The 57,671-nt window shown below is 69.4% G+C and carries 41 protein-coding genes and 3 pseudogenes (2 of these 44 cut by a window edge); 26 read left to right on the top strand and 18 right to left on the bottom strand.

Annotated elements, in window-relative coordinates:
• The 3 genes and pseudogenes from AB0M63_RS23005 to AB0M63_RS22995 form a co-directional block, all read left to right on the top strand.
• Positions 1-4,274: the 3' portion of a DNRLRE domain-containing protein gene (locus tag AB0M63_RS23005; protein ID WP_366020654.1), read on the top strand. Its footprint begins 1,537 nt before the window's first position; only the last 4,274 of its 5,811 coding nucleotides appear in the window; the start codon falls outside the window, past its left edge; the stop codon is at positions 4,272-4,274.
• Positions 4,271-4,525, top strand: coding sequence for a hypothetical protein (locus AB0M63_RS23000; RefSeq protein WP_366020653.1), 255 nt, complete (start codon positions 4,271-4,273; stop codon positions 4,523-4,525). Before AB0M63_RS23005 ends, AB0M63_RS23000 begins: the two co-directional genes overlap by 4 nt.
• 191 nt (positions 4,526-4,716) lie before the next feature.
• A pseudogene (locus AB0M63_RS22995) lies at positions 4,717-5,465 on the top strand (transposase family protein).
• Positions 5,466-5,504: 39 nt separating this feature from the next.
• Here AB0M63_RS22995 and AB0M63_RS22990 read toward each other — a convergent pair.
• Positions 5,505-7,222: pseudogene (locus tag AB0M63_RS22990) on the bottom strand (ISAzo13 family transposase).
• A 114-nt stretch (positions 7,223-7,336) separates the two neighbouring features.
• On the opposite strand from AB0M63_RS22990, the gene AB0M63_RS22985 reads away from it, so the two are divergent.
• The 3 genes from AB0M63_RS22985 to AB0M63_RS22975 all read left to right on the top strand — a co-directional run bounded on the left by AB0M63_RS22985 (position 7,337) and on the right by AB0M63_RS22975 (position 9,990).
• Positions 7,337-8,203 carry a metal-dependent hydrolase gene (locus tag AB0M63_RS22985; RefSeq protein ID WP_366020652.1) on the top strand — a complete coding sequence of 289 codons (867 nt, stop codon included), beginning with the start codon at positions 7,337-7,339 and terminating at the stop codon, positions 8,201-8,203.
• Positions 8,203-9,231, top strand: coding sequence for a PDR/VanB family oxidoreductase (locus tag AB0M63_RS22980; RefSeq protein WP_366020651.1), 1,029 nt, complete (start codon positions 8,203-8,205; stop codon positions 9,229-9,231). Before AB0M63_RS22985 ends, AB0M63_RS22980 begins: the two co-directional genes overlap by 1 nt.
• 69 nt (positions 9,232-9,300) lie before the next feature.
• Positions 9,301-9,990, top strand: coding sequence for a TetR/AcrR family transcriptional regulator (locus tag AB0M63_RS22975; RefSeq protein WP_355909506.1), 690 nt, complete (start codon positions 9,301-9,303; stop codon positions 9,988-9,990).
• Positions 9,991-10,006: 16 nt separating this feature from the next.
• On the opposite strand, the gene AB0M63_RS22970 is transcribed toward AB0M63_RS22975, so the two are convergent.
• The 3 genes from AB0M63_RS22970 to pulA form a co-directional block, all read right to left on the bottom strand.
• A complete protein-coding gene (locus tag AB0M63_RS22970) occupies positions 10,007-10,366 on the bottom strand; it encodes an isomerase (protein WP_355909503.1) in 360 nt (119 codons plus the stop codon).
• A gap of 30 nt (positions 10,367-10,396) precedes the next feature.
• Positions 10,397-12,016, bottom strand: coding sequence for a fused response regulator/phosphatase (locus AB0M63_RS22965; RefSeq protein ID WP_355909500.1), 1,620 nt, complete (start codon positions 12,014-12,016; stop codon positions 10,397-10,399).
• 77 nt (positions 12,017-12,093) lie between these two features.
• Positions 12,094-17,499 carry a pullulanase-type alpha-1,6-glucosidase gene (gene pulA / locus AB0M63_RS22960; protein WP_366020650.1) on the bottom strand — a complete coding sequence of 1,802 codons (5,406 nt, stop codon included), beginning with the start codon at positions 17,497-17,499 and terminating at the stop codon, positions 12,094-12,096.
• A gap of 192 nt (positions 17,500-17,691) precedes the next feature.
• Here pulA and AB0M63_RS22955 point away from each other — a divergent pair, with 192 nt between their 5' ends.
• Complete coding sequence (locus tag AB0M63_RS22955) at positions 17,692-19,764, top strand: carbohydrate-binding module family 20 domain-containing protein (protein ID WP_366020649.1); 2,073 nt, start codon at positions 17,692-17,694, stop codon at positions 19,762-19,764.
• Between the two features lie 148 nt (positions 19,765-19,912).
• A complete protein-coding gene (locus AB0M63_RS22950) occupies positions 19,913-20,491 on the top strand; it encodes a DUF4232 domain-containing protein (RefSeq protein WP_355909491.1) in 579 nt (192 codons plus the stop codon).
• A 21-nt stretch (positions 20,492-20,512) separates the two neighbouring features.
• Here the strand turns inward: AB0M63_RS22950 and AB0M63_RS22945 are convergent, their stop codons facing one another.
• Positions 20,513-21,289, bottom strand: coding sequence for a glucose 1-dehydrogenase (locus AB0M63_RS22945; protein WP_366020648.1), 777 nt, complete (start codon positions 21,287-21,289; stop codon positions 20,513-20,515).
• Positions 21,290-21,376: 87 nt separating this feature from the next.
• On the opposite strand from AB0M63_RS22945, the gene AB0M63_RS22940 reads away from it, so the two are divergent.
• A complete protein-coding gene (locus tag AB0M63_RS22940) occupies positions 21,377-22,240 on the top strand; it encodes a helix-turn-helix transcriptional regulator (RefSeq protein WP_366020647.1) in 864 nt (287 codons plus the stop codon).
• On the opposite strand, the gene AB0M63_RS22935 is transcribed toward AB0M63_RS22940, so the two are convergent.
• The 5 genes from AB0M63_RS22935 to AB0M63_RS22915 all read right to left on the bottom strand — a co-directional run bounded on the left by AB0M63_RS22935 (position 22,216) and on the right by AB0M63_RS22915 (position 28,819).
• The gene (locus AB0M63_RS22935; protein WP_366020646.1) at positions 22,216-23,592 is read right to left on the bottom strand and encodes an alpha-amylase family protein; all 1,377 of its coding nucleotides are present in this window, start codon (positions 23,590-23,592) and stop codon (positions 22,216-22,218) included. The genes AB0M63_RS22940 and AB0M63_RS22935 overlap by 25 nt on opposite strands.
• 148 nt (positions 23,593-23,740) lie before the next feature.
• Positions 23,741-25,405, bottom strand: a complete 1,665-nt coding sequence (locus AB0M63_RS22930) for a glycoside hydrolase family 13 protein (protein WP_355909479.1) — start codon at positions 25,403-25,405, stop codon at positions 23,741-23,743.
• Positions 25,406-25,572: 167 nt separating this feature from the next.
• On the bottom strand, positions 25,573-26,427 hold the full coding sequence (locus AB0M63_RS22925) for an ABC transporter permease subunit (RefSeq protein ID WP_355909476.1): 855 nt from the start codon (positions 26,425-26,427) through the stop codon (positions 25,573-25,575).
• A gap of 13 nt (positions 26,428-26,440) precedes the next feature.
• The gene (locus tag AB0M63_RS22920; RefSeq protein ID WP_366020711.1) at positions 26,441-27,427 is read right to left on the bottom strand and encodes a sugar ABC transporter permease; all 987 of its coding nucleotides are present in this window, start codon (positions 27,425-27,427) and stop codon (positions 26,441-26,443) included.
• Between the two features lie 117 nt (positions 27,428-27,544).
• A complete protein-coding gene (locus tag AB0M63_RS22915; RefSeq protein ID WP_366020645.1) occupies positions 27,545-28,819 on the bottom strand; it encodes an extracellular solute-binding protein in 1,275 nt (424 codons plus the stop codon).
• Between the two features lie 361 nt (positions 28,820-29,180).
• Here AB0M63_RS22915 and AB0M63_RS22910 point away from each other — a divergent pair, with 361 nt between their 5' ends.
• Together AB0M63_RS22910 and AB0M63_RS22905 are read left to right on the top strand one after the other, a co-directional pair.
• Positions 29,181-30,215 carry a LacI family DNA-binding transcriptional regulator gene (locus tag AB0M63_RS22910; protein WP_366020644.1) on the top strand — a complete coding sequence of 345 codons (1,035 nt, stop codon included), beginning with the start codon at positions 29,181-29,183 and terminating at the stop codon, positions 30,213-30,215.
• Between the two features lie 132 nt (positions 30,216-30,347).
• On the top strand, positions 30,348-31,208 hold the full coding sequence (locus AB0M63_RS22905; protein WP_366020643.1) for a phosphatase PAP2 family protein: 861 nt from the start codon (positions 30,348-30,350) through the stop codon (positions 31,206-31,208).
• Here AB0M63_RS22905 and AB0M63_RS22900 read toward each other — a convergent pair.
• Positions 31,205-32,131 carry a LysR family transcriptional regulator gene (locus AB0M63_RS22900; protein WP_355909461.1) on the bottom strand — a complete coding sequence of 309 codons (927 nt, stop codon included), beginning with the start codon at positions 32,129-32,131 and terminating at the stop codon, positions 31,205-31,207. The genes AB0M63_RS22905 and AB0M63_RS22900 overlap by 4 nt on opposite strands.
• Positions 32,132-32,203: 72 nt before the next feature.
• Between AB0M63_RS22900 and AB0M63_RS22895 the strand changes: the two genes are divergently transcribed.
• Complete coding sequence (locus AB0M63_RS22895; RefSeq protein ID WP_366020642.1) at positions 32,204-33,127, top strand: DMT family transporter; 924 nt, start codon at positions 32,204-32,206, stop codon at positions 33,125-33,127.
• On the opposite strand, the gene AB0M63_RS22890 is transcribed toward AB0M63_RS22895, so the two are convergent.
• Positions 33,124-36,123 (bottom strand): bifunctional [glutamine synthetase] adenylyltransferase/[glutamine synthetase]-adenylyl-L-tyrosine phosphorylase, encoded by a 3,000-nt coding sequence (locus AB0M63_RS22890; protein WP_366020641.1) that lies wholly within the window; start codon positions 36,121-36,123, stop codon positions 33,124-33,126. The genes AB0M63_RS22895 and AB0M63_RS22890 overlap by 4 nt on opposite strands.
• A gap of 146 nt (positions 36,124-36,269) precedes the next feature.
• Between AB0M63_RS22890 and AB0M63_RS22885 the strand changes: the two genes are divergently transcribed.
• The 5 genes from AB0M63_RS22885 to AB0M63_RS22865 all read left to right on the top strand — a co-directional run bounded on the left by AB0M63_RS22885 (position 36,270) and on the right by AB0M63_RS22865 (position 40,580).
• Positions 36,270-36,782, top strand: coding sequence for a pyridoxamine 5'-phosphate oxidase family protein (locus AB0M63_RS22885; protein ID WP_366020640.1), 513 nt, complete (start codon positions 36,270-36,272; stop codon positions 36,780-36,782).
• A gap of 29 nt (positions 36,783-36,811) precedes the next feature.
• Complete coding sequence (locus AB0M63_RS22880) at positions 36,812-37,252, top strand: VOC family protein (RefSeq protein WP_366020639.1); 441 nt, start codon at positions 36,812-36,814, stop codon at positions 37,250-37,252.
• Between the two features lie 139 nt (positions 37,253-37,391).
• Positions 37,392-38,282 carry an alkaline phosphatase family protein gene (locus AB0M63_RS22875; RefSeq protein WP_366020638.1) on the top strand — a complete coding sequence of 297 codons (891 nt, stop codon included), beginning with the start codon at positions 37,392-37,394 and terminating at the stop codon, positions 38,280-38,282.
• A gap of 1 nt (position 38,283) precedes the next feature.
• Complete coding sequence (locus tag AB0M63_RS22870) at positions 38,284-39,564, top strand: MFS transporter (protein WP_366020637.1); 1,281 nt, start codon at positions 38,284-38,286, stop codon at positions 39,562-39,564.
• The gene (locus tag AB0M63_RS22865) at positions 39,561-40,580 is read left to right on the top strand and encodes a TolB-like translocation protein (RefSeq protein WP_366020636.1); all 1,020 of its coding nucleotides are present in this window, start codon (positions 39,561-39,563) and stop codon (positions 40,578-40,580) included. Before AB0M63_RS22870 ends, AB0M63_RS22865 begins: the two co-directional genes overlap by 4 nt.
• Positions 40,581-40,657: 77 nt before the next feature.
• Here the strand turns inward: AB0M63_RS22865 and AB0M63_RS22860 are convergent, their stop codons facing one another.
• Positions 40,658-40,954 carry a hypothetical protein gene (locus tag AB0M63_RS22860; RefSeq protein WP_366020635.1) on the bottom strand — a complete coding sequence of 99 codons (297 nt, stop codon included), beginning with the start codon at positions 40,952-40,954 and terminating at the stop codon, positions 40,658-40,660.
• Positions 40,955-41,083: 129 nt separating this feature from the next.
• Between AB0M63_RS22860 and AB0M63_RS22855 the strand changes: the two genes are divergently transcribed.
• Positions 41,084-42,283: a serine hydrolase domain-containing protein gene (locus AB0M63_RS22855; protein WP_366020634.1), complete on the top strand. Its 1,200-nt coding sequence runs from the start codon at positions 41,084-41,086 to the stop codon at positions 42,281-42,283.
• 75 nt (positions 42,284-42,358) lie between these two features.
• Here the strand turns inward: AB0M63_RS22855 and glnA are convergent, their stop codons facing one another.
• Complete coding sequence (gene glnA / locus AB0M63_RS22850; RefSeq protein WP_355909432.1) at positions 42,359-43,720, bottom strand: type I glutamate--ammonia ligase; 1,362 nt, start codon at positions 43,718-43,720, stop codon at positions 42,359-42,361.
• A gap of 349 nt (positions 43,721-44,069) precedes the next feature.
• Here glnA and AB0M63_RS22845 point away from each other — a divergent pair, with 349 nt between their 5' ends.
• The 6 genes and pseudogenes from AB0M63_RS22845 to AB0M63_RS22820 form a co-directional block, all read left to right on the top strand.
• On the top strand, positions 44,070-44,738 hold the full coding sequence (locus tag AB0M63_RS22845) for a DUF3105 domain-containing protein (protein ID WP_366020633.1): 669 nt from the start codon (positions 44,070-44,072) through the stop codon (positions 44,736-44,738).
• A gap of 1 nt (position 44,739) precedes the next feature.
• Entirely contained in the window at positions 44,740-45,372 is a 633-nt protein-coding gene (locus AB0M63_RS22840; RefSeq protein ID WP_355909426.1) for a DUF305 domain-containing protein, read from the top strand.
• Between the two features lie 228 nt (positions 45,373-45,600).
• Complete coding sequence (locus AB0M63_RS22835) at positions 45,601-47,547, top strand: S53 family peptidase (protein ID WP_366020632.1); 1,947 nt, start codon at positions 45,601-45,603, stop codon at positions 47,545-47,547.
• Positions 47,548-47,652: 105 nt separating this feature from the next.
• The gene (locus tag AB0M63_RS22830; RefSeq protein ID WP_355909420.1) at positions 47,653-49,689 is read left to right on the top strand and encodes an NAD(+) synthase; all 2,037 of its coding nucleotides are present in this window, start codon (positions 47,653-47,655) and stop codon (positions 49,687-49,689) included.
• A gap of 508 nt (positions 49,690-50,197) precedes the next feature.
• Positions 50,198-50,983, top strand: coding sequence for an alpha/beta hydrolase (locus AB0M63_RS22825; RefSeq protein ID WP_366020631.1), 786 nt, complete (start codon positions 50,198-50,200; stop codon positions 50,981-50,983).
• Positions 50,984-51,210: 227 nt separating this feature from the next.
• Positions 51,211-51,386 (top strand): annotated as a pseudogene (locus AB0M63_RS22820) (NUDIX domain-containing protein); the annotation flags it as partial.
• A 101-nt stretch (positions 51,387-51,487) separates the two neighbouring features.
• Here AB0M63_RS22820 and AB0M63_RS22815 read toward each other — a convergent pair.
• The 4 genes from AB0M63_RS22815 to AB0M63_RS22800 form a co-directional block, all read right to left on the bottom strand.
• A complete protein-coding gene (locus tag AB0M63_RS22815) occupies positions 51,488-52,702 on the bottom strand; it encodes an MFS transporter (protein ID WP_355909413.1) in 1,215 nt (404 codons plus the stop codon).
• A 103-nt stretch (positions 52,703-52,805) separates the two neighbouring features.
• Positions 52,806-53,855 (bottom strand): endonuclease/exonuclease/phosphatase family protein, encoded by a 1,050-nt coding sequence (locus tag AB0M63_RS22810; RefSeq protein ID WP_366020630.1) that lies wholly within the window; start codon positions 53,853-53,855, stop codon positions 52,806-52,808.
• Between the two features lie 212 nt (positions 53,856-54,067).
• Positions 54,068-54,694: a TetR/AcrR family transcriptional regulator gene (locus tag AB0M63_RS22805; protein WP_355909407.1), complete on the bottom strand. Its 627-nt coding sequence runs from the start codon at positions 54,692-54,694 to the stop codon at positions 54,068-54,070.
• Positions 54,695-54,746: 52 nt separating this feature from the next.
• Entirely contained in the window at positions 54,747-56,336 is a 1,590-nt protein-coding gene (locus tag AB0M63_RS22800) for an MFS transporter (RefSeq protein ID WP_366020629.1), read from the bottom strand.
• A gap of 203 nt (positions 56,337-56,539) precedes the next feature.
• On the opposite strand from AB0M63_RS22800, the gene panB reads away from it, so the two are divergent.
• Both panB and AB0M63_RS22790 read left to right on the top strand, forming a co-directional pair.
• Positions 56,540-57,415 (top strand): 3-methyl-2-oxobutanoate hydroxymethyltransferase, encoded by an 876-nt coding sequence (gene panB, locus AB0M63_RS22795; RefSeq protein WP_366020628.1) that lies wholly within the window; start codon positions 56,540-56,542, stop codon positions 57,413-57,415.
• Positions 57,416-57,585: 170 nt separating this feature from the next.
• Positions 57,586-57,671, top strand: partial view of an ATP-binding cassette domain-containing protein gene (locus tag AB0M63_RS22790; RefSeq protein ID WP_355909399.1) — the beginning only. Its footprint extends 934 nt past the window's final position; only the first 86 of its 1,020 coding nucleotides appear in the window; its start codon is at positions 57,586-57,588; its stop codon lies off the right edge, out of view.

The raw sequence follows: 57,671 nt of genomic DNA, 5'->3' as shown, positions 1-57,671 counted from the left end.
GCGCGACCTGCACCCTGGACACGTCCTCGACCGACGGCATGGGCTTCTACTGGGGCCTGGACGACTCCTCGGTGCCCAACCGCGTGTACGACACCACGGACGGCAACGGCGGCGACCCGCTGACGATCACCATCAAGCCGGGCGAGGACTGGCACAAGCTGTACGCCAAGACCGTCGACTCCGGCGGCAACCTGTCCACCGCCACCACCGCCTACGCCTTCGGTGTCGGTGAGGGCGCGGGCCTGCTCACCCCTGGTGACGGGGATAGCGCAGCCCGTCGGGTGAGCCTGACCTCCACCGGCAAGTCCACCTACACCGGTGTGACGTACCAGTACCGGCGTGGTGAGACCGACTCCTGGACCAGCGTCCCGGCCGCGGATGTCACCAAGTCCTCGGACGGCTCCGCAATATCGGCCTGGCCGGTTGCCGTTTCCGGTGGCTCCCCCGCGACCCTGACGTGGAACGTCACCAACTCGCTGTCCCAGGACGGTCCGATCGACATCAGGGCCTCTTTCACCGACGGCTCGACGACGGCCTACTCCCAGCCGCACACCATCACCCTAGACCGCAACGCCGGCACCGCCCCGAGCCAGGACATCGGCCCTGGAGCGGTGAATACGCTGACTGGCGACTTCACCCTGTCCGCGACCGACGCCTCCGGTTTCGGCCTGTCGCTGTCGCGCACGGCATCCTCGCGCCGTCCGACCGCGGGCGCGGACGCCGAGGGCCAGGTAGCCCTCTTCGGCCCGCAGTGGACTTCGGGAACGACGGCGGAGATCACTAATTCGGGCTGGGTGGACGTCCGCAAGACGTCGGCCACTTCGGTAGCCCTGGTCAACGTGGACGGAGACGAGACCGGATTCACCGCCACCTCGGCGGGCGGCTGGAAGCCCGAGCCCGGATCCGAGAACCTGACCCTGACCGGGTCACTGACCGGATCGTTCACCCTCAAGGACAACCAGGGCACTACCACGACGTTCGTCAAGGTGGACTCGGCAGCCACGACCTGGCAGGTGTCCAGCACCTACCTGCCCACCGACAACTCCACCACCAAGGTGGTTTCGGAGAAGGTCACCTCCGGCAGCACCACCCTGGCCCGCCCCAAGTACGTCATCGCGCCCACCTCGGCGGTCTTGGCCTCCACCTGTGAGACCACCCCGTCGACGGCGGGCTGCCGGATACAGGAGTTCGTCTACGCGACCTCCACCACCGCAACCAGCTCGACACTCGGTGACTACAGCGGGCAGGTCAAACAGATCAGAGACTGGACCACCGATCCCGGCGCCTCTGCGGCGACCGCCACGGTCGTGTCGCAGTACTCCTACGACACCTCCGGCCGCCTGCGTGAACAGTGGGACCCGCGGATCAGCCCCGCGCTGAAGACCGCCTACACCTACGACAGCGCCGGCCGCGTCACCACCCTCACCCCGCCCGGCGAACTGCCCTGGACCTTCACCTACGGCCAGGCCGGCAACGCCGCCACCGCAGGCGCGGGCATGCTCCTGTCGGCCTCCCGCCCGAACCTGACGGCGGGCACCAAGAGCACCACCGACGGCACCACCGCGACCACCAGCGTGGTCTACGACGTGCCCCTGACCGGCTCGACGGCCCCCAACGCCATGGGCGCCTCGGACGTAGGCACCTGGAGCCAGGACGACGTCCCGACCGACGCCACCGCCGTCTTCCCCGCTGACTCCGTGCCAGCGTCGAACACGGGCAGCAACCTGGCCGGCTCCGACTACAAGCGGGCGACCGTCACCTACACCGACGCCTCCGGGAGAGAGGTCAATACCGCCACGCCCGGCGGACACATCACCACCACCGAGTATGACAACCTCGGCAACATAGTGCGTGAACTGACCGCGGCTAACCGCGAACTTGCCCTGGCCACCAGCGGCAGCAGCCAGGCCGAGCAGGTGGCGCTGAGCATCGACCAGATGTCGTCCGCCGACCGCGCCGACCTGCTGTCCACCCGCTCGGTGTACTCCACCGACGGCCTGCGCGAGACCGACGAGTACGGCCCGCTGCACCGGGTAACCCTCACCTCGGCGCTCAAGGCGGGCAGTGCTGGCACCGATCTGGCCGCTGGCACTGAGGTTCCGGCCCGGCAGCACACCGCCAACACTTATGACGAGGGCCGCCCGACCGATGGCACGGCCACCATCTCCGACGAGGTCACCACCGTCAAGGTGGGCGCTTACGTGGACGGCTACCCTTCCGACGCCGACGTGCATAGCACCGCCACCGAGTACGACTGGGTCAAGGGCTTGTCCACGGCCGTAATCACAGACCCGGACGGGCTGGCGCTGAAGTCCAAGACCTCGTACGACTCCCAGGGCAGGGTCACCAAGACCCAACTGCCGAAGTCGTCCGGCTCGGACGCCGGGGCAACAGTGACCACCTACTACTCGGCCACCGGCACCGGCGCCTGCAACGGCCGCCCCGAATGGGCCGACCTCGTCTGCTCCACCGGACCGGCGGCCGCGATCACCGACGGCGGCTCCAACCCCACGCAACTCCCCACCAAGACCGTCGAATATGACCGCTGGGGCAATCCCGCCAAGGTCAGCGAAACGGCCAACTCCGTCACCCGTACAACCACGACCACCTACGACGCCGCCAACCGACCCAGCACGACCGTCGTCAGCGGCGGAGTGGGCACCGCGGTACCCGACACCAACTACACCTACGACCCGGACAACGGTCACGTGGCCACGGTCACCTCCAGCGGGCAGACCATCGCTCACACCTACGACCAACTCGGCAGAGAGATCTCCTACAACGACGGCACGGGCAACACTGTGAGCACCCAGTACGACGCCCTCGGCAGGCCGGTGCAGACCACCGACTCCGCCCCGTCCACCACCACCTACACCTACGACACCTCCAAAGACCCACGCGGCCTGGAAACGTCACGCACCGACTCGGTCGCCGGCACCTTCGCCGCCATCTACGACGCGGACGGCGCCCCCGTTACCGAATCACTGCCCGGCGGCTACACCCTCACCGCTTCCCAGGACGAGGCCGGGCAGGAGACCTCCCGGATCTACACCCGGGACAGCGACGGCAGCGTAGTTGCCTCCGACTTCACCGACCGCTCCGCACTGGGCCAAACGGTCACCGACGTGGGCAGCAACGGGGAGACCCGTGTCCACAGTTACAGCTATGACGCGGCGAACCGGCTGAGCCGGGCGGATGACACAGCCCCGGACGCAACCTGCACCCGCCGCGACTACACCTTTGACAACAACGGCAACCGCACCGCCCTGTCCACCGCCACCAGTGACGTCGGCACGGCCTGCACGTCATCCGGTGCAACCACCACGTCATACGCCATCGACAGCGCCGACCGCCTGGTCACCTCCGGTACCGTCTACGACGCTTTCGGCCGCACCACCACACAGGCATCAGGTGCGAACATCAGCTACTACGCCAACGACATGGTCCGGCAGCAGACTTCCGGCAACAGCCGCCAGACGTGGGGTTTGGACGCAGCCAGCCGCCTCGCCACCTGGACCGCCGAAACCCAGGGCAGCGACGGTACCTGGACCCAGACCGGATCCCGGACGAACCACTACAGCTCGAACAGCGACAGCCCCGACTGGATCCAGGAGGACAGCTCCACCATCACGCGCATCGTCCGGGGTATCGAAGGAGACCTGGACGCCACTACCACTGCCAGCGGTGGCACGGTATTGCAGTTGACCGGTGTCCATGGCGATGTCATGGTGCAGCTTCCGTTGGACACCACCAAAGCACCAGTCGCGCTGGCCTACGACGAGTATGGCAATCCGGAGGACAGCACTACCGCCACCCGGTACGGCTGGCTCGGCGCTAAGCAACGCTCCAGCGAAACAGTCACTGGTGCCGTCCTCATGGGCGTACGCCTCTATGACCCCGCTCTCGGACGCTTCCTGTCCACCGACCCCGTCCCGGGGACGGACGCGGCGTACGGCTACGCCGGTCAGAACCCCGTCGACCAGACAGACCTGCTGGGCACCTATCGCCACTGGAAGATCAGCTGGCACTGGACCTACGTCAACGTCAAGTACGACAGAATGGGCACGAACGACTTCATCGACGCCTGGTGGGTGGTCATCGCCGCCGCGGCCGGCATCCCCGTCGTCGGTCTTGCCGCGGCCATCGTGGCTACCGTCGACTACGTACTCATCAGTGCGCTCTACCGTCGGGGATACTGCCTTGGATTCACGGTGAGCTACGACCACCCCAGGACACCGCACCCCTACCGCTACAAACATGGGTTCTGCAAATGACCGTTTTCCTGTCAGTCCTCATCGGTGCCGTTGCAGGCGCCGGGGTGGTGGCAGCCGCACTGCCCGGCCGATCCGGCAGGCCGAGCAGCATGTTCAGATGGATCGTGGCGCTGGCCCTCGCCATCCCGTTCCTCTGGTGGTGGGCACGCAGTACGGATCAGTTTCCCGCCACCTTCGGTAGCCTGGCTGCAGTCGAAATAGCTGGGCAGATGTATCTCAGAAAACTCGCCAGGCGCACCGGTAACAACTGACACAACCCTAAACGTGTGCCGCCGATGCCTCCGCACCGGCGGCACACGCGCGTTGGGGAACTGGCCCGCCACCAGTGAGCCTCTTCGAGATGGCCGTCGATCAGGTGACGCTTCACAGACCGCAACGAGCGAGGCCCCCGCGCCGTTGATCGAGATGTCTGACGTCTCAACCACGCTGCTCGGGGGCCTCGTTGGTCATCTGTCCTGCCGCACTCGACCTACCCCATGAGCTCGTGGAGTGGGTCACCATGCTCGTCGTCACCCGTGAGGGTGGCCGCCGCTGCAAGCTCCGCCCGTCGCAACGCGCGATGGTGGCACTGGTGTACCTGCGCGAACACACCACCCTGGCGAAGATCGCCGCCGGGTTCGGTATCAGCGAGTCCACCGCCCACGTCTACACCAGCACGGTCATCCAACTGCTCGCCGACCGCGCGCCGGGACTCCTGAAGGTCCTGCGCGAGACCGATGCGGACTTCGTCCTGCTGGACGGCACACTCGCCGAGTGCGACCGGGTCGGCGACGGACGCGCGGACTATTCCCACAAGCACCGCCGGCACGGCGTGAACGTGCAGGTCGTCACCGATCCAGCCAGCCAACTGCTGTGGCTCTCACCCACGTTGCCCGGCCGAGCCCACGATCTGACCGCGGCCCGCACCCACCGGATCATCCGCATCTGTGAGCGCCAGGGCGTCCCCGTCCTCGCCGACCTCTCCTACCAAGGCGCAGGCCCCTGGGTGACCACGAGCATCAAGCGCAAGCCTCTGCAGGAACTCACCCTCACCGAGAAGACCGTCAACCGAGCGCTGGCCGCGGCACGGGCACCCGTGGAACGTGGCGTCGCCCGCCTGAAGTCATGGCGGATCTTCCGCAGATCCCGATGCAGCCCAAACCATATGCGTCAGTCGCCAAGGCCATCCTCACTCTGGAGCCACACCGCTGAAGAAGATCACTGAAACAGTCATTAAGGGCTCGCAGAGAATCAACATGCGGGTTTGATCTTCATCAGGGAGTGGGTCCCGTACTGGTCGAGGTGGGCGGCCACGTCAGTGGGGGTGCGGAATCTGGCGGTTGAGGGGTGGATGGCGTGATCGTGCTTGGCCAGGAGCGGGCGTGCTTCCTGGACGGCCCGTGTGAGAGTGCTTCCGGTGACGCCGAAGAGCCGGGCGAGCAGGTCATGGGTGCCGATCTTGCGGAGGCAGAGCACGGTGGCCAGGATGCGGTCTGCGCCGGAGAGCTTGTCCTTGGCGCCGGCACCTCGCCTCCGTCGGCGCTCGCCGCCCCGGTGCTCGTGGCGGGTTTGCTCGCGTCGTTGCGCGAGCGCGGGGAGCAACGCATGGACCAGAGCGTCGAGTTGGGCAGCGGTCATGCCGGTCAGCTCCGGGTCGCGGAGAGATCGGGCGTCAACGCCGTCCGGGGGCGCGGCCGGGCGCGCAGTTGGAGGGGTGGCGGCATCCGGTTCCGTCTCATGGCGTGGGGCTGGGAGAGAACCGGCGGGGCGGAGCGTGTAGTTCCAGTCGCCGTGGAAGCGGTGTCGGCTCATTGCCAGTGCGTCGATCTCGGCGTCGGTGACCTTCATGCCGATGTCGTAGGTGCCGGCGTCGAGCTCGGCTTCTACTTTCAGACCGGTGCGGGTGGTGGTCGCCGCGATGCTGTCCACAATGACTTCATGGCTGGTCAGCGGTCTGCCTCGCCAGTTCATGGTGATGTGGGAGAACAGCCGGTGCTCGATCTTGTTCCACTTCGAGGTCCCGGGCGGTAGGTGAAAGACCGTGATCTGCAGACCCGTCCCGGAGGCGAGAGCGGCCAGTTCACTCTTCCAGGCCCGGGTGCGGTAGCCGTTGGAGCCGCCCGCGTCTGCGGTGATCAGAACACGGGTGGCGTGCGGGTAGTCATGTCGGCCACGGGCCTGCCACCAGCGCCGGATCGAGGCGACAGCGAATTCGGCGGTGTCGTGGTCCGTGCCGACGTTGACCCAGCCGGTGTTTGCCGCGAGGTCGTAGATGCCGTAGGGGATCGCCTTGCCCGGTCCCTGCCGGTCCAGGAAGTCATGCGTTTTGACGAGCACCGGTTCGCCCGCGGGCCGCCACTGACGGCCGGCGTTTTTGTAGTCGCCGACCAACTCCTTCTTCTTGGTGTCCACGCTGATCACCGGTCCCCGGCACGCATGTGTTCCCGGGCCTGGTCGTTGAGGTAGTGGAACTGGGCATCACGGTCCGGGTGTTGTGCGCCCTCGATGGTCTTCGCGTTGGCCTGCAGGCTGAAGCCCTCCTCCCGGAGCAGGTCCCCGACCGTGTCCGCGCTCACCTTGTGCCCCTGGCGGGTGAGTTCGGCGGCAAGCTTCCTCGTCGACTTGGTTGTCCAGCGCAGCGGCGATATCGGATCCCCACGTACGTCCGGCTCGACCAGTGCGAGCAGGGCCGGTCGCAGCCCCGGGTCCACCTCGGCGGCCTTCTTGCGCCCGCCGCCGGGACGGCGAACCCGCCCCAGCGGTCCCTCACCCGCCTCCAACTCGTCCACGCCCTTGCGAACCGTGGTCTCGCTGACCTGAGCCGCCTGCGCGACCACTCGGACACCGCCGTGCCCCAGGACCCGGGCCTCGGCTCCCATCAGCAGCCGACGCTGCCGCTCGTCCAGATGCGGGAACAACACCCCGAACTTGACAGCCAGTTGATCACGCGTCGCGTCAGGGATGCCCATACGAGGTGAACGAGCCCGGATGCGTGAAGCAACACGTTGATTCTCTGCGAGCCCTTAGCTTTTTCGCCCCCGATTCGACCCCACACCTCAATGTCGGCGCCCTGACCTGCACAAATGAGTCTCCAGGAGATCAGAAGCTACTTCTCCTGGGAGGGCACCCCGCTGCACTGGGTGCCCGGCGATCCGTTCACCACGCACACGATCAACGTGCTGCATCTGCTGCTGCCCGCCGGTGAGCGGTGGTTCGTGCACGTGTACAAGCAGGTGCTGCCACTCATCCGGGACGACCGGCTGCGGGCGGACGTGATCGGGTTCATCGGCCAGGAGGCGATGCACTCCCAGGCCCACGACGAGGTGCTGCCCCATCTCAAGGAGCTGGGGCTCGACCCGACGCCGTACACCGCGCAGGTCGACTGGTTCTTCGAGAAGCTGCTCGGCGACCGCACGCTGCCCCCGGGCCGGGCCCGGAGGTGGTGGCTGCTGGAGCGGGTGGCGACCATCGCGGCCATCGAGCACTACACCGCGTTCCTCGGCAACTGGGTGCTGAACGCCGAGGAGTTGGACCGGCGCGGCGCCGATCCCACCATGCTGGACCTGCTGCGCTGGCACGGCGCCGAGGAGGTCGAGCACCGGTCCGTCGCCTTCGACCTCTTCACGCACGTCGACGGAAGCTACCGGCGGCGCGCGCGGACCTGGGCGACCGCGTTCGCCGCGCTGATGTTCCTGTGGCAGCGCGGGACCCGCTTCTTCATGGCGAACGACCCGACGCTCGTCGACCGCAGGGCGAGCTTCAAGGACTTCTACGTCGCCGGCCGGCGCGGCACCCTGCCCGCCACCGGGGACATGGTCAGGTCCATACCCCGCTATCTGAGCCGCGCCTACCACCCCTCGCAGGAGGGCAGCACCGAGCAGGCCGTCGCCTATCTGGCGTCCTCGCCCGCGGCGCTGGCCGCCGAGCAGGCCGAGAAGGGGGTGGCCTGATGCCGAAGCCGCTCACCGTGGCGGTGCTGGCGGGGGCCGCGCTGCTGACCCGGCGCGCGCTGCGGCGGCGGGTGTCGGCCTCGCCGCTGTGGCCGCTGCCCGCGCTGGATCCGCCGACCTCGGGCCGGCCCCGCTCACGGGCACTGAAGCTGCGGGTCGCGGCGAAGGAGACGGTGGCCGACGGGGTCGTACAACTACGCCTGGAAGGCCGGGACCTGCCGCGCTGGGAGGCGGGGGCGCACATCGATCTGGTGCTGCCCTCGGGGCTGGTGCGGCAGTACTCGCTGTGCGGTGACCCGACGGACAGCTCGTCGTACACGGTCGCGACGCGGCTGGTCGAGGACGGGCGGGGCGGATCGCGCGAGGTGCACGAACAGGTGCGGGTGGGCGCGGAGTTGGAGGTGCGGGGGCCGCGCAACCGGTTCCCGCTCGTCGAGGCGGCCTCGTACGTCTTCGTCGCCGGCGGCATCGGGATCACCCCGGTGCTGCCGATGCTGCGGGCGCTGCCGGAGGGCACCGACTGGCGGCTGCTGTACGCCGGCCGGACGCGGGAGTCGATGCCCTTCCTGGCGGAGATCGAGGAACTCGGCGCGGGCCGGGTGACCGTCGTGGCCGGACTACCCGATCTGGAGGGGCAGTTGGCCGATGTGCCGGAGGGAGCCGTCGTCTACTGCTGCGGCCCCGAGGGGCTCATGGCGGCCGTCGCGGAACGCTTCCCGGAGGTGCGTCTTGAGCGCTTCGCACCCCGGGCGTCGACGGGCGACGACACCGCCTTCGAACTCGAACTCCGGCGCAGCGGACGGACGTTGACCGTGCCGGCCGACTCCACCGTCCTCGCCGCCGTCCGGGTGGAGCTGCCCAACACCCTCTACTCCTGCGAGCAGGGCTTCTGCGGAACCTGCCAACAGCGGGTGCTGGAAGGGGAGGTGGACCACCGGGACGAGTTGCTGACGGACGCGGAGCGGGCCGACTCGATGCTGATCTGTGTGTCCCGGGCTCGAAGTGTGCGTTTGGTGCTGGACTTGTGATGAGGTGATGTGAACAACCCTGGTCGGTCCGGTCCGTTCGGGGCCGGAAGAGATCGGTAGGGTGTTCGCATGAGTACCGGGGTTCGCCGCAGGATGGGGGTCGAGGAACGGCGGCAGCAGTTGATCGGCGTCGCTCTCGACCTGTTCAGCCGTCGCTCGCCCGACGAGGTCTCCATCGACGAGATAGCCGCGGCGGCGGGCATCTCCCGGCCGCTGGTCTACCACTACTTTCCCGGCAAACTCAGCCTGTACGAGGCCGCGTTGCAGCGCGCCTCGGACGATCTCGCCGGGCGGTTCGTGGTCCCCGAGGAGGGATCGCTCGGCGGGCGGCTGCTGCGGGTGATGGGCCGGTTCTTCGACTTCGTCGACGATCACGGACCCGGTTTCGCCGCGCTGATGCGCGGCGGTCCCGCGGTCGGTTCGTCCACCACCAACGCCCTTGTCGACGGGGTGCGGCAGGCCGCGTACCTTCAGATCCTGTCGCACATGAAGGTCGAACACCCGCCTGCCCGGCTGGAGTTGATGATCCGCTCCTGGATATCGCTCGTCGAGTCGACGGCCCTGATCTGGCTGGACGGCCGTCGCATCCCGCGCGCCGATCTGGAGCGCCAACTCGTCCACGACTTCGGGGCGTTGGCGGCGGTGAGCGCCGCGTACGACGAGGAACTGAGCGACCTGCTGCGCGAGTCGCTCAGGAACGAGCCGGGCGACGGCCCGTTCAGCGACCTCGTCGTCCGGCTGATCGCGCTGGCGTCCTAGGCCGTGTCCGCAGCCCTCAGCGCTCGAACTTGCGGTAGGACGCGTCCAGTTCACGCACTTCGGCGGAGGCGTGCAGGACCAACCACCCGTCGTCCTCGATGTACTCACGGAGGAGTTCCAGCACCCGCTCGGTGAGCCGGGCCTTGGTCTCCTCGGTGCGCCCGGCGAGCAGGCCGAGGGTGACATGGACGACGGCATGACCGCCCTCGCCGGGGTCCTCGTACCCGAAGACGGTGACCTCGCTCGCCCGGAACTGCGTCTTGCACGCCTCGGGCTTCGCCGCCGCGATCTCGACCGTCGCCTCGTGCAGCGCGCGGGCGAAACCCTCCTGGTCGAAGGAGATCTGGCGCGTGTGGTCGACGGTGATCTGCGGCATGGGCACTCCTGTTCTAAGCCAACAACAGGCTCACCCTAGCCGGAGCGCCAGCATCGCGATGTCGTCGTCCCTGTTGTGGCCGAAGGTGTCGAGGAGGGTGTCGCACAGGGCGTCCAGGCCGGGCAGGGCGCCCGTGGCGGCCGCACGGAGCTGCTCCATCGAGGCGCCGAGGTCGGTGCCCCGGGTCTCGATCAGGCCGTCGGTGATCATGAGGAGGCGGTCGGTGGGTTCCAGGAACAGCTCGGTGGGCGGCGGATGGGACAGGCCCACGCCCAGCAGCGGACCGGCCGCCTTGGCGTAGTCCGCGCTGCCGCTGTCCCGGATGATCAGCGGTGGGATGTGGCCCGAGTTGGAGATGAGGGTGCGCCCGGTGCCGGGGTCGACGACGACCATGCAGACAGTGGCCGTGGTCTCCGGGTGGTAGTGGCGGAGCATGCGGTCCAGCCGCTCGGCGAGCACGCTCGGGTCGCTCTCGTCGACGCAGAAGGCGCGCAGGGCGTGCCGTATCTCCACCATGACGGTGGCCGCCTCCAGCGAGTGCCCGACGACGTCGCCGACCGCGAAGAGCACTCCCCCGTCGACCCGTAGCGCGGCATAGAAGTCGCCGCCGATCTCGGTGTCCTGGGACGCGGGCACATACCGGACGACGACGTCGACGCCCGGCGTCTCGGGCAGCCGGTCCGGCTTGGGCAGGAAGCTGCGCTGGAGGGTGAGGGCGACATGCCGCTCGACCTGGTACATGAGGAGCGGCTCGGCGGCGAGCGCGGTGGCCTGGGCCAGCTGCGCCAGCAGCGCTTCCGCCTCGGGGCCCACCCGGCGCAGCCCGCGCGTGGGGGCGGCGAGACAGACCGGGGCCCTGCCTTCCTGGGTGAGGACCAGCGCGAGCCGGGCGTCGTGTTCCACGCCGGGCCGGAAGAACCCGGTGGGCCACAGCGGCGCGGGCACCGTGGTGATCTGCACCCCGCACTGCCCCTGCGAGAGCCGCCGCAGCAGCCGGGCCACGGTCCGGTCGGCGCCCTCGTCCGGCAGCGCGACCGAGCTGCGGTCCCGGGGCAGTCCTCGGTACAGCTCGTCGTCCCGGTCGAGGACGAACACGGCGGCGGGGGTGCCGGTGAGCCGTGCGGTGCCGTCGGCGGCGACCTCGACGAGTTCCTGGAGGGAGCGCGCCGCCTGGATGGTGACGATCATCTCCGACAGCAGGGTGAGGCGCTGTACGAGCGCCTGGTCGTCGGCCCGCAGCCGGGCCGCGCGGACGGCGGCGCGGACCGCCGCCTCGATCTCCTCGGGCTCGGCGGGCACCGTCAGATAGGCCTCGTCGCCCGCGTCGAGCGCCGGGCAGCGGTCGCTCGGCGGGGTGGCCTGGGCCGAGACGTGCACGACCGGCAGGCCCGCCATGCGCGGCCGCTCCTTGAGCAGTTGGCACAGCTCGAACCCGCTCATGTCCGGCAGGTGCACGTCGATCAGGGCCACGTCGGGGAGGTTCCCCTTGCGCAGCCGTACGTCGAGTTCGGTGAGCGCCTCTTCGCCACTGCCGACCGCCAGGACCCGATGGCCGGCGCGGCTCAGCACACTCTCGACCGCGAACCGGCTCGCCGGCTCGTCGTCCACGACCAGCACGGTCGCGTGCGTCAGTTTGCCGTTGACATCCATTTGTCAGACCTGGCCCTAGGACACACCGGTGGGGCAGGCCGGTGTCCACAGCCTGCCCCACCCACGATAATGCGCTTTCAGGATGTCCGGGTGAATACCGCCACTGTGCGCCCCGGGACGGTGAAGGTGCCCGTTCCCTTCGTGTACGACGCGGACTTCACGGTGGTGTCCGCGCCCGCCGCCTGCACCGGATGCAGCCGATAGCCGGTACCGGACAGCGCGTCCACCGTCTGCTCCCGGGTGCCCGGCGTCGCGTTGAACACGACCACGAGATCACCGAGTTCCATGGTGATCACCCCGGGCGTCTCGCCCGTCCCCGACAGCGGGAAGGACAGCTTCGACTGCACCTGCCCGGCCGTGTCGAGCGAGAACGCGGGCTCGGTCGTACGGATCCTCAGCAGATCCCGGTACGCGGCCGAGGCCCCCTCGATCTGCCCGCAGCCCACCTTGACCGACGTCAACAGGCCCTTGGCGTACGGCCACTTGGACTCGTTGTCGGCCGCCATCGGCAGCCCCTGCCCGAAGCCGTTGCCGTCCGCGCAGTTCCAGTGGATCGCGTTGAACCAGTCGCCGCTGTCGAAGGAGTTGCGGTCCAGGGACTTGGAGCGCAGCAGATCGGTCCCGGCCTGCGACAGCGACGGACCCTGCGAAAGGGTCGCCGTGGCCATGGCGAGGACCTGCATCCGGGCCCGGTCGGCGGCGGGGGTGCCGGCCGGCAACTTGTAGGCCAGCGCGTCGAACAGGGACTCGTTGTCGTGCGCGTCGACATAGGCGAGGGCATCACCCGGCGCGTCCGCGTATCCGGCGGCCGTGCCGTTGTAGTCGACCTCGGCGCCGGTGACGTCCTTCCCGTCCGTGTCGGTGAACCGGTACTTGGCGAGGTTGCCGCTCAGGCCGACCTTGATGAGGTCCTGGTAGTGCAGCAGGCGGGCCTTCTGCTCGGCCGAAGTGCCGTTCGCCGTCGAGGAGTTGGGGTCGGTGTAAAGACCGGACGCGAAGCCCTGGACACCGGGGTCCGCGTCGAAGGGGCTGCCGCCGCGCACGGCGTCACGGGCCCGGTCGGAGAAGGTCGCGATGCCCGTGCCGGCCATGTTCTTCTGCGTGGCCTGCACAAAGCGGGCGTCGTCGGCGACCTCGCCGAAGTTCCAGCCCTCGCCGTACATGATGATCTCCTTGCCGTCGACCCCGTCCTTCGCGGGGGTCAGCGCGTCCAACGCCCTGCGTACGGCGAGGATGTTGGCCTTCGGCTGGTGCCCCATGAGGTCGAAGCGGAAGCCGTCGACCTTGTACTCCTTGGCCCAGGTGACCACGGAGTCGACGACGAGCTTGCCCATCATGGCGTTCTCGGTGGCCGTGTTGGCACAGCAGGTGGAGGTGGCCACACTGCCGTCGGCCAGCAGCCGCTGGTAGTAGCCGGGCACGATCTTGTCCAGGACCGAGTAGTCCGCCTGACCGCTGGCCGCCGTGTGGTTGTAGACGACGTCCATGACGACCCTCAGCCCGTCCTCGTTCAGCGACTCGACCATCTTCCGGAACTCGACGGTACGGCCGGTGCCGTCCGGATCGGTCGCGTACGAACCCTCCGGAACGGTGAAGTGGTAAGGGTCGTAACCCCAGTTGTAGGCGTCCTTCGCGGCGACGGCCGCCACGCACTCCTGCTGCTTCTCGGAGTCGGCCGCGTAGGAGGCGAGGTCGCAGTCGGTGGTCGACTGCTCGGACTTCTTCTCCGGGATGGTGGCGATGTCGAAGGCGGGCAGCAAGTGCACATACGACGTACCGGACTTGGCCAGTTCCCGCAGATGCTTCGAGCCGTCGCTGTCCTTGTCGGTGAAGGCGAGATACGTGCCCCGGTCGGCGGCCGGGACCGTCTCGTCCGCCACCGAGTAGTCGCGGATGTGCAGCTCCTGGATCTCGGCGCCCTTCAGCGCCACCGCCTTGGGCTTCTTCAGGCTCGACCAGCCGCTCGGGGCAAGGGACCTGTCGTCGAGGTCGGTGACGAGGCTGCGCTCGGAGTCGGCGGTGAGGGCGACCGAGTAGGGGTCGGTGACCTTGTTGGTGACCAGCTTCTGGACGGTCGGCGCCCAGACCTTCACGACGTACCGGTAGGGCTTGTTCTTCCAGGAGGCCGGACCGGTGACGGACCAGACGCCGGTGGCGGAGTCACGGCTCATTCTCTTGAGCGAGCCGTCCAGCTCCAGTGACACGCTCTGCGCGGTCGGCGCCCAGACGGCCAGCGTGGGACGGCCGTTGTGGAAGGTCGGGCCCAGCTCGGCCTTGGTCGCGGCGGCGTACACGTCGTCGAGGACACCGGCGATCTGTACGCCCGTCGCCGCCAACACGGCCCCGTTGACGGCCCGTTGGGAGGCGACGAGCTGACCGGTCAGGGCCTCTCGCACCCGGCCCCGGTCACGTGGATCGACGGACCAGGCCGTGTAGTCCTTCAGATAGGGGAACTTGGCCTTCTGGGCGTCGGTGAGCGTCGTCTTCGACAGCCGGAGCCAGCGCTCGTCGTCGCTCGTCAGCGTGCCGTCCTTCACGGCGATCGAACCGTCGTGGGAGTAGAGGAGCTGGGTGGAGGCGGCCGCGTCCGAGCCGTTCCAGGCGACCGTGTTCCGGTCGACCCAGACCGCCTTGGAGGTGGTCATGTCGAGGGCAGCCGCACTGCCCGCCGGCTGCGGCAGGAGGTACTTCTCCTGGCCGTTGAGCAGCCACACCTCGTAGCCGTTGGACTTGAGGTCGAGCGACTGGTCGGCGGAGAGGTCCTTCTCGTCGCCCTTGTGGAGGATGTAACTGAGGCTGGTGGCACCGGAGTTGAGCGGCACCTCGAAGACGGCGCCATAGGCGTCGGTCTTCACCGGCTGCAAGGGGCTCGACCAGTCGGTCGGGTTCGCCGCCCCCGTCCAGACGTGCAGACCCCAGCCGGTGTAGTCGCCGTCCGCGCGGTGGTAGTGGATGACGGCCTTGGTGGTGTCCTGCGCCGGGTAGTCGGGCCGGTCCGTCGCTACGGTCTCCTTGCCCTGCTCGATCCAGACCTCGCCGGTCTTGGTGACATCGATCGAGCGGTCGGCGGAGACGTCCTTGTTGCCGTCCTTGTCGATCACCAGGAAGCCGACGTTCGTGGCGCCGGGCTTCAACTTGACGTAGGCGAAGGCACCGTAGGCGTCCCGCCCGACGAACGGGTGACTGGCCGGCCAGGTCGTCGCCTCACCGTCGGCGATGTCACCCCAGGCGTACAGGCCCCAGTTGTCGTAGTCGCCGTCGGCGCGCTTGTAGTGGACGATCGCGTAGTCGCGGGAGGAGGCCGTGGGGACCTCCTCGGCGGGCGGGGTGCCGGAGGTGGAGGCCGCCGTCGCACTCGCCGTGCGGCCGGTCGAGTCGACCACAACCGCCTTGTAGCGCAGGGCTGTTCCGGCCGGTACGTCCTTGGCGAGGGTCTGGGTGACCTTGTAGGGGGCGTGGTCGGCCGAGCCCAGCGTCCGCCACTTGCCGTTGCCGGTCTGGGCGGCGAAGACGACCCGGTCGAGCCGGCCGCCGGTGACATCGGCGCTCAGCTCGACGGTGCCGGTGGCTCCGGCGTCGGGCGCCTTGAGGGTGATCGTGGGCTTGGTGGTCGGCTTGGCGAGGGAGCCCGCCGCCTTGAACACGATCGCGGAACCGGCCGGGACCGTGACCGTCACCTTGTTGTCGGCGCCGCTCGTCGCGGTGGCAGAAGTCCCGTAGATCCCCCGGTACTTCATGTCCGGCGTACCGGTCGCGAAGGTCACGGTCCTGGCGGTGTCGGCGTTGTTGAGGGCGACGACGTACTCGGCGCTGCCGCTGGTGCGGGTGAAGGCGTAGACACCGGCGCCGTCCGCCGCGTAGCGCTCGGTCTGGACGCCGTCGGTCAGGGCCGGGTTGTCCTTGCGGAGCTTGGAGAGGGCGGCGATCTGCTGGTACAGCGGGGCGGTCGAGTCGTACGCGTCGCTCGCGGCCGTGCGGTCGGTGCCGATCTCGTCGTCGTCGAGATAGTCGGTGATCTTGGAGGCGAACATCGGCTGTCGGGCGTCCTTGTCGCCGCCGGAGCCGGTGAAGCCCTGTTCGTCGCCGTAGTAGACGACGGGGTTGCCGCGGCTGAGGAACATCAGCTCGTTGGCGAGCTTGTCCTTGGCGAGGAGTTCGGCGTCGGTGGCCTTCGGGTTGTCCTGGTCGAGGAAGTAGCCGATGCGGCCCATGTCGTGGTTGCCGAGGAAGGTGACCTGCTCGTACGCGTTCGCCTTGTCGGTCGTGTACTTGTAGTCGTCGCCGAAGACGCTCGCGAGCTTCTGTGCGCTGCCGCCCTGGGAGGCGTAGGTGCGGGCCGCGTCCTGGAAGGGGAAGTCGAGCGTGGCGTCGAGGCGGCCCTGGGTGACGTACGGCGAAGTGACGGACGTGTCGGCGGAGTAGACCTCGCCGAACATGAAGAAGTTCTTCCGGCCGTGCGCGGCGGCGTACTTGTCGAGGGCCGTCGCCCACTGGGTCCAGAAGTCCATGTCGACGTGCTTGACGGTGTCGATGCGGAAGCCGTCGACGTCGAAGTCGCGCACCCACTTCTCGTAGATCTTCTCCATGCCGCTGACGACCTCGGGACGTTCGGTCCACAGGTCGTCGAGGCCGGAGAAGTCGCCGTAGGTCGCGTTCTCGCCGACGTAGGTCGAGTCGCCGCGATTGTGGTACATCGTCGGGTCGTTGAGCCAGGCGGGGACCTTCACGTTCGCCTTGTCGGCGGGGACGGTCGGGGTCTTGGGGAAGGAGGATGCGGAGACGGCGGGGAAGGTCTTCGTGCCGTCCGCGTAGTCGGCGTCGTCGAAGGGCTGACCGTCCTTGGTCAGGTACGGGAAAGCGCCCTTGGACAGGTAGTCGTAGGACTTGCCCTCGTAGTCGACGACGTCGGCGGTGTGGTTGGTGATGACGTCGAAGAAGACCTTCATGCCCTTGGCGTGGGCCTTGGCGATGAGGGTCGCCAGGTCCTTGTTGGTGCCGAAGTGCGGGTCGACCTGGGTGAAGTCCGTGATCCAGTAACCGTGGTAGCCGGCCGAGGCGTCGGCGCCCGTCCCCTGCACGGGCTGGTTCTTGAAGATCGGGGCCATCCAGATGGCGGTGGTGCCGAGGCCCTTGATGTAGTCGAGCTTCTTTGTCAGGCCCTTGAGGTCGCCGCCCTGGTAGAAGCCCTTGTCGGTGAGGTCGTAGCCCGTACTGAGACGTGAACCGGTCAGCCCGCCCTGGTCGTTGGAGGTGTCGCCGTTGGCGAACCGGTCCGGCATCACGAAGTAGAACTGCTCGCGGGTGTCGTCGTGCCGGGCTGGCGTCGACGCCAGCTTCGCGTCGGACGGGGGTGCGGGCGGGTCCGCCGCGTGGGCCGCGAGGGGTGGGACGAAGGCCGCGACGAGTGCGGCGACCACGACACCCACGACTCGTCCTCGTAGCGCGGTGCGGCGCGTCCGGGGCGCCGGCCATCTCGGTATCACAGGCGTGAACTCCTCGCGATTACGACTCAGTTCGGGTCCGACCCCGGCGTGACCGTATCGCCGACGCAAGGGTTGCAGCAAGACTTCTGAAAGTCACAGAAAGAACTTTCAACCGCAACCTTGACGTGCCCTTCTCAACTGGCCCACGCTCACCAGTTGTTGAAACCCGAATCCCCCCTTTCGGAGCCGCAGATGAGCAGATACCGATCGCCGGGAGCCGTCAGGCGTGTGGTCAGCGCCGCGGCCGCCGGCGCCCTGGCACTCGCGGGAGCCATCGCCCTCCCCGCCACCACCGCCCACGCGGACACCACCGCCGAGGGCGACGTCATCGCCAACCTGTGGGAATGGAACTGGGACTCCATCGCCTCCGAGTGCACCGACGTGCTGGGCCCGGCCGGTTACGGCGCGGTCCAGGTCGCCCCGCCCTCCGAGTCGCTGAAGCAGACCAACTACTACTGGTGGGACGTCTACCAGCCGTACTCGTACGACCTGAACAGCCGCTTCGGTACGGCGGCCCAGTTCGCGAACATGGTCAGCGCGTGCCACACGGCCGGCGTGAAGGTCTACACGGACGCGGTGATCAACCACACCGCCGCGCAGACCGGCACCGGCTACGACGGCACCACGATCACCAGCAAGTACGACACCCCGGACTGGGACCCGAGCGACTACCACACCTCCGCCGACTGCCCCACCTCCGACCTGACCATCCAGGACTACTCGAACCTCACCCAGGTCCAGAACTGCGAACTCCTTGGCCTGCCCGACCTCAAGACCAGTGCGGACAACGTCCGTTCGGGCCTCGCCGCCTTCCTCAACAAGCAGATCGCGCTGGGCGTCGACGGCTTCCGCGTCGACTCGGCCAAGCACATTCCGGCCACCGACATGGCGGCGATCGTCGCCAAACTGAACACCACGACGTCCGGTGCGGCGCCGTACGTCTTCGACGAGGTCTACCCCGGTTCGACCCCGCAGCCCAGCGACTACTACGGCTCCGGCGACGTCCTCGACTTCACGTACGCGAGCAGGATGAAGTCGGCGTTCCAGGGGAACGTGAGCGACCTGTCCTCCCTGGAGAGCAGCGGCATCCTCCCGGCCGCCAACTCGGTGTCCTTCGTGACCAACCACGACACCGAACGCAACGGCCTGGACATGAGCTACAAGGGCGGCGACAGCTACAAGCTGGCCAACCTCTTCGAGCTGGCCTACAAGTGGTCGACGCCGACGATCTACTCCAGTTGGCAGTGGACCCAGAGCGACCAGGCGCCGCCGAACTCGGCCGGCTTCGTCACCGACACGGACTGCTCGGGGAGTTGGAACTGCCTCGACCGTGACACGGCCGTCGTCGGCATGGTGGCCTGGCACAACGCGACCGGCAGCGCGGCCGTCTCCGACTGGTCGACCAAGTCGTCCTCCGTCATCGGCTTCGGCCGCAGCGGCGCGGGCTTCTTCGCCGTCAACAACGGTTCCGGCGCGGCCACTTACACCTTCGCGACCGGCATGGCGGACGGCACGTACGCCAATGTCATCGACGGCGGCGCGAGCACGGTGACGGTCTCCGGCGGGAACGCGAGCATCACCATCCCCGCCAAGGACGCGGTCGCGTTCTACAACGCGGACTACACCTGCACGGTCGGCTGCGACGACTCCGGCGGCGGTGGCTCGACCGGTTCCACGGTGACCGCCACCTTCGACGAGTACGCATCCACCACGTCCGGCACCGGGGTCTACGTCGTCGGCTCCATCGACGCGCTCGGCGCCTGGGACACGTCGAAGGCGGTCGCGCTGTCCTCGTCCGGATACCCGGTCTGGTCCGGGGCGGTGAGCGTGCCGACCAACACGTCCTTCACCTACAAGTACATCAAGAAGGACTCGTCCGGAAACGTCACCTGGGAGTCGAACGCCAACAGAGCTGCTACGACGACCACTTCGGCACTCTCGCTCGACAACTCCTGGAACGTGGCCGACGCCGACGCCACCGACGTCACCTTCAACGAGTCCGCGACCACCGACCTCGGGACCAACGTCTACGTCGTCGGCTCCATCGCGTCGCTCGGCTCCTGGAACACGAGCGACGCGATCCCGTTGTCGTCGGCGTCGTACCCGACGTGGAGCAGGCTGGTCATCGTCCCGAAGAGCACGGCCTTCACGTACAAGTACATCAAGAAGGACAGCTCCGGCTCCGTGACCTGGGAGTCCGGCACCAACCGCTCCTACACGACGGGCACCTCGTCGGGCTACACGGCGAGCGACACCTGGAAGTAGCGCGGCGGCCGCACGGCCGACCGTGAGCGGGCCCCGTCGAGAGTTCTTCGACGGGGCCGGTTTTCTCCCGAACTTTTCCGCCGCGTCACGCATCGCACTGTTTGTAGGGCGAAGGACGACCACAGAGCGCGAGCGGAGAACCGTCACCATGAACGACCAGCGGAACACCACCGACCGGACAGCCACCGCCAAGCACCGCGGCCCCCGCAGGACCGGCCGCACCGTGCTCGCCGCGACCGCCGTGGCGGCCCTGGGCCTCGCCTGGGCGGGCACCGCCGAGGCCGCGAGCCCCAGCACGCCGACCTGTTCCGCCGCCGCGCTCAAGGCCACCTTCGGCCGGCAGCTCGCGGGCGGGATGAACCACCAGGGTGTCGTCATCAATCTGCGCAACCTGAGCGGCAGGACGTGCGCGCTGCGCGGCTACCCCGGGCTCGGCCTGGAGAACTCCGCGCACAAGAAGCTCACGACCCACACGGCCTGGGGCAACACCTGGTACGCGCACAACCCCGGCAAGAAGACCCTCACCCTCAAGGACGGCGAGAGCGCGGAGGCCGTGGTCGCCTGGACCCACGCCAACACCGGCACCTCGGGCGCGGTGCACGCCTCCTACCTGGAGATCACGCCGCCGGCCTCGACCCAGCACAAGACACTGGCCTTCCCCCAGTGGGTCGACCACGGCGACCTGGCCGTGACGGCGATGGCCAAGCACGTCAGCATTACTCCCTGACCCCGCCCCGGCGGCGGTCGCTCAGGCTCCGCCGCCGCCGTCGACCTGCAGAATCGCGCCGGTCACGAAGGAGGCGCGGTCGCTGAGCAGCCAGGCGGCGGCCTCGGCGATCTCGGCGGGGTCGGCCGCACGGCGCAGGGGGGTGAGCGCGATGAGGCGGTCCATGAGCCCGGGCGACTCCGCCGCCCAGTCGCGGATCATCTCGGTGAGGGTGCCGCCGGGGGCGATGGCGTTGACCCGGATGTTCTCGGGTCCGTAGGTGACGGCGGCCGACTGGGTGAGGCTGTTGACCGCTCGCTTCAGGGCGCCGTAGACGGGCAGTTCGGGGTTGGCGCGCAGGCTGCCGACGGAGGAGTTGTTGACGATCGCGCCGGTCCCGGCGGTGGCCCGGATGGCGGCGACCTCGGCCGCCATGGACAGCCAGACACCCTTGAGGTTCACGGCGGTGAGCTGGTCGAAGTCGGCTTCCGGGAGCCCCTCCATGGGGCCGGGGTGCTGGCCGATCGCGCCGTTGTTGAAGGCGATGTCGAGGCGGCCGTAGACCGACACCGTACGGTCCACGGCGGCACGGACGCTGTCCGCGTCGGCCAGGTCGCACACCGTGTACTCGGCGGTGCCGCCCGCCGCCCGGATCTCCTCGGTCACCGTCTTGAGCTGGTCCTCCGTGCGGGCCGCCAGCAGCACCCGGGCGCCCTCACGGGCGAAGAGCCGGGCGGCCGCCGCGCCGATGCCGCGTCCGGCTCCGCTGACGAACGCGACCTTGCCGGTCAGCAGGCCTGAATTCATTGTGTTGTTCATGGCTACGAGCCTGCGTCCGGGCGTGGGGCCCATCCAGGCACCGGCAGTACCTGGATCGGCCGCCCCGGACCGGCGCACACTGAGGACGTGGACAGACGAGAACTCGCCGCTTTCCTGCGCAGCAGGCGCGAGCGGATCACCCCCGCCGAGGTGGGTCTGCCCGCCGGGCCGCGCCGCCGCACCCCGGGACTGCGCCGGGAGGAGGTGGCGCACCTGGCGTACATCTCGACCGAGTACTACACCCGCCTGGAGCAGGCCCGCGGCCCACGGCCCTCGCGCGAGGTGCTGGGCGGGCTGTCCCGGGCGCTGCGGCTGTCGGACGCCGAGCGCGACCATCTGCATCACCTCGCCGGCGCCCCGCCCGGCCCGCCTCCGGGGCCCTCGCGCGAGGTACGGCAGAGCCTCCTCGATCTGCTGCGCCGGCTGCCGCGGTCCGCGGCCTTCGTGACGTCGGCGACCATGGAGGTGCTGGCCTGGAACGATCTGGCGGCGGCCCTGATGGAGGACTTCTCCGCGCTGCCCCCGCGCGAGCGCAACCTCGTGCGCCGGGCCTTCCTCGCCCCGCGCCCGGAGGGCGTCCGGCTGTACGGGGTGTCGGACGTGGACGCGTTCGCCCGGCTCTCGGCCCAGCGGCTGCGGGGCGCCGCGGCCCGCTACCCCGACGCTCCCGAGGTGACCGGGCTGGTCTCCGAACTCCTGGCCGGGAGCGAGGAGTTCAGGCGGCTGTGGGAGTCCCACGACGTGAGTGCCGAGCCCACCCTGTGCAAGACCTTCCAGCACCCCATGGTGGGCCCGATCACCGTCAACTGCGACGCCCTCGACATCACCGACCGGGACCAGCAGGTCGTGATCTACACCGCCACCCCGGGCTCACCGGACGAGGAGGCGCTGCGTCTGCTGTCCGTCATCGGTACCCAGCGGATGGATCAGCAGCTCGACTTCCCGGCGTAGATCGCCAGCGCCGTGTTGCTGCCGAGGGTGGTGGTGAACTGGCCCGAACTGTTCACCGTCACCGCCGTGTTGTTCTGGACGTTGCAGTACGTGCCCGCGGCCATGGAGGTCTGGTACGTCTGGGTCAGCGACGACGACTCGTGGTTGATGGCCACATAGCCCTTGCTGCCCCGACCGAAGCCGATCGCGTCGTTGCCGTCGTCCCACCAGTTGCTGAGGGACTGGCCGCTCGTCGCGTTGCGGAAGGCGACCATGGACTTGATCTCCGGCCAGGCGTGCTGGCACTTCCAGCCGTCCTGCCAACAGGCGGTCACCGAGCCGTTGTTGGGCGGTCCGGCGTCCGCGTCCGACCACTCGTAGCCGGAGTTGATGTCCGGGGCACCGTACGGGTAGGCGAGCATGAAGACGTTCGCGAGGGTGTAGTTGGCGCCGTCCTTGTAGTTCAGGGTCGACCCGTTGCGCTCGGTGTCGTGGTTGTCCACGAAGACACCGGCGACCGAGCTGCTCAAGTACCCCCAGCCCTCACCGTAGTTCTTCAGGTAGGCGAGGTTCTCGTTGTTGAAGACGCGCTTGAGGTCGTAGGCGTAGCGGAACTCCTGGACGTCTCCGTTGCCGGTGTACTCGGTGGGCTGGACGGCCTCGCCGGCGCCGTAGATGACCTCCTGCTTCCAGTACACGGAGGGGTTGGTCAGGCGGGACTTGATGTTCGCGAGGTCGGTCGCCGGGATGTGCTTGGCCGCGTCGATGCGGAAGCCGTCGGCGCCGTAGCCGAGGAGGGTGTTCATGTAGCCGGCGATGGTGGCGCGGACGTACTCCTCGCCGGTGTCCAGGTCGGCCAGGCCGACGAGTTCGCAGTTCTGGACGTTGGCCCGGTTGGTGTAGTCGCTGACCGTCGACGTGCAGTCGTCCATGTCGTACGAGGAGTACAGGCCGGGGTAGTTGTACTTCGTGTACGTCGAACCGCCGGTGCCGGTGCCGCTGCCCGCCGACATGTGGTTGATGACGGTGTCGACGACGACCTTCACGCCCGCCGCGTGGCAGGTGCTGATCATGTTCTGGAAGGCGGTCGCGTCGCCGAGCCGTCCGGCGATCTTGTAGCTCACCGGCTGGTACGACGTCCACCACTGCGAGCCCTGTATGTGCTCGGCGGGCGGGGAGACCTGGACGTAGCCGTAACCGGCCGGGCCGAGGGTGTTGGTGCACTCCTTGGCGACCGAGGCGAAGTTCCACTCGAAGAGGACGGCGGTGACGTCCTTGGTACCGGGTGGGGAGGCGTGTGCGGTGCCGGGCACCAGGACGGCCGTCGCGGCGGCGAGGGCGAAGGCTCCTGCAAGTGATCTGCTGCTGGCCATGTGGGGGTTCCTTCTCCGTTGAAGGCACTTGAAGGTTCTTGCTGAAACTCAATGGAAACCGCTGGAAAACCTTGCGGTGGCCAGATGTTAAAGGCCCGCCACCCAAAAGGGCAGCGGGCCGTGTGAAGTTGCTGCAAGAAGTTCCCTGTTACGGCGTGGTGGTCCACCACGTCGTCGTGTCGGCGGGCAGCTTCGCCTCGCCGGACGCCTCGGTCACCTCACCGCTGGCGAGCAGGAGACGGCCGTACGCCGGAGTCGTCACCGACTCCCCGCTGGTGTTCGCGACACACACGAACTCCCCGCGCCGGAAGGCGAGTACGCCCTCGGGCGCACGCAGCCACTCCACCGAGTCGCCCGCGCCGAGGTCGGGCTGGGTGCGGCGGGCGGCGAGGGCTGCCCGGTACAGTTCCAGCGTCGAACCGGCCGTGCCCGTCTGCGCCTCGATGCTCAACTCGCCCCAGCCGTCCGGCTGCGGCAGCCAGCTCCCGCCGTTCCCGAAGCCGTACGACGATCCGCCGCGCGTCCACGGGATCGGCACCCGGCAGCCGTCGCGGAAGCCGTCCTGGCCGGCGCCCCGGAAGTACGCCGGGTCCTGGCGCACCTCGTCCGGCAGGTCGACGACGTCCGGCAGGCCGAGCTCCTCGCCCTGGTAGATGTACGCCGATCCGGGCAGCGCCAGCATCAGCAGCGTCGCCGCGCGGGCCCGGCGCAGGCCCAACTCCCGGTCGCCCGCCGTGCGGATCTGGGTGCCGAGACCGGGCGGGTTGGCGAAGCGGGTGGCGTGCCGGGTGACGTCGTGGTTGGACAGCACCCAGGTGGCGGGGGCGCCGACCGGGCGCATGGCCTCCAGAGTGCGGTCGATGACCGTACGGAGTTCCCCGGCGTCCCAATCGGTCGACAGGTACTGGAAGTTGAAGGCCTGGTGGAGTTCGTCGGGGCGGACGTAGTTCGCGGTGCGCTCGACGGTCGGGGTCCACGCCTCGGCGACGAAGATGCGCTCGCCCGCGTACTCGTCGAGGACCGTGCGCCACTGGCGGTACACGTCGTGCACGCCGTCCTGGTCGAAGAACGGCATGACATCGTTGCCCAGCAGCTTCACCTGATCGTGGGAGCCGAGGTCGGGCAGACCCTCCGCCTTGACCAGGCCGTGGGCCACGTCGATCCGGAAGCCGTCGACTCCGATGTCGAGCCAGAAACGCAGGATCGAGCGGAACTCGTCGCCGACCGCCGGGTGTTCCCAGTTGAAGTCGGGCTGCTCGGGCGCGAAGAGGTGGAGGTACCACTCCCCGTCCTCGACCCGGGTCCAGGCGGGGCCGCCGAAGATGGACTCCCAGTCGTTGGGCGGGAGTTCGCCGTTATCGCCCTTGCCGGGGCGGAAGTGGTAGCGCTCCCGCAGCGGCGAGCCGGGGCCTTCGCGCAACGCCCGCTTGAACCACTCGTGCTGGTCCGAGGAGTGGTTGGGGACCAGGTCGACGATGATGCGCAGGCCGAGTCCGTGGGCGTCGCGGATCAGCGCGTCGGCGTCGAGCAGGTTGCCGAACATGGGGTCCACGGCACGGTAGTCGGCCACGTCGTAGCCGGCGTCCGCCTGCGGGGAGGCGTAGAACGGGCTGAGCCAGACGGCGTCGATGCCGAGGTCGCGCAGATACGGGAGCCGGGTGCGGACGCCTTCCAGGTCGCCCATGCCGTCGGCGTTGCTGTCGGCGAAGCTGCGGGGGTAGACCTGGTAGATCACCGCGTCCTTCCACCAGTCGCGGTGACGGTTGATGGTGACAGTGGCGGGGGCCGGTGCGGCGGATTGCTGCTGGCTCATGGCGTCCTTGGTGCGTAACGGGGTTCGGGTCATGGGGAGTTGGTGACGAGGCGGCCGTGGTGTCAGCGGGGTCGGATGGACAGCCACGGCCGCCTCGGGTCTTTTGTTGGGTGCGGCGGGATGGAAGCTGAGTGCGCAGTTCCCCGCGCCCCTATCGGGGGCGCGTCCTAGCCCTTCGTGCCACCCGCTGTCAGGCCGGTTACCAAGTTCTTCTGGACGAGGTAGAAGAAGGCGGCCACTGGTATCGCGATCAGTACCGCCGTCGCCGCCATCAGGTTGCGCTGCGCGTCGTGTTCGCTGACGAAGGTCTGGAGGCCGACCGCGAAGGTGTACTTGGTGTCGGACAGCATGAACGTCGAGGCGAAGGCGACCTCGCCGAAGGCGGTGAGGAAGCTGTAGAACGCGGCGACCGCCAGGCCCGGCTTGGCGAGCGGCAGGATCAGTCGCGCGAACGTGCCGAAGGGGTTCAGCCCGTCGACGCGTCCGGCCTCGTCGATCTCGAACGGGATCGTGTCGAAGTAACCCTTGAGCAGCCAGGCGCAATACGGCACCGCCGTCGAGCAGTAGACGAGGATGAGACCAAGGTAGCTGTCGATGAGCTGGAGATTCGCCAGAATCTGGTACATCGGCACGATGAGTACCGCTATCGGGAACATCTGGGTGACCAGGAGCACCCACATGAACTTGCGGTAGCCGGGGAAGCGCATCCGCGAGACGGCGTAGCCGGTGCTGGCGGCGATGGTCACGCCGATGACCGTGGTGCCGAGCGAGACGATCAGCGAACTCTTCAACCAGTCGAAGAACTCGGTGTGCTGGAGCACGAACGAGTAGTTGCCGAGCGTCATCTTCTTCCAGATGCCGGCCGGGTGGAGGTAGTCGTCCGAGTCCGGGCCGAGGGAGAGGAAGACCAGCCAGGCGATCGGGAAGAGGGCGATCAGGCTCGCGACGACGAGGATGCCGTGCGAGGTGAGGGAGCCGGCGCGGCTCAACTCGCCCCTGCGGCGGGTGGTGTTGCTGCTCATGGGGACTCCTGCCTCAGATCGCGAGCTGTTGGTCATTGCGGTTCAGCCAGCGGCGGTAGAAGGAGGTGAAGACGATCAGGATGGCCAGCAGCAGGACGCCGTAGGTGGCCGACTGGGCGAAGTCGCGCGGCTGTTGGCCGAAGCCGACGTAGTACGACCAGGTGACGAGGATCGAGGCGTCGGGGGCCGTGTTGCCGAACAGCAGGAAGATGACCGCGAACTGGTTGAAGGTCCAGATGACGCCGAGGAGTACGACGGTGGAGCTGACCGCCCTGAGGCCCGGCAGGGTGACGTGGCGGAAGCGCTGCCAGGGGCTCGCGCCGTCCATCTCGGCGGCCTCGTAGAGCGAGGCGTCGATGGACTGGAGGCCGCCGAGCAGCGAGACCATCATGAAGGGCACACCGCACCAGGTGTTGACCATGATGGCGGCGAACCGCTGCCAGAACGTGCTTTCCAGCCAGTCGGGTTGGGGCAGGTGCAGGGTGTGCAGCGCGGCGTTGATGATGCCGCCGTCGGCGAGCATGAAGCGCCAGCCGAAGACGGTGACGAAGGTGGGGACGGCCCACGGCAGGATCAGGATCAGCCGGTACATCGTGCGGCCGCGCAGCTTCAGGTTGAGCAACAGGGCGAGGCCGAGGCCGATCGTGTAGTGGAAGGCGACACAGAGCGCGGTCCACACGATCGTCCAGATGAAGTGCGACCAGAAGCGGTCGTACGCCGTCGGGCCGAACAGGACGTCCTTGTAGTTGTCGAGCCCGATGAACTTGTAGGTGGCGTCGATGTGGTTGACGCCGATCGTGCGCGCGGTGTTGAGGCTGTTGGCGTCGGTGAGCGTCAGATAGAGGCCGTACACCAGGGGGTAGAGCACGAGGACGCCGAGCACGACGACCACGGGGATGATCATCGCGTACGCGTACCAGTGCTTCTGGTAGGCGAACTTGAGGCGCTGCCCGGGGCCGAGGCGACGCTTGCGGATCGCACGGTCGACGGCGGCCGTCATGCCGATTGTCATGGTTCGTTCGACACCTTCTGCGAGTTCAGGGATTGGGCCTGCGCGCAGGCAGGCGGCCGTCGGATCCGTCCCCCGGTCTCCCGCGGATCCGACGGCCACTCGGGGCTACTTGCTGAAGTCCGGGACCAGCTTCTGGATCGCGAGTTCGGCGTTGCTCAGGCCCTTGTCGAGGGACTCCTTGCCGCCTGCGATCTTCGGCAGTTCGGTGTCCAGCGGGGTCCACAGGGAGCTGTACTCGGCGAGCGCCGGGCGCGGCTGGGCGGCGCCGAGGACGCCCTGGAAACCGGCGATGCCCGGGTCGGCCTTGACGGCGGCGGTGTAGGCGTCGTCGCGGGTCGGCAGCGTCGAGTTCTTCAGCGCGATCGTCGACTGCGAGGCGGCGGAGGTCATGAAGTTGACGAACTTCAGGGCCGCCTTCTGGTGCGCGGAGTCCGAGCCGGCGTAGACCGAGAGGTTGTGACCGCCGGTCGGGGCACCGGACTTGCCGGTGGAGCCGGCCGGGACGGTGGCGATGCCGAGGTTGGACTTGTCCGTGAAGGCCGAGCCCTTGTAGAAGTTCGTGATCTCCCAGGGGCCCTGGATGATCGCGGCGACCTTGCCGTTGACGAACGCGTCCTGGATGTGGGCGTAGGCGTCCGCGGTGGTGTCGGCCTTGTGCAGGCCGGTGCCGGAGAAGAGGCTCAGCCAGGTGCCGTAGGCCTTCTTCGCGGCGGCGGAGTTCACGGTGATCTTCTTGGCGGCGGCGTCGACGGTGTCGGTGCCCTCGCCGTAGAGGAAGCTCTGCGCGTAGTAGGCCGCGGTGGAGCCCCAGTAGCCGTCGACCTTGGTCTTGGCCTTGATCTTCGCGGCGTCCGTCTTCAGCTCGTCCCAGGTGGTGGGGGCGGCGGTGATGCCGGCCTTGGCGAAGAGGGCCTTGTTGTAGACGAGGGCCAGGGTGTCGGTGACCAGCGGCACGCCGTACGTCTTGCCGTCGTACTGGGCCTGCGTGATCAGGTTCGACTTGAACTTGGACTGGTCGGCGAGGGCCTCGGTGCCGTCCAGCGGCAGGAAGTAGCCCTTCTTCGCGAAGGCGGGGGTCCAGCCGACCTCGGAACGCAGCACGTCCGGGGCGCCCTTGGAGCCGGCGGCGGTGTCGAACTTGTTCTGCGCCTGGTCGAAGGGCACGTTGACGTACTTGACCTTGATGTTGGTGTTGGCCGCCTCGAACTTGGCGACCAGGGCCTTGTACGTCGGCGCCTCATTGGTGGCGTTGGAGGTGTCCCACCAGGTGATGGTGACCGGCCCGTCCGACTTGCCGCTGTCACTGTCGCTGCCGCCGCAGGCCGTCGCCGCGAGGGCGAGGGACGCCACCAGCGCGGTGGCCGCTATGCCACGCCGCATGAGTTCTCCTTGAGGGTGAAAGCCCGTGTGGTTGCAGGGGGCGGGCCCGTCCGCCGCCCCTGCGACTGCCGACCGCGCCTTCGCTGCCGCCGGGCGTCGCCGAACGTAACAGCGATGCAAGCGTTGCGAAAGTCCTTGCTGCAAAAAACTGCAAGAGCACCCCAGAGTTACCCGCCCGTGACCTCTCCTGGACCCTCGCGCAACCCGGTGTTGATGCGGCTGAGCGGGCGATGGGACACTTGTGCAAGACTCTGCAAGCTCTTGCCGCATGTCGTACGCCGACCAGACGCCGACCAGAACACGAGGGATCGCGATGACGCAGCAACCCGCAGCGCGCCGACGGCCGGTACAGTCCACTCCCGTGACCACACGGCTTGCCGACATCGCCGCCCAGGCGGGGGTGAGCGAAGCGACCGTCAGCCGCGTCCTCAACGGCAAGCCGGGCGTCGCCGCCACCACCCGCCAGTCCGTCCTCGCCGCACTCGACGTGCTCGGCTACGAACGTCCGGTACGGCTGCGGCAGCGCAGCGAGGGCCTGGTCGGCCTGATAACGCCGGAGCTGGAGAACCCGATATTCCCCGCCCTGGCGCAGGTCATCGGCCAGGCGCTGACCCGGCAGGGCTATACCCCCGTGCTCGCCACCCAGACCCCGGGCGGGTCCACGGAGGACGAGCTGACCGAGATGCTCGTCGACCGCGGGGTCGCGGGCATCATCTTCGTCTCCGGGCTGCACGCGGACACCTCCGCCGACATGCAGCGCTATGACCAACTGCGGGCGCAGGGCGTGCCGTTCGTGCTCGTGGACGGCTTCTCGCCGAAGGTGCAGGCGCCGTTCATCTCCCCCGACGACCGCGCGGCGATGACCCTCGCCGTCACGCATCTCGTCTCGCTCGGCCACACCCGGATCGGACTCGCCCTCGGACCCAAGCGGTTCGTGCCGGTGCAGCGCAAGATCGAGGGCTTCGTCCGCGCGATGCAGGACCAACTGACCCTGACCGCCGAGGACGTGGAGACCCGCCTCGTCCAGCACTCGCTGTACACGCTGGAGGGCGGGCAGGCCGCCGCCGCCGCGCTCATGGACCGGGACTGCACAGCGGTGGTGTGCGCGAGCGACATGATGGCGCTCGGCGCGATACGGGCGGCCCGGCAGCGGGGTCTCGACGTGCCCCGGGACGTCTCGGTGGTGGGTTTCGACGACTCCCCGCTGATCGCGTTCACCGATCCACCGCTGACGACGATCCGCAAGCCGGTGCCGGCGATGGGACAGGCGGCGGTGCGGACGTTGCTGGAGGAGATCGGCGGGACGCCCGCGCCGCACAGTGAGTTCGTGTTCATGCCGGAGCTGGTGGTGCGTGGTTCGACGGCTTCGGCGCCCGGGGACCGGACTCGTCCCTGAGGGGGAGAGAAACGCGGCCGTTTCCAGTGCGCTGGTAGTAGGCGGGGACCTCTCCTCGCCGTAGAACATGCGAGCCGGACCCGACCAGGGGATGATCGGTCGGGGAAGCCTTTTCTGGCAGACTTCATGTCTATGGGTGAGACCACCGTGACGACATTGGAAGGCCGCGAAGAAGCCGTTCCGAACCCCGTCGCGGACGCCGCGGGGCAGGGTTTCCTGCGTCGGGCGCGCACTCCGCGCCGGCCCCGGCTGTGGTTCGAGATCCTGCTGATCGGCGTGAGTTACTGGGTGTACTCGCTGGTGCGCAACGCGGTGCCGGAACAGCGGGGCGAGGCGCTGCGCAACGCGGACTGGATCTGGCGGGTCGAGGGCGACCTCGGCATCGCCGTCGAGCAGTCGGTCAACCACGCGGTGAACTCGGTGACTTGGCTGATCGTCGGTATGAACTACTACTACGCGACACTGCACTTCATCGTGACGCTGGGTGTCCTGGTGTGGCTGTACCGCAGCCATCCGGGCCGGTACGCGGCGACGCGCCTGGTGCTCTTCGCGACCACGGCCGTGGCCCTGGTCGGCTACTACTTCGTCCCGCTGGCCCCGCCGCGCCTGATGAACGGCGGCCACTTCGTCGACACCGTCGTGGTCCACCAGACCTGGGGTTCGATGGCCTCCGGCGACCTGAAGAACATGTCGAACCAGTACGCCGCGATGCCGTCCATGCACATCGGCTGGTCCCTGTGGTGCGGCCTGACGATCTTCGCCCTGGCAAAACTCCCGTGGGTCCGCATCCTCGGCCTGCTGTACCCGGCGATGACGCTCCTGGTCATCGTCTCCACCGCCAACCACTTCTGGCTGGACGCGGTCGGCGGCATGCTCTGCCTGTCCTTCGGCTTCATGGTCTCGCGCGTCTGGTACGGCACGTTTCCGTACGCGCTGCCGCGCGGGGTGGCAGTCCGGGGAGCCGACGGGGTGCCGGCGCCCGTCAGGGGCTAGGGCCCGTCCGGCGCGGTCGCCGCGTCCCGCAGCGCTGTCAGGAATGCCCGTAGGGCCGGCTGAGGCGGTGCCGTCTCGCGGACGGCCGCATGGATGGTCCGCACCGGCTCGGGGCGCCGTACGGCCCGTACGACCACGCCCGGGTGGCGGCTGCCGAGGCCCAGCCGGGGGATCAGACCCACGCCCAGGCCCGCCGCGACGAAGCCCTGCGCGGTCACATAGTCCTCGCTCTCCACCGCGAAACGCGGCCGGAATCCCGCCGCCGCGCACGCGTCGAGCTGCGCGTCCAGGCACGGCCCGGGCCACTCGCTGCCCACCCACGCCTCCTCGGCCAGCTCCCGCAGCTCGACGCTCCGCCGCCCCGCCAGCCGGTGTCCCTTCGGCAGTACGGCGAGATACGGATCGTCCAGCAGCTTCACCAGCCGTACGCCCTCGTGACCGCCGGAAGAGCCGGAAGAGCCGGAAGAGCCGGATGGGCCCACCACCAGCGCTACGTCCGCTCGCCCCTCCTTCACCTCGGGCAGCGGCTCCTCGGGGTCGGTCAGCTTCAACTCGATCTGGACTCCCGGGTGTTCGGCGCGGAGCCGGGCCACGGCGGGGGCGACCAGGGCGGCGCCGGCGGTGGCGAAGTAGCGGACCGTGAGCCGACCCGTGCGGCCGGCCACCAGGTCCGCCAGCGCCGTCTCCGCCTCGGCGACCTGTCGGCCGATCTCGTCCGCGTACCCGGTGAGCAGCAGCCCGGCCTCCGTGGGCCGCACCCCGCGCCCGACCCGCTCCAGGAGCGCGGTCCCGGCCTCCTTCTCCAGCGCCCCGATCTGCTGGCTGACGGCGGACGGCGTGTAGCCGAGCCGGGCCGCCGCCGCGGTCACCGATCCGCTGCCCACCACGGCCCGCAGGACCTGCATGCGTCGCACATCAAGCATGTAGGAGAGGTTAACAGTGACTGTAGAATCTTTCGCTTGTGCTGAAGTATCGCCCTGCCGGACCGTGGACCCATGCAGCCCGCCTCGACGCTCCGCATGGCCGTACTCGCCCTCCTGTGGGGGTCGGGCTTCCTGTGGATCAAACTCGCCCTGGACCACGGCCTCTCCCCCGCCCAGATCACCATCACCCGCTGCGCCCTCGGCACGCTGGTGCTGCTGGCCCTGGCCCGCGCGGCCGGCCAGCGCCTGCCCCGCGACCGCGCGACCTGGGGCCGGCTCGCGGTGGCCGCCCTGTTCTGCAACGCCGTCCCGTTCGCGTTGTTCAGCGTCGGCGAGCAGACCGTCGACTCCGGGATCGCGGGTGTCCTGAACGCCACAACTCCCTTGTGGTCCCTGCTGATCGGCATCACCCTCGGCACCGACCGCGGCCTCGGCCGAAGCCGCCTGTCCGGACTCCTCCTCGGCTTCGCGGGTACGGTCCTGGTCTTCGCCCCCTGGCAACGCTCGGGCCTGTTCGGCTGGGGCGCGCTCGCCCTGCTGGGCGCCGCCGCGAGCTACGCCGTGGCCTTCGCCTACATGGCCCGCAAACTCACCTCCGGCCAGGCGCCGTTGGCCGTCTCGGCGGCCCAACTGATGGCGGCGACAGCCTGGACGACCCTGGGCCTGCCCGCCGCCGGCCCCGTACACGCCGACCTCACGGCCCTCCTCGCGGTCACCGCCCTCGGCGTCCTCGCCACCGGCGTGACCTTCTACCTCAACTACCGCCTGATCGCCGACGAGGGCGCGACCAGCGCGGCAACGGTCGGTTATCTGCTGCCGGTCGTCTCGGTCTCACTGGGTGCCGTGCTGCTCGACGAGAAGGTGGGGCTGCGCGTGGTGGCGGGCATGGCGGTGATCCTGACGGGCGTGGCGCTTTCCAGCCGACGCCGACTGAACGTGCCCCATAGGGGCTCGGCCAGCCCCCACCGGTCGGCAGCCGAACAACAACCCACCTAGGCCCCGTAGAACAGAACGTCCACCACACCCCGCGCCCTACGCGTAGTACGCCGGTAGTCGTCGAGCATGTCCCCCACATGCCCCGGCCCGTACCCCAAGTACCGCCCCACCGCCGCCAGTTCACGCCGCTCCGAGGGAAACGTGTCGCCGGCCCGCCCGCGCACGAGCATCACGGCGTTGCGGACACGGGTCGCCAGCACCCAGGCCTCGTCCAGGGTCGACGCGTCCTCCGTCGAGATGAGTTCCGCGGCGCACGCGGCGGCGAGGGCCTCTCGGGTGCGGGTGGTGCGCAGGCCCGGTTCGACCCACCCATGCAGCAACTGCATGAGCTGTACGGTCCACTCGACGTCGGAGAGGCCGCCGCGCCCCAGTTTGGTGTGCAGGGTCGAATCGGCGCCGCGCGGCAGCCGCTCCGACTCCATACGGGCCTTGAGGCGGCGGATCTCGCGTACCGCGTCGTCGCCGAGGCCCTCCGCCGGGTAGCGCAGGGGGTCGATCAGCTCGATGAAGGCGCGGCCCAACTCCTCGTCACCGGCGACGGGTTGGGCCCGCAGCAGCGCCTGCGACTCCCAGACCAGGGACCAGCGGCGGTAGTAGGCCTCGTACGACTTCAACGTCCGTACGAGCGGGCCCGACTTGCCCTCGGGACGCAGGTCCGCGTCGATCAGCAGGGGCGGGTCCGAGCTGGGGACCTGGAGCAGCCGGCGCATCTCGGAGACGACCTTGTTGGCCGCCTCGGAGGCCTCGCGTTCCTCGACGCCCTCGCGGGGTTCGTGTACGAACAGGACGTCCGCGTCGGAGCCGTAGCCGAGTTCGTGGCCGCCGAAGCGGCCCATGCCGATGATCGCGAAGCGGGTGGGCAGGGTGTCGCCCCAGCCCGCGCGGACCACCGCGCGCAGGGTGCCGGCGAGGGTGGCCGCGGTCAGGTCGGAGACGGCGCCGCCGACCCGGTCGACGAGGGCGCCCTGGTCGGCCTCGGCGGGCTGGGTCTCGGTGCCGTAGGAGCCGACGATGTCGAAGGCGGCCGTACGGAAGAGTTCGCGGCGGCGGACGCCGCGGGCGAAGGTGACGGCCTGGACGGCGTCGTCGGCGCGGCCGACGGCGGCCAGTATCTCCTGCTCCAGGTGGGCGCGTTCGCGGGGGTCGAGGCCGCTGCCGCCGTCGCCGTCACCGAGCAGGGCGACCGCTTCGGGGGCGCGCATGAGGAGGTCGGGGGCGAGGCGGCCGGCCGACAGGACGCGAGCGAGGTTCTCGGCGGCGGCGCCCTCGTCCCTCAACAGCCGTAGATACCAAGGGGTTTTGCCCAACGCGTCGGACACCTTGCGGAAGTTGAGCAGGCCCGCGTCCGGGTCGGCGGAGTCCGCGAACCAGCCCAACAGGACGGGCAGCAGGGTGCGTTGGATGGCGGCCTTGCGGGTGACGCCGGAGGCGAGGGCCTCGATGTGGCGCAGGGCCGCCGCCGGGTCGCCGTAGCCGAGCGCGACCAGGCGTTCGCGGGCCGCCTGGGCGCTCAACCTGGTCTCGCCGGGGGCGAGTTGGGCGACCGCGTCGAGCAGCGGGCGGTAGAAGAGCTTCTCGTGCAGGCGTCGTACGACCGTGGCGTGGCGCTTCCACTCGCGGTTCAGCTCGGCGACGGGGTCGGTGCGCAGGCCCATCGAGCGGCCGAGGCGCCGCTGGTCGGCCTCCTCGACGGGGACCAGGTGGGTGCGGCGCAACCGGTAGAGCTGGATGCGGTGTTCCATCGTGCGCAGGAAGCGGTAGGCGTCGTCGAGGCGGGCGGCGTCCTCGCGGCCCACGTAGCCGCCGGCGGCGAGGGCCTGGAGCGCGGTGAGCGTGCTGCCGCTGCGCAGCGAGGTGTCGGCGCGGCCGTGCACCAACTGCAGGAGCTGGACGGCGAATTCGACGTCCCGCAGGCCGCCGGGAGCGAGCTTGAGTTCGCGGTCGATCTCGGCGACGGGGATGTTCTCGACGACCCGGCGGCGCATCTTCTGCACGTCGGTGACGAAGTTCTCGCGCTCGGCCGCCTGCCACACCAGGGGTTCGAGGGCGGTGACGTACTCCTCGCCGAGCGCGAGGTCGCCGGCCACCGGGCGGGCCTTGAGCAGGGCCTGGAACTCCCAGGTCTTGGCCCAGCGTTGGTAGTAGGCGAGGTGGCTGGCGAGGGTGCGGACCAGCGGACCGTTGCGGCCCTCGGGGCGGAGGTTGGCGTCGACGGGCCAGATCGAGCCCTCGACAGTGGTCTCGGAGCAGACCCGCATCATGTGCGCGGCGAGCTTGGTGGCGGCGCGCAGCGCCTTGCCCTCGTCGGCGCCGTCGACGGCCTCGCCGACGAAGATGACGTCGACGTCGGAGACGTAGTTCAGCTCGTGGCCGCCGCACTTGCCCATCGCGATCACCGCGAGCCGGCACAGCGCCGCGTCGTCGGGCGCGGCGGCGCTCGCGATGGCGAGGGCGGAGCGCAGGGTGGCGGTGGCGAGGTCGGCGAGTTCGGCGGCGGTCTGGGCGAGGTCGGTGGTGCCGCACACGTCCCGGGCGGCGATGGACAGCAGGCAGCGGCGGTAGGCGACGCGCAGGGTGACCGGGTCGGTGGCCCCGGCGAGACCGCGCTCGAACTCCTCCACCCCGGGGTGGAGGTCGCGCGGCTCGTACATGACGAGGGCGTGCCAGTCGCGCGGGTACCGGGCGAGGTGGTCGCCGAGGGCGGCGGAGGCGCCGAGGACGCCGAGCAGCCGGTCCCGCAGCGGCTTCGCCGCGATGAGGGTGTCGGTCAGCTCGTGCCGGGCGGTGGGCTCGGGCTGCGCCTCCAGGAGCCGTACGAGACCCTGGAGGGCGAGGTCCGGGTCGGCGGTGGCGCCGAGGGCCTCCAGCAGGACCGGGTCGTTCCTTATGGGCGCCAGCTCCGCGCTCTCCAGGAGCCGCTCGGCGGCCGAGGGATCGGTGAAGCCGTGCCGCAGCAGTCGCGTGAAGGTGCTGCTCCTGCGCCCCGGCGCCGTCATCCCCGGCCTCCCTCGGATCAAGGTCGTAACGCCCCGAGCCTAACCGCAGGTGCGGGCGGGGGCCCCGGGGCGTGCGGCGATGAGTTCCGGCGGGGTACGGAGTCTGTCCTGTACGACCGGGGCCAGGCCGACACAGGGAGAAGACCATGACCGACAGGGAACCGCACACCCGTCTCGACCCCCGCTACAGCGACCCCACGGCCACCGCGACCGACTGGTCCGCGGCCGAGGCGCGGCTCGGGGCGGCCGAACAGTTCTGGATCTCGACGGTACGGCCGGACGGGCGGCCGCATGTGACGCCGCTGCCCGCGGTGTGGTCGGACGGGGCGCTGCACTTCTGCACCGGCCCCGAGGAGCGCAAGGCGCGCAACCTCGCCGACAACCCGCAGGTGGTGCTGACGACCGGCACGAGCACCTGGGACAAGGGGTACGACCTGGTCGTCGAGGGGGCGGCGGTGCGGGTCGTGGACGAGGACCGGCTGCGGGAGCTGGCCGCCGCGTGGGAGGCGAAGTACGGCAGCTTCTGGCGCTTCGACGTGCGGGACGGGGCCTTCCATCACGGTTCCGGGTACGCGTATGTCTTCGCTGTGGCGCCACGCACGGTTTTCGGCTTCGGTAAGGGGGAGCCGTTCAGCCAGACGCGGTGGCGGTTCGAGTGACGCACCGGCGCCGCACGAAGGAGTCAGCCATGGACATGACCCTCGAAGTGATCCTGCTGCCCGTCTCGGACGTGGACCGGGCCAAGGAGTTCTACCGGGACAAGGTCGGTTTTCACGTGGATCTCGACGGCGAGGTGATGGAGGGCGTACGGATCGTGCAGCTCACGCCGCCGCGGTCGGGCTGTTCGATCGCGCTGGTCGACGGCCTTCAGGTGCCGACCGGGACGCCGCAGCCGGGGACGTACCACGGGATGCAGTTGTGCGTGCAGGACGCGAAGGCGGCCTACGACGAGCTGACCGCACGCGGGCTCGATGTCAGCGAGCCGGTGCAGTTCGCCCCGCAGGACGGGGCGACCTTCATGTACTTCAAGGACCCGGACGGCAATGGCTGGGCGATTCAGGAGTACCGCAAGCGGGCCACCGAGCCGTTGCACCAGGTGCTGGCCCAACTGGCCGGGCCGCGGCAGTAGTTCACCAGGGGCAGTAGTTCACCACTTCTTCATCCACCGGGTTGGGCACGGCAGGATGCGGGCATTTTGGCGTGTGCATGCTCTGTCAGCACCGTCGCCCCCGTTCGCCGTCCCCCTCCCCCCTCACCCGGAGGTAGAAGTGTCCGGCAGTTCCGTGTATCGCCGCAGCCGCGCCGTCATGGCGTCCGCGCTCGCCTTCTCGGCGGCCGCCGTCGGGGTCTGGACCGGTTTCGGCACCGCCTCGACCGCGCACGCCGCGACCGGGGTGCCGACCCCGGACCACGTCGTCGTCGTGGTGATGGAGAACCACGCCTACAGCCAGGTCATCGGCTCCTCCAGCGCCCCCTACATCAACTCGCTGGCGAGCGGAGGTGCCGCCCTCACCCAGTCCTACGGCATCACCCACCCGAGCCAGCCGAACTACTTCGCCCTGTTCTCCGGCTCCACCCAGGGCATCACCAGCGACAGTTGCTACACCGCCGGCTTCTCCTCGGCCGCGAACCTCGCCTCCGAGGTGACGGCCGCGGGCGGCACCTGGGCCAGCTACAACGAGACGCTGCCGAGCCAGGGTTCGACGACGTGCAGCAGCGGCAACTACGCCCGCAAGCACAACCCCTGGTTCGGTTTCAGCAACGTCGCGACCTCGACGGCCAAGACGTTCGCGCAGTTCCCGACGGACTACACGACCCTCCCCGACATCTCCTTCGTCACCCCCAACCTGTGCAGCGACATGCACGACTGCTCGGTGGCGACCGGTGACACCTGGCTGAAGAACAACCTCGGCGCGTACGCCACTTGGGCCAAGACCCACAACAGCCTGCTCGTCGTCACCTTCGACGAGGACAACCTGCTCAGCGGCAACCGCATCCCGACGGTCCTCTACGGCCAGCCGGTGACCGCGGGCGCCACGTCCTCGACCACGTACAACCACTACAACCTGCTGCGCACCCTGGAGGACTCCCAGGGGCTGAGCACGCACGCGGGCAACGCGGCCTCGGCCGCCGACATCACCGGCATCTGGGCGTCCTGAGATGTACGTGGCGGACAGCCGCGCCAGCACTGGTCCCAGTACCACGGGTACTACGGCGCGGGTGTCCGCGGTCGCCCCCACGGTCCTCGCGCTCGGCACGGTCAGCCTGATCACCGACGTGTCGTCCGAGATGGTGACCGCGGTCCTCCCGCTGTACCTGGTGACGGGCCTCGGCCTGTCACCGCTGGGCTTCGGTCTCCTGGACGGCATCTACAACGGCTTCTCGGCACTCGTCCGCCTCGTCGGCGGCCACCTCGCCGACCGGGGCGACGGCCGCCACAAGTGGGTGGCGGGCATCGGCTACGCCATCTCGGCGGCCTGCAAGCCTCTCCTCCTCCTGGCCCACACCCTCACCCCCATCGGCCTGGTCCTCGCCGCCGACCGCACGGGCAAGGGCCTGCGCACGGCACCGCGCGACGCGCTGATCTCCCTCTCGTCCACCCCGGAGAACCGGGGCCGCTCCTTCGGCGTGCACCGCGCGATGGACACGGCGGGGGCGCTGCTCGGGCCGCTGGTCGCGTTCATGATCCTGCGGGCGACCGTGGACGGGTACGACGCGGTGTTCACGGTGAGCTTCTGCGTGGCCGTGGTGGGGGTGCTCGTACTGGTGCTGTTCGTACCGGGCGGACGCGGCCCGCGAAGCCCCGAACGCACCGGAGGCACCGAACAGCAACCGTCGCTGCGCGCCGCGTTCACCCTCCTCGGCCGCCGCGACCTGCGCCGCATCACGGTCTGCGCCCTTCTGCTGGGTCTGGCGACGGTCAGCGACTCGTTCGTGTACCTGCTGCTGCAACGCCGCCTCGGCGTCCCCGACCGCTGGTTCGCGCTGCTGCCGGTGGGCACGGCCGCGGCCTTCCTGCTCCTCGCCGTACCACTGGGCCGGCTCGCGGACCGTATCGGCAGCCGGCAGGTGTTCCTGGCGGGCCACGGCGCCCTGCTCACGGCCTACGTCCTGCTGCTGACCTCCTGGCACGACGCCGCCCTCCCCTACGCCGTCCTGCTCCTGCACGGCGCCTTCTACGCGGCGACCGACGGCGTGCTGATGGCGGCGGCCTCGGACAGCGTGCCGGAGCAACTGCGCTCGTCGGGGCTCGCGTTGGTGCAGACGGGTCAGGCGGCGGCGCGGTTCGTGTGCTCGCTGGGCTTCGGTGCCGCGTGGACGCTGTGGGGTGACCGTACGGCGCTCCTGGCGTCGACTCTCGCGCTGGCGATCTGCGCGGTGTTCGCCCTGACACTCCGCCCGGCCCACCCGGTCCAGCCCGTCCTGGAGTCCCTCTCATGACCCTGCGCAACCGCCTCCTGATCCTCCTCTCCGCCGTCGCCGCGCTCGCCGCGGTGGCGGTGGCCTCGGTCCTGCACGCCTCCGCGCGGGCCGAACGCCGCGACGAGGTCCAGCCCGGCGGCCCGAGGATCACGGCGGGGCGGATCACCCTGACCACCCCCGCCCGCCTGGTCTTCCGCAACATGGCGTGGGGCCCGCACCGCGACGAGCTGACGACCGTCCCGGCGTCCGACCCCTCGGGCCCCCGCACCGCCTCGGGCCTCAAGTGCCTCCGCTTCTACGCCGGTTCGGGCACCGGAGTCTGCCTCCAGGCGGTCCACGGCACGGTCACCGACACCTACCGCGCGCTGATCCTCGACGCCCACCTCAAGGAGACGGCCCGCTACGCCGTCCCCGGCATCCCCTCCCGGGCTCGCGTCTCCCCCTCGGGCCACTTCGCCGCGTGGACGGCGTTCGTGGGCGGCGACTCGTACGCGGGCACGAACTTCTCGACCCGGGCGGCGATCGTCGACACCAGGACGGGAAAACTGATCCCGACCCTGGAGACGTTCCGCATCCTCAAGGACGGCCACGTCTACCACGCGGCCGACGTCAACTTCTGGGGCGTGACCTTCGCCGCGGACGACCGGACCTTCTACGCGACGCTGGCGACGAAGGGCAGCACGTACCTGGTCAGGGGCGACCTGCACACCCGCACGGTCACCACCGTGCACACGAACGTGGAGTGCCCCTCCCTCTCCCCCGACGGCACACGCATCGCCTTCAAGAAACGGGTCAAGGGCCTCCCCAAGGACGCCCCCTGGCACCTCTACGTCCTCGACCTCCGCACCATGCGCGAGACCCCGCTCGCCGAACCCCGCAGCGTGGACGACCAGGCGGTGTGGAAGGACGACCACACCATCGTCTACGCACTGCCGGGCGACTATGGGGCGGACCTGTACAGCGTCCCGGCGGACGGCACGGGCAGGGCGCGGCGGATCAGTACGGCGGCGGTGTCGCCGGCGTATGTGAGGTAGGGGGGCAGGGGGACGAGGGCGGCTCCGACTCAACCTGGCCTGCATGGCCCGGCCTGGCCCGGCCTGGAGACGGGCCGTTATCGGGGGCCCAGTTCCTCGTCCAGAACGCGCTCGAAGTCATCTCCCAGGCCGCCCGCCATGAGCAGGTCGCGCCAGTCCGTCCGGGCGAGTCGGATCGCGCGGCGGAACCGCTCGACGTCCCCGGCGGCGATCAGCACGGCCGCCGTCAGCAGCCGCTCCGTACTCTGCCCCGAGTCTTCGAGCTCGACCGCCAGGATCCTCAGCGCGCCGACGATCCCCCGTGCCGCGTCGGTGTCCGGGAAGTCCCGCCGGATCCGCCGACGCAGACGGCCGCTGATCAGGTCCTCTGCCATGTCACCCCCCTCACCCTCCCCCGGCGCCGAACGAGTGGACTCGCCGATACCCAAGCAGAAGGGAGCCGTCGCAAGGAGTCGTCGGTGGTGGTGTTCTGCCGTCCCAGCCCGTCACTGGAAGGCTCCCACATGAGACGTACCCCCCACCGCCGGCTGCTCGCCGCGACCCTGATCGCGGCCTGCGCGCTGGTCCCGACGACAGCGGCGTCCGCCACGGCGGTCCGGCCCGCGAGCGTCGACCGGCACGCCCACGGCGACTGCCCGCAGGGTGGTCTCGACCACAGGACGACCGCCCGCCTCGACAGGACGATCGAGGACGTCCGCCGCCAGGCCGCCATCCCCGGTGTCGTCGTCGGCCTGTGGATGCCGGGCAAGGGCTGCTACGTCCGCGCGACCGGCGTCGCCGACACCGCCACCCACCGCCCGATGACCACCGACGGCTACCTGCGGATCGGCAGCGAGACCAAGACCTTCACCGTCACCGCGCTGCTGCACCTCGTCGACGAGCACCGCGTCCGGCTGGACGACCCGATCTCCCGCTACGTCGACGGCGTGCCGGACGGCCACCGGATCACGCTCCGCCAACTCGCCGAGATGCGCAGCGGCCTGTTCCCCTACAGCGCCGACCCGGACTTCGCCAAGGACCTGCTCAGCGACCCGCAGCGCTCCTTCACCCCGCGCGAGCTCCTGGCATACGGCTTCAAGCACAAGAACACGTTCGCGCCGGGGAAGGAGTTCCAGTACTCCAACTCGAACCTCGTCCTGCTCGGCCTGGTCATCGAGAAGGTCACCGGCCAGCACCTCGCCGACTACCTCGACATGCATGTCCTACGACCGGCCCAGCTGCCCGACACACTGCTCCCGCACGGGACGGAGTTCCCCGACCCGCATCCGCACGGCTACACGAACCAGACCCTGAGCGGCGCGACCGTCGACTCCACGGACTGGAACCCCAGTTGGGCCTGGGCGGCCGGCGGCATGATCTCCAACCTGCACGACCTGCACCACTGGGCGAAGATCGTCGCCACCGGCGAACTGCTCAGCACCCGGACGCAGGCCCAGCGCCTCAAGACCATCCCGACCGGAATCCCCGGCCTCAGCTACGGCCTCGGCATCTTCGAGACCGGCGGCTGGATCGGCCACAACGGTTCCATCCCGGGCTACGAGACGGTGACCGTCTACCTGCCCGCCGAGAAGGCCACCCTGGTCGTCATGATCAACACGGACATCACCAGCGGCGGCCAGGAGCCCTCCACCCTCCTCGCCCGCGCGATCACGGGCATCGTCACCCCGGACCACGTCTACGACGGCGCGACCGCGACGCGCTAGGCGGGGGCGGACAAACGCGAGTGGGGCCGACAGTCCCGGACTGGACTGCCGGCCCCACTCGGCTGTGAACGACGACTACAGCACCGGCAGGTTCTTCCGCAGCTCGAACGCGGTGACCTCGCTGCGGTACTCCTCCCACTCCTGCCGCTTGTTGCGCAGGAAGAAGTCGAAGACGTGCTCGCCGAGGGTCTCGGCGGCCAGGTCGCTGCGCTCCATCAGGTTCAGGGCCTCGCCGAGGTTCTGCGGGAGGGGCTCGATGCCCATCGCGCGGCGCTCCGCGTCGGAGAGGGCCCAGACGTCGTCCTCGGCGCCCGGGGGGAGTTCGTAGCCCTCTTCGATGCCCTTGAGGCCGGCGGCGAGGAGGAGGGCGTAGGCCAGGTACGGGTTGGCACCCGAGTCCAGGGAGCGGACCTCGACCCGTGCCGAACCCGTCTTGCCGGGCTTGTACATGGGGACGCGGACCAGGGCGCTGCGGTTGTTGTGGCCCCAGCAGATGTAGGAGGGGGCCTCGCCGCCGGCGCCTGCCGTGCGCTCCGAGCCGCCCCAGATGCGCTTGTAGGAGTTGACCCACTGGTTGGTGACCGCGGAGATCTCCGCCGCGTGCTTCAGCAGGCCCGCGATGAAGGAGCGGCCGACCTTGGAGAGCTGGTACTCGGAGCCGGACTCGTAGAACGCGTTGCGGTCGCCCTCGAAGAGGGAGAGGTGGGTGTGCATGCCGGAGCCCGGGTGCTCCGAGAACGGCTTCGGCATGAACGTGGCCTGCACGCCCTGCTCCAGCGCGACCTGCTTCATGACCAGGCGGAACGTCATGATGTTGTCGGCCGTGGAGAGCGCGTCGGCGTAGCGCAGGTCGATCTCCTGCTGGCCCGGGGCGCCCTCGTGGTGGGAGAACTCGACCGAGATGCCCATCGACTCCAGCATGGTGATCGCCTGGCGGCGGAAGTCCATGCCCACGTTCTGCGGGGTGTGGTCGAAGTAGCCGGAGTTGTCGGCCGGGGTCGGGCGGGAGCCGTCGAGCGGGCGGTCCTTCAGGAGGAAGAACTCGATCTCCGGGTGGGTGTAGAAGGTGAAGCCCAGGTCGGAGGTCTTGGCCAGCGCCCGCTTGAGGACGTAGCGCGGGTCCGCGAAGGACGGGGAGCCGTCCGGCATGAGGATGTCGCAGAACATACGGGCCGTGCCGGGGGCCTCGGCGCGCCAGGGCAGGACCTGGAAGGTGGAGGGGTCCGGCTTGGCGATCATGTCGGACTCGTACACGCGGGCGAAGCCCTCGATCGCGGAGCCGTCGAATCCGATGCCCTCGTCGAAGGCCTGTTCCAGCTCGGCGGGGGCCACGGCGACGGACTTGAGGAAGCCCAGCACGTCCGTGAACCACAGCCGTACGAACCGGATGTCGCGCTCCTCCAACGTCCGGAGCACGAACTCCTGCTGCTTGTCCATCTTCCGCTTCCCCATCCTTGCTGGTCAGGCCGCCTGTCCTCGTACCGCGGGAGGCGGTCGGGCACCTGAGCATCCCACCACAACACCATTTCGTGCGCGTTGCGGACCATGATCGGCCGGCCGTCCTTGGGCTGAACGCCTCGCGTACGGCAGGTGTCCTGCTCTTGTGCCCATCTTGCCTGCTCGGACTGACATTCGTAATGCCTGGCCCGGGGCCATTGCACTCTTCTGTGGTCTTTGCTGTGGGTGCCCTACGAGAAACCCCTCACACCCCACTACGATCAGCGGACCCGACTGTCCCTCACTCCGCCCCTTCCTCTGTCCCTTCCCCCCAAAAAGGACACACTCCATGGGTTCCGCCAAAAGCACCGGCAACGCGGCGCGCAAGGCCCGCATCGAGGAGATGCGGCGCGCCGAGCAGGCCCGCGAGCGACGCGGCCGGATCGTGAAGATCGCGGCGAGCACGGTGGTCGCCGCCGGTCTGGTCGTCGGCGGGGTCGCCGTTGTGCACGCGCAGTCCGGTAAGAAGGACAGTTCCGCGAGTGACTCCAAGAGCGGCGGTTCGGGGCACTTCGTCACCGGCGCGGACGGGGTGAAGACGTGGAAGGGGACGCTGGGCCGCACCCACGTCACCGGAACGGTGAACTACCCGATGCGTCCGCCGGTGGGCGGCAACCACAACCCGGTATGGCTGAACTGCAACGGCAACGTCTACACCAAGGCCGTCAAGGACGAGAACGCGGTGCACGCGCTGGAGCACGGCGCGGTCTGGGTGACGTACAACAAGAAGGCCTCGGCCGCCGACGTCAAGGCGCTCGCGGCGAAGGTGAAGGCGACCCCGTACTCGCTGATGAGTCCCTACGACAGCCAGCAGGACCCGATCATGCTGTCGGCGTGGGGGCACCAGCGCACCGTGAAGAGCGCGAGCGACCCGGACGTGAACAAGTTCTTCGCCAAGTTCGTGCAGGGCAGCCAGACGCCCGAGCCCGGTGCCTCGTGCACCGGCGGGACGATGTGACGTGAGGGCCTACGTCGGATGGGTCGCGGGTGCCGCCGCGGCCGTACTGGTCGCGGCCGGCGCGATCACCTACGCGGTCGCCGAGGACGGCGGCGGATCCACCAACTCCTCTGTCCCTACGGCCGATTCGGCGGACGCCGGGTTCGCGCGGGACATGGCGGTCCATCACCAGCAGGCCGTCGAGATGTCGTACATCGTGCGTGACCGGACGAAGAACGTGGAAGTACGGCGGCTCGCCTACGACATCGCGCAGACCCAGGCCAACCAACGGGGCATGCTGCTGGGCTGGTTGGACCTGTGGGAGCTGCCGAAGGTGTCGGCCGATCCGCCGATGACCTGGATGGGCATGGGTGACATGGCGTCCGGGAAGGACGGCGCGCTGATGCCCGGGATGGCGACCAACTCCGAGATGGCGAAGCTGAATTCGCTCAGCGGCAAGCCCGCCGAGGTCTTCTTCCTCCAGCTCATGACGGACCATCACAAGGGCGGCATCCACATGGCGGAGGGGTGTGTCGCCAAGTGCCGGGTGGGGGTGGAGAAACGGCTGGCGCAGGGGATGGTCGACGCGCAGCAGTCGGAGATCCAGTTGATGGCCGGCATGCTCAAGGAACGTGGCGCAAAAGCGCGTTCGTAAAGCGTCACCGGTCGTTCGTTACACGCCCGTAAGGAAAAAAGCCCCCAATTCGCCCTGGCTGACGGTTCCTTGGGTTTCTCTTGACTTTTGCGTTCCCCTGGCATGAACGGTTCATCGAAAGAGTGGCCCCCATCGTGTGATCCATCCACGGACCCTCCCGCCGCAGGTTCCGTACGGGTCGCAGACGACCGACCACTCCATGCGTCGAACCGCATAGCAGGGGGTTTTATGAGATCCAATCGCGCCACCATGCGCGCCGGCGTGAGCATGGCAGCGACACTGCCCATGATCGCCGGCGCTCTGGCGCTCGGCATACCCGCGGCGCACGCCGCGGACAGCCCGGGCCGGGACACGCTCGCGGGCACCAAGCCCGCGTGGGCGACGGCCAAGGCGGACAAGGGAGCGACCTCCGACAGCTCCCGGGTCTCCGCCCGGGTCTACCTCGCCGGCCGGAACGCCTCCGGCCTCGCGGCGTACGCCAAGGCAGTGTCCGACCCGAGTTCGGCCCTGTACGGCAAGTACCTGAGCGCCGCTCAGGTGCAGCAGCGTTTCGGCGCCACGGCGGCCCAGGTGTCCGCGGTCAAGTCCTGGCTGAAGTCCGCCGGGCTGAAGGTCACCGGCACCACCCAGCACTACGTCACGGCCTCCGGTGACGTGGCCGCCGTCGAGAAGGCGTTCAGCACCTCGCTGCACAACTACGCCAAGGGCTCGAAGACCTACCGCGCCCCGTCGAAGACGGCCTCCGCGCCGGACAGCCTGAACGGTGCCGTCCTGACCGTCACCGGTCTCGACAACGCGCCGCACACGGCGAACCACGACGACACGCTGCCGGGTCCGACCGCGGTGTTCAAGAACGCCGGGCCGTTCTCGTCGTACTACGGCTCGAACACGGCGAGCACGCTGCCGTCCGCCTACGGTCAGAAGATCCCGTACGCGGTCCAGGGCTACACCGGCAAGCAGCTGCGTGCCGCCTACGGCGCGGGCAAGTACACCGGCAAGGGGGTGCGGGTCGCGATCACCGACGCGTACGCCTCGCCGACGATCGCCTACGACGCCGCCAAGTACGCCAAGAACCACGGCGACGCGAGCTGGAAGACCAGCCAGCTGAAGCAGGTCCTGCCCTCGGACTACACCAACACCGGTGCCGACGAGTGCGACGCCTCGGGCTGGTACGGCGAGGAGACCCTCGACGTCGAGGCCGTGCACGCGGTGGCTCCGGCCGCCGACGTCACGTACGTGGGCGCCGCCTCCTGCATGGACGACGACCTGCTCGACTCGCTCGGCAAGATCGTCGACAACCACCTGGCCGACATCGTCTCCAACTCGTGGGGCGACATCGAGGCCAACCAGACCCCGGACCTCGCGGCCGCCTACGACCAGGTGTTCCAGCTGGGCGCGGTCGAGGGCATCGGCTTCTACTTCTCCTCCGGTGACAACGGCGACGAGGTCGCCCACACCGGAACGAAGCAGGTCGACACCCCGGCCAACTCGGCGTGGGTGACGGCGGTCGGCGGTACTTCCCTCGCCGTCGGCAAGGGCGACAAGTACCTGTGGGAGACCGGCTGGGGCACCGAGAAGGCCTCGCTGTCGGCCGACGGCAAGAGCTGGACCGGCTTCCCCGGCGCCTTCACCTCGGGCGCGGGCGGCGGCACCAGCAAGACGGTGGCCGAGCCCTTCTACCAGAAGGGTGTCGTCCCGAACGCGCTCGCCACGGCCAACAGCGCCACCGGCAACCGCGTCGTCCCGGACATCTCGGCGATCGCCGACCCGAACACCGGATTCAAGGTCGGCCAGACGCAGACCCTCCCGGACGGATCGGTGGCGTACAGCGAGTACCGCATCGGCGGCACCTCGCTGGCCTCCCCGGTGATCGCGGCCGTCCAGGCCCTGGCCCAGGAGGCGCGCGGCGGCAAGGCGATCGGTTTCGCCAACCCGTCGATCTACGCGAAGTACGGCTCGAAGGCGTACCACGACGTCACGGACAACCCCACGGGCTCCGGCCTGGCGGTGGCCCGCGTGGACTTCGCCAACGGCTACGACGCCACCGACGGCCTGCTGACCTCGGTCCGCAGCCTCGGCAAGGACAGCTCGCTGTCCGCGGTGAAGGGCTACGACGACGTGACCGGCGTGGGCACGCCCGCGAACGGCTACGTCCAGTCGTTCAGCCGGCGGTAGCCGGTAGCCGGTTGTAGACGAGCAACCACCTTTCGATGGGGTGGCGTGGGGCGTACAACACCCCACGCCACCCCATCGTGTCTCACTGACGATTAGAGTGGGTGGGTGCCTCCACTGAACTTCTGGTCGATCTATCAGCACGGTTTCGCGCGCGTCGCCGCCTGCACGGGCCACACCGTGATCGCGGACCCGCACGCCAACGCCGAAGCCGTCCTGCGCCATGCCCGCCGCTGCGACGAGGAGGGTGTCGCCGTCGCCGTCTTCGCGGAGATGGGCCTGTGCGGCTACTCCATCGAGGACCTGCTGCTCCAGGACCCACTGCTCGACCAGGTCGAGCAGGCGCTCCAGGAGGTCGTGACCGGTTCGGCCGACCTGCTGCCGGTCCTGGTCGTCGGCGCCCCGCTGCGCCACCGCAACCGGATCTACAACTGCGCGGTCCTCGTCCACCGCGGCCGGATCCTCGGCGTCGTACCGAAGTCGTATCCGCCGAACTACCGCGAGTTCTACGAGCGCCGCCAGATCGCCGACGGCGCGGACGAGCGCGGCGGGACGATCCGGGTCGGCGGCGAGACGGTCCCCTTCGGTGTGGATCTGCTGTTCACGGCGCTGGACGTCCCGTCCCTGGTCCTGCACGCGGAGATCTGCGAGGACATGTGGGTGCCGGTGCCGCCCAGCGCGGAGGCGGCCCTCGCCGGCGCGACCGTCCTCGTCAACCTCTCCGGCAGCCCGATCACGGTCGGCCGCGCCGAGGACCGCAAACTGCTGTGCCGCTCGGCGTCCGCCCGCTGCCTCGCCGCGTACGTCTACGCGGCGGCCGGCCTCGGCGAGTCGACCACGGACCTGTCGTGGGACGGCCAGGCGATGGTCTACGAGAACGGCGTGCTGCTGGCCGAGACCGACCGTTTCCCCCTCGGCGACGAGTACGCGGTGGCCGACGTGGACCTCGACCTGCTGCGGCAGGAGCGGCAGCGGATGGGCACGTTCGACGACAACCGCCGTACGCACCGGGGTCGGACCTCGGACTTCCGTACGATCGCCTTCGAACTCACCCCGCCGCTCACCGACTTGGGCCTGCGCCGCCGCCTGGAACGCTTCCCCTTCGTCCCGGCCGACGCGGACCGCCTCGCCCAGGACTGCTACGAGGCGTACAACATCCAGGTCGAGGGCCTTCAGCAGCGCCTCGCGTCGATCGGCGGCCCGAAGGTCGTCATCGGGGTGTCGGGCGGTCTGGACTCCACGCACGCGCTGATCGTCGCCGCCCGTGCGATGGACCGCGCTGGCCGCCCGCGCAGCGACATCCTCGCCTGGACCCTGCCCGGCTTCGCCACCAGCGACCACACCAAGGACAACGCGCACGCGCTGATGCGGGCGATCGGCGTGACGGCGGCCGAGCTGGACATCACGCCGACCGCGCGCCTGATGCTGAAGGAGATGGACCACCCCTTCGCCTCCGGCGAGCCGGTGTACGACATCACCTTCGAGAACGTGCAGGCGGGCCTGCGCACGGACTACCTGTTCCGCCTCGCCAACCAGCGCAACGGCATCGTCCTCGGCACGGGTGACCTGTCGGAGCTGGCGCTGGGCTGGTCCACGTACGGCGTGGGCGACCAGATGAGCCACTACAACGTCAACTCCGGCGTACCCAAGACCCTGATCCAGCACCTGATCCGCTGGGTCGTCAGCAGCGAGCAGTTCGACGAGGAGACCGGCAAGATCCTCACCGCGATCCTCGACACCGAGATCAGCCCCGAGCTGGTACCTGGCGAGGAGATGCAGTCCACCGAGTCGAAGATCGGCCCGTACGCCCTGCACGACTTCACCCTGTTCCACGTCCTGCGGTACGGCTTCCGCCCGTCGAAGATCGCGTTCCTGGCGTGGCACGCGTGGCACGACGCGGGGGCGGGGGCGTGGCCGCCGGGATTCCCCGAGGCCAAGCGGGTCGCTTACGAACTGCCCGAGATCCGCCGGTGGTTGGAGGTCTTCTGCCGCCGCTTCTTCGCGTTCGCGCAGTTCAAGCGGTCGGCGATGCCGAATGGGCCGAAGGTGTCGGCGGGGGGTTCGCTGTCGCCTCGGGGGGATTGGCGGGCGCCCTCGGACGGGTCGGCTACGGCTTGGTTGCGGGATCTGGAGCGGTTCGACTAGGCCCCCTCGTCGGGACCATCCCGGCGTCGCGGGTCCGGCACGCCCGTCAGCCGCGTTGTCGGCGGTCGCCGCCCCTCCGCGTCGGCGCCCTCCTCCGCCTCGCGGCCGCATACTCCCTGCGCTCAACCCGGCTCGGCCGGAAGGCACCGCACCTTGCAGCCGGCCTGAACCGAACGCAGGACCTGGGCGTCACCGGTCGGCGGCGGGGCCGGTGGGGTCGGCCAAGGGCCTGTCTGATAATTCCCGTCGTCGCCCGGAGGGCGGCCGCGCGCCCGCTGCGGTAGCAGCTCGTGTCGCAGTAGGTGCGTGCTCTCGGCGTGCCCGGCGCAGACCCTTGTACTGGACGTACTCGGGTCTACGCCGGGTGCGGCGAGTGGGGGCACCTCCCACGCCCTTGAGGCAGCGGGGGAGCATGCCGGGCGTCGCGCGGCAGGCGGGACTTTGCGGACACGGCCTAGCATGGGATTGAGGGCCCATCCGCGCACCGGGGGCCTGGAGGCGATGCGGCATGAGCATGGACTGGCAGCTCAGGCAGTCAGGGCCGTCCGACGGCCGCGAAACCGTGCTGTTGCTACCCGGCGGCATGTGCAGCGCGGGGTCCTACGCGGAGGTGATGGCGCAGCCCGGCCTGGCGGGGCTGCGGCTGGTCGCCGCGACGCTGCCCGGGCAGGCGGGCGCACCGCCGCCGGACGAGTACAGCGTCGAGCGGTACGCCGAACTCACCGCCGCCCTGGCCACCGAGGTCGGCGCCGATGTCGTCGTCGGGTTCAGCATGGGTGCCGTCGTCGCGCTGGAGATGGTGATCTCCGGGACGTTCACCGGGCCGACGGTGCTGCTCGGAGTCAGCATGTCGACGGCGGACGAACCGGCCTTCTTCCGCGCCCTGGTACGGGCCGGCGATGTGCTCGGCGGCATGCCGGCCGCGGTGCTCGCCAAGGGCGCGGCGGCGATGATCGGCAAGGTCGACCTGCCCGCCGAGCGCCGGGCCGAACTGCGGGCCGACTTCGCGAAGAACGTACCGCGCCACCAGCAGCCCGCTCTGCGCGCGTACCTGCGGTGGCTGCACCGGCACGAACAACGGGCCGAGCGGCTGTGCGCGGCGGGCGTCCCGACCTGGGTGGTACACGCGGAGAAGGGCGACGGCGGGCTCACCGAGCAGGAGCGGCGCGTACTCAAGGCGTGCCCGCACATCCGGGTGGTGACGATCGCGGGCTCGGTGTTCTTCCTTCCCAACGAGGTCCCCGAGCGCGTCGCCGACCTCATCGCAGAGGCGGTCGCCCACGTGCGGCGCTGACCTCCGTGCTGTGCAGCGGGGTGATCCCGCCGGCGCGTTCAAGTTCCAGACCCGAACGCAGTGAGTCCACCTACCGCACAGGTACGGCAATGGGCGTGGCGTCTACAACCGGTTGCGGTTGTGGGCTGATCCGGACAGCGTGAATGTCCAACAGCGCGGCACGGAAGAGAAGTTCGGCCACGGAATCGAGTACGGGAGACCGCGACTCCGGTGAGGGAAGAGTGACCATGGCACGGACCGAGTACTACGACGACCCGGCCGCACCTGAACCGAACAGCTTGGTCGTCGCGGCGTCCGCAGTGGTTACCGACGGCAAGGGGGGCATCCTCCTCAGCGCCGCCGGGACAACGACCTCTGGGCGCTCCCCGGCGGCGGTATGGACATGACCGACTCGCTCCCGGGTCCTTGGAGCACTGTGAGCGGCCCCATCTCGGCTGACTTCGCAGGTCGTCAGGGCGCGGGACGAGACCTGCCTCGCCCGAGCTACCTGGGTGGGGGCAAAGCTCAGGACCGCAACGCCCTCTCCTGCTCAGGCACATGCGTAGCCACAACCCGCTCCCGCCCAGGTACCGCGCGCCGCCGGTCCACCACCCACGCGGTAACGGCGACTCCCAGCCCCAGCAGCGCCAATCCCACCCCGGCCACCGCAGGGGACGTAACTCCGAAGCCGGCCGACAGGGCGAGCCCGCCGATCCAAGCGCCGCCCGCGTTCGCCAAGTTGAAGGCCGCCTGGTTCGCCGAGGAGGCCAGGGAGGGGGCGGACGAGGCCTTCTCCATCACCATCAGGAGCAGGGGGGAGCTGGTCACGAATGCCGCCGTGCCGAGGAGGACCACTGCCAGGGCCGCGGTCCACGGGGTCGTCATCAGCACCGGGAACAGCGCCAGGACCACCGCCAGCGACGTCAGGCCGCCGAACAGCGTGCCCCGCATCGAGCGGTCCGCGAGGCGGCCGCCCAGGAGGTTGCCCGCTGTCGCGCCGACGCCGAAGAGGGCGAGGAGCAGGGTGACGCTGGAGTCGGCGTAGCCGGCGGCGTCCGTCAGCATCGGGGTGATGTAGCTGTACGCGGAGAACAGCGCGCCGAAGCCGGCCACCGTCGTGCCGAGGGCCAGCCAGACCGGGAGGGAGCGCAGGGCGGCCAGTTCGCCGCGCAGGCCCGCCGCGGGCACGTGCGCCCCGTCGTGCGGGACGAGCAGCATCAGGGACACCACCGCCAGGACGCCGATCACGCTGACGCCGAGGAAGGTGGAGCGCCAGCCGAGGTGCTGGCCCATGAGTGTGGCCGCGGGCACGCCCACGATGTTGGCGATGGTCAGGCCGAGGAACATGAGGGAGACCGCGCGGGCCTTGCGGTCGGGGGCCGCGAGGCCGGTGGCGACCACCGCGCCCACGCCGAAGAACGCGCCGTGCGGCAGGCCGCTGAGGAAGCGGGCGGCGAGCAGCCAGTCGTAGCCGGGGGCGAAGGCCGAGAGGGTGTTGCCGGCTACGAACAGGAGCATCAGGCCGATCAGGACCTTTCGGCGGGACATGCGGGCGGTGACGGCCGCGAGCAGCGGGGCGCCGATCACCACGCCCAGCGCGTACGCGGAGACCAGGTGGCCCGCCGTGGGGATCGAGACGTGCAGGTCGTCCGCGACCTCGGGCAGCAGGCCCATGATCACGAACTCGGTGGTGCCGATACCGAAAGCGCCGACGGCCAGCGCGAGCAGGGCCAGGGGCATGGAGGTGCCTGTGCCTTTCAGGGAGCGGGGGAGCGGAGTTCCGTACGCCGAATTTTAAGTTCACTTACGGAACAAAGGCTCCCACGGTCCCTATTCCACGAGGTTAAGAGCTCGTGTCCAGGTTCACACGAGCGGCGATCGGGAGATGGTCACTGCCCGTCCTCGGGAGGGTCCAGGAGGTGACCGGTTCGACACCCTGGACCATGATCTGGTCGATGCGGGCCATCGGGAACGAGGCCGGCCAGCTGAACCCGAAGCCGCTGCCCGCCGCGCCCTGCGTGGAGCGCATCTGGGCGGTGACGGCGTTCAGGGAGCGGTCGTTCATCGTGCCGTTGAGGTCGCCGAGGAGGATCTTGCGCGGGAGCGGCTCGGCGGCGATGGCCTCACCGAGCGCGTCGGCGCTCTTGTCGCGCTGCCGAGCCGTGAAGCCGGCCTCCAGCTTCACCCGCACCGAGGGGAGATGGGCGACGTAGACCGCGATCCGCCCCTCGGGGGTGGTGACGGTGGCGCGCATCGCGCGGGTCCAGCCCAGCTTGATGTCCACCGCCTTGACGCCGCTCATCGGGTCCTTGCTCCACAGCCCGACCGTGCCCTGGACCGAGTGGTACTTGTACGTCGAGGCCAGCGCCTTCTCGTACGTCGGGACCGCCGAGGCCGTCAGCTCCTCCAGGGCGACGACGTCCGCGCCGGACGCGGCCACGTCACGGGCGGTGCCGGCCGGATCGGGGTTGTCGGCGTTGACGTTGTGGGTGGCCACGGTGAAGTCGCCGCCGGTGCCGGTCTTGTCGCTGAGCAGCAGCCCGCCGAAGAGGTTCAGCCAGACCGTCACCGGGAGCACCACGGCGATCAGCGCGGTCGCCGACCTGCGGACCAGGCCGAGGACCAGCAGCACCGGGATCAGCAGCCCGAACCAGGGCAGGAAGGTCTCCGTCAGGCTACCGAGGTTGCCGATGCGGTTCGGGATGCGGGAGTGCAGCAGCATGACGAGGGCCAGGAGGATCGCCAGCGCCGCGAGGATCAGGCCCCGGCGCCAGATCCCAGGGCCGTGCCAGCTCTCGCGCAGTCTGTTCCACAGGCGCCGAAGCCGGGACCCCGGCCGCTCGTCCCCCGAGCCGCCGCCGTCCGTCTCCGTCACATACGCCTGCTGTGCCATACCGTCGCCTCACTACCTGCCGTGCACACCATCGTCCCCGCGCCTACGACCCTAGGGGATGATCGGTTCCGATCCGCCGTGCCATGACGGCCGTACTGGCACGAGGACGTACAAGTCGGCGTCCGGAGTTCCGAACGCGGGTGGCGACAGGGGGCTTCTGTGACGAAACGCGCACATACGGACGGGCCGTCAGGGCCGCGTCACGGTCCGCCTCAGTTCTCCTGGCGGTCGGGGCGCAGTGCCACCAGGACCGTGTCGACGAGGAGTTCGGACAGGCCCTCGGGGAGGTCGGCGTCGACGCGCATGACGGTGCGCAGCAGCATCGGGCCGACGAGCAGGTCGTTCATCAGCTCGGGGTCGATGTCGGTGCGGAGTTCGCCGCTCTCCTGGCCGCGGCGCAGGATGTCCACCTGCTTGCGGCGGCGGGGTTCCACGACGGTCGCCTGGTAGGCGGCCCAGACCTTCGGGGTGCTCTTCATCTGCGCGTAGACGTTGTGCAGGAGCGCCGAGGACCGGGCGATCAGGCCGCGTTGGCGCAGTTGTTCCATCATGGCCACGAGGTCGTCGCGCAGGGAGGTGCCGGGCAGTTCGGGGTCCGCCGGCTCGGCCTCGCGGACGACGTCGACGAACAGTTCCTCCTTGCCCGGCCAGCGGCGGTAGATGGTGGCCTTGCCGACACCGGCGGTGCGGGCGATGCGCTCGATGGATAGTTCGGCCAGTGGCACGCCGTCCTCCAGGAGCTTCATCACGCCCTCCGTGATGGCGCGTTCGACGGCCTCGCTGCGCGGACGTCCCCTGGTGGGGGCGTCCTGCCCGGGCCCGCTGCCGACAAGGCTCACTTCGCTCCGTCCCTTCGCTGTGCCCCCGTTCCGTCTTCGACGATTGTCGTCGCTACTCCCCTACGACGACCAACTCCTGCTCCTCCTTGCCCTCCTGACGGGCCATCGGCTTTCCGGGCAGGAAGAGGAAGGCCACGACCGCACCGACGATCGCGACGCCGGCGCCGCACAGGGCGGTGACGTGCATGGCGTGCAGGAACGCGTCGTTGGCGGGGGTGACCAGCGCCCTGCCCTGCGGGCCGAGCTTCGCCGCGACGCCGAGGGTGGCCTCGATGGACTCGCCGGCCGTGTCCCTGAGGGCGGCCGGCACCGAGCCGAGCTTGCCCTCGATGCCGTTGCGGTATGCGGTGGACAGCACCGAGCCGAGGACGGCGATGCCGAGCGCGCCGCCGACCTGGCGGAAGGTGTTGCTCAGCGCGGACGCGGAGCCCGCCTTCTCGCGCGGCAGGGCCTGCATGATGACGACACTCGTCGGGGTCATGACGTGCGCCATGCCGGCGCCCATCAGGAAGAAGATGACTTCCAGGATCCAGATCGGCGTGTCCGCCTTGAGGGTCGCGAAGGCAGCGAGCATCCCGGCGAGCAGCACGAGGCCGACGCCGGTCGTGATCCTGTTGCCGAAGCGGTCGACGACCAGCCGGGCGCGCGGCGCGAAGATCATCTGCGCGGCGGCCAGCGGCAGCATCAGCAGACCGGTCTGCAGCGGCGAGTAGCCGCGCACGCTCTGGGTGTAGAAGACCGAGAAGAAGGTGACGCCCATCAGCGCGAAGAAGACCAGCGCGATGGCGGCGATCGCGGCCGAGAACTCCTTGTTCTTGAAGTACGTGACGTCGATGGACGGGTGGTCGCTGCGCTTCTCGAACCAGACGAACCCGGCGAGGACCACGACACCGGCGATGATCGTCGACAGCACCTTGGGCGCCGTGAAGTCGGCCAGCTCGCCGCCCTCGATGATGCCGTAGACCAGCAGGACGAGGCCGATGACGGACAGGACGACGCCGACCGGGTCCAGGCGGCCGGGCTTCGGGTCGCGGGAGTCGGGGACCAGCCAGATCATCAGCGCGAGGGCGATCAGCACGATCGGCACGTTGATCAGGAAGACCGAGCCCCACCAGAAGTGGTCGAGGAGCACACCGCCGGTGATCGGGCCGATGGCGATGGCGAGGCCGACGCCGCCGGCCCAGATGCCGATGGCCTTGGGCTGCTCGTCGCGCTCGAAGACGTTCATGAGGACGGCGAGGGTGGCGGGCATCACGAAGGCGGCACCGAGGGCCATCAGGGCCCGGTAGCCGATGAGTTGGCCCGGCGAACCGGACTCGGCGGCCAGCGCGGAGCCGATGCCGAACACGACGAGACCGCCGAGCAGGGTCTTCTTGCGGCCGAGGCGGTCGCCGAGGAGGCCGGCGGTGAACAGCAGGCCGGCGAAGACGAGGGTGTAGGCGTTGATCGCCCACTCCAGCTCGCTCTGTGTCGCGCCCAGGCCGGTCGGGGCCGGGGTGGAGATGGTCTTGATGGCGACGTTGAGGATGGAGTTGTCGAGCACCACGATCAGCAGGCTCAGCATCAGCACGCCGAGGATGGCCCAGCGGCGGCGGTGCACCGCTTCGGATATCCGGGTGCCCGGGACGGGTGGAGTGGTCATGCCGTCCAGCGTAGGGAACGCCCGGGCCATTTCGATACGAGACCGTGCCGTATCGGAATTGTTTTACCCAGTCCTTACACACCGGGCAGGACGTGACGTGGGCGACGGGGGCCCCTCTGGCCCTCCGTGGCACAAGGTGCCACCATGGAGGGGATCCGGGGACGCCGTAAGGGCGCTTCGAGATGACTGAAGGAGCCGTTGCAATGACGCATCTTTCGGCTGCCCAGACTGTGCAGAACAGCTCCTCCGACGGCAGCAAGGCGCTGTACGGAGGCAAGGGCACCCGCCGTATCACCGTTCGCGACATCGGCCTCGCCAAGGCACGCGGCGAGAAGTGGCCCATGCTCACCGCCTACGACGCGATGACCGCGTCCGTCTTCGACGAGGCCGGTATCCCGGTCATGCTCGTCGGCGACTCGGCGGGCAACTGCCACCTCGGGTACGAGTCGACCGTGCCCGTCACGCTGGACGAGATGACCATGCTGTCCGCCGCCGTCGTACGGGGCACCAGCCGCGCCCTGATCGTCGGCGACCTGCCCTTCGGCTCCTACCAGGAGGGCCCGGTGCAGGCGCTGCGCTCGGCGACCCGGCTGGTGAAGGAGGCCGGGGTCGGCGCGGTGAAGCTGGAGGGCGGCGAGCGGTCGCACGAACAGATCCGGCTGCTGGTCGAGTCCGGCATCCCGGTGATGGCGCACATCGGTCTCACCCCGCAGTCCGTGAACGCGATGGGCTACCGCGTGCAGGGGCGGGGCGAGGAAGCCGCCCAGCAGTTGCTGCGGGACGCCAAGTCGGTGCAGGACGCGGGGGCGTTCGCCGTCGTCCTGGAGCTGGTGCCGGCGGAGCTGGCGGCCGAGGTGACCCGGGTGCTGCACATTCCGACGGTCGGGATCGGCGCCGGGGCACAGACGGACGCGCAGGTCCTGGTGTGGACCGACATGCTGGGGCTCACCGGCGGGCGGGTCCCGAAGTTCGTGAAGCAGTACGCCGATCTGCGCGCGGTCATGACGGGCGCGGCGAAGGCGTTCGCGGAGGACGTGGTCGGCGGAACGTTCCCCCTTGAGGAGCACTCGGTCCACTGACCGTGTGAGGTCACAGAGCCACTGCGGCACCAGGCAGCCCCGCCGATCTTCCCCCGTCGGCGGGGCTGCGGTGTCCTCGCGAGCGGGATGCAGGCGCGTTGTAGGTACCGACAGATCCCTGTAGGCGGCCTGTCGGTGCTTTGTCGGTGGCGGCTGGCACTGTCATCCACATGACGCGAATCGACAACACATCCAGCGGCACGGCGGTGACTGTGCGGGGGCTGGTCAAGCACTACGGCGAGACCAAGGCGCTGGA

Origin of the sequence: Streptomyces sp. NPDC051576 (assembly GCF_040681835.1) — a bacterium.
Classification (GTDB): Bacteria; Actinomycetota; Actinomycetes; order Streptomycetales; family Streptomycetaceae; genus Streptomyces.
The sequence above is the reverse complement of the archived record's forward strand: the minus strand, read 5'-3'. Positions and strand labels throughout refer to the sequence as shown.

What these genes read in the sequence shown, in the direction of transcription:
- AB0M63_RS22965 (WP_355909500.1), bottom strand. Translation starts at nt 12,016, where the DNA reads ATGGATGTCAACGGCAAACTGACGCACGCGACCGTGCTGGTCGTGGAC.
- AB0M63_RS22890 (WP_366020641.1), bottom strand. Translation starts at nt 36,123, where the DNA reads ATGACGGCGCCGGGGCGCAGGAGCAGCACCTTCACGCGACTGCTGCGG.
- AB0M63_RS22845 (WP_366020633.1), top strand. Translation starts at nt 44,070, where the DNA reads ATGGGTTCCGCCAAAAGCACCGGCAACGCGGCGCGCAAGGCCCGCATC.
- AB0M63_RS22925 (WP_355909476.1), bottom strand. Translation starts at nt 26,427, where the DNA reads ATGAGCAGCAACACCACCCGCCGCAGGGGCGAGTTGAGCCGCGCCGGC.
- AB0M63_RS22865 (WP_366020636.1), top strand. Translation starts at nt 39,561, where the DNA reads ATGACCCTGCGCAACCGCCTCCTGATCCTCCTCTCCGCCGTCGCCGCG.
- AB0M63_RS22935 (WP_366020646.1), bottom strand. Translation starts at nt 23,592, where the DNA reads ATGGCCAGCAGCAGATCACTTGCAGGAGCCTTCGCCCTCGCCGCCGCG.
- AB0M63_RS22950 (WP_355909491.1), top strand. Translation starts at nt 19,913, where the DNA reads ATGAACGACCAGCGGAACACCACCGACCGGACAGCCACCGCCAAGCAC.
- panB (WP_366020628.1), top strand. Translation starts at nt 56,540, where the DNA reads ATGACGCATCTTTCGGCTGCCCAGACTGTGCAGAACAGCTCCTCCGAC.
- AB0M63_RS22860 (WP_366020635.1), bottom strand. Translation starts at nt 40,954, where the DNA reads ATGGCAGAGGACCTGATCAGCGGCCGTCTGCGTCGGCGGATCCGGCGG.
- AB0M63_RS22905 (WP_366020643.1), top strand. Translation starts at nt 30,348, where the DNA reads ATGGGTGAGACCACCGTGACGACATTGGAAGGCCGCGAAGAAGCCGTT.
- AB0M63_RS22945 (WP_366020648.1), bottom strand. Translation starts at nt 21,289, where the DNA reads ATGAACAACACAATGAATTCAGGCCTGCTGACCGGCAAGGTCGCGTTC.
- AB0M63_RS22855 (WP_366020634.1), top strand. Translation starts at nt 41,084, where the DNA reads ATGAGACGTACCCCCCACCGCCGGCTGCTCGCCGCGACCCTGATCGCG.
- AB0M63_RS22870 (WP_366020637.1), top strand. Translation starts at nt 38,284, where the DNA reads ATGTACGTGGCGGACAGCCGCGCCAGCACTGGTCCCAGTACCACGGGT.
- AB0M63_RS22835 (WP_366020632.1), top strand. Translation starts at nt 45,601, where the DNA reads ATGAGATCCAATCGCGCCACCATGCGCGCCGGCGTGAGCATGGCAGCG.
- AB0M63_RS22970 (WP_355909503.1), bottom strand. Translation starts at nt 10,366, where the DNA reads ATGCCGCAGATCACCGTCGACCACACGCGCCAGATCTCCTTCGACCAG.
- AB0M63_RS22885 (WP_366020640.1), top strand. Translation starts at nt 36,270, where the DNA reads ATGACCGACAGGGAACCGCACACCCGTCTCGACCCCCGCTACAGCGAC.
- AB0M63_RS22930 (WP_355909479.1), bottom strand. Translation starts at nt 25,405, where the DNA reads ATGAGCCAGCAGCAATCCGCCGCACCGGCCCCCGCCACTGTCACCATC.
- AB0M63_RS22920 (WP_366020711.1), bottom strand. Translation starts at nt 27,427, where the DNA reads ATGACGGCCGCCGTCGACCGTGCGATCCGCAAGCGTCGCCTCGGCCCC.
- AB0M63_RS22895 (WP_366020642.1), top strand. Translation starts at nt 32,204, where the DNA reads ATGCAGCCCGCCTCGACGCTCCGCATGGCCGTACTCGCCCTCCTGTGG.
- AB0M63_RS22915 (WP_366020645.1), bottom strand. Translation starts at nt 28,819, where the DNA reads ATGCGGCGTGGCATAGCGGCCACCGCGCTGGTGGCGTCCCTCGCCCTC.
- AB0M63_RS22810 (WP_366020630.1), bottom strand. Translation starts at nt 53,855, where the DNA reads ATGGCACAGCAGGCGTATGTGACGGAGACGGACGGCGGCGGCTCGGGG.
- AB0M63_RS22975 (WP_355909506.1), top strand. Translation starts at nt 9,301, where the DNA reads ATGAGTACCGGGGTTCGCCGCAGGATGGGGGTCGAGGAACGGCGGCAG.
- AB0M63_RS22800 (WP_366020629.1), bottom strand. Translation starts at nt 56,336, where the DNA reads ATGACCACTCCACCCGTCCCGGGCACCCGGATATCCGAAGCGGTGCAC.
- AB0M63_RS22955 (WP_366020649.1), top strand. Translation starts at nt 17,692, where the DNA reads ATGAGCAGATACCGATCGCCGGGAGCCGTCAGGCGTGTGGTCAGCGCC.
- AB0M63_RS22980 (WP_366020651.1), top strand. Translation starts at nt 8,203, where the DNA reads ATGCCGAAGCCGCTCACCGTGGCGGTGCTGGCGGGGGCCGCGCTGCTG.
- AB0M63_RS22880 (WP_366020639.1), top strand. Translation starts at nt 36,812, where the DNA reads ATGGACATGACCCTCGAAGTGATCCTGCTGCCCGTCTCGGACGTGGAC.
- AB0M63_RS22900 (WP_355909461.1), bottom strand. Translation starts at nt 32,131, where the DNA reads ATGCTTGATGTGCGACGCATGCAGGTCCTGCGGGCCGTGGTGGGCAGC.
- AB0M63_RS22825 (WP_366020631.1), top strand. Translation starts at nt 50,198, where the DNA reads ATGAGCATGGACTGGCAGCTCAGGCAGTCAGGGCCGTCCGACGGCCGC.
- AB0M63_RS23000 (WP_366020653.1), top strand. Translation starts at nt 4,271, where the DNA reads ATGACCGTTTTCCTGTCAGTCCTCATCGGTGCCGTTGCAGGCGCCGGG.
- AB0M63_RS22985 (WP_366020652.1), top strand. Translation starts at nt 7,337, where the DNA reads ATGAGTCTCCAGGAGATCAGAAGCTACTTCTCCTGGGAGGGCACCCCG.
- AB0M63_RS22815 (WP_355909413.1), bottom strand. Translation starts at nt 52,702, where the DNA reads ATGCCCCTGGCCCTGCTCGCGCTGGCCGTCGGCGCTTTCGGTATCGGC.
- glnA (WP_355909432.1), bottom strand. Translation starts at nt 43,720, where the DNA reads ATGGACAAGCAGCAGGAGTTCGTGCTCCGGACGTTGGAGGAGCGCGAC.